Source organism: Lewinella sp. (assembly GCF_050633125.1).
GTDB lineage: Bacteria > Bacteroidota > Bacteroidia > Chitinophagales > Saprospiraceae > Lewinella.
Genome location: NZ_JBOEFX010000018.1, coordinates 1 through 57,671, shown reverse-complemented (window position 1 = coordinate 57,671; position 57,671 = coordinate 1). Strand labels below are relative to the sequence as shown.

The 57,671-nt window shown below is 44.1% G+C and carries 42 protein-coding genes (1 of these 42 running past the window's edge); 33 read left to right on the top strand and 9 right to left on the bottom strand.

What is annotated here, in order from left to right:
- Both dnaE and ACRBG0_RS04160 read left to right on the top strand, forming a co-directional pair.
- A protein-coding gene (gene dnaE / locus ACRBG0_RS04165) for a DNA polymerase III subunit alpha (RefSeq protein WP_431485651.1) crosses the window boundary here: on the top strand, window positions 1-2,459 show its 3' portion. Its footprint begins 1,111 nt before the window's first position; the window shows 2,459 of its 3,570 coding nt (coding positions 1,112-3,570); the start codon falls outside the window, past its left edge; its stop codon occupies window positions 2,457-2,459.
- A 320-nt stretch (window positions 2,460-2,779) separates the two neighbouring features.
- Window positions 2,780-3,892, top strand: a complete 1,113-nt coding sequence (locus ACRBG0_RS04160) for a two-component regulator propeller domain-containing protein (RefSeq protein ID WP_431485650.1) — start codon at window positions 2,780-2,782, stop codon at window positions 3,890-3,892.
- Between the two features lie 96 nt (window positions 3,893-3,988).
- On the opposite strand, the gene ACRBG0_RS04155 is transcribed toward ACRBG0_RS04160, so the two are convergent.
- The 3 genes from ACRBG0_RS04155 to ACRBG0_RS04145 form a co-directional block, all read right to left on the bottom strand.
- On the bottom strand, window positions 3,989-5,080 hold the full coding sequence (locus ACRBG0_RS04155) for a hypothetical protein (protein WP_431485649.1): 1,092 nt from the start codon (window positions 5,078-5,080) through the stop codon (window positions 3,989-3,991).
- A 167-nt stretch (window positions 5,081-5,247) separates the two neighbouring features.
- The gene (locus ACRBG0_RS04150) at window positions 5,248-5,598 is read right to left on the bottom strand and encodes a single-stranded DNA-binding protein (RefSeq protein WP_431485648.1); all 351 of its coding nucleotides are present in this window, start codon (window positions 5,596-5,598) and stop codon (window positions 5,248-5,250) included.
- Between the two features lie 218 nt (window positions 5,599-5,816).
- Window positions 5,817-6,143, bottom strand: a complete 327-nt coding sequence (locus tag ACRBG0_RS04145) for a single-stranded DNA-binding protein (RefSeq protein WP_020537986.1) — start codon at window positions 6,141-6,143, stop codon at window positions 5,817-5,819.
- Window positions 6,144-6,529: 386 nt separating this feature from the next.
- Here ACRBG0_RS04145 and ACRBG0_RS04140 point away from each other — a divergent pair, with 386 nt between their 5' ends.
- The 8 genes from ACRBG0_RS04140 to ACRBG0_RS04105 all read left to right on the top strand — a co-directional run bounded on the left by ACRBG0_RS04140 (window position 6,530) and on the right by ACRBG0_RS04105 (window position 15,646).
- Window positions 6,530-7,600 (top strand): hypothetical protein, encoded by a 1,071-nt coding sequence (locus ACRBG0_RS04140; protein ID WP_431485647.1) that lies wholly within the window; start codon window positions 6,530-6,532, stop codon window positions 7,598-7,600.
- Window positions 7,601-7,686: 86 nt separating this feature from the next.
- Complete coding sequence (locus ACRBG0_RS04135) at window positions 7,687-9,312, top strand: T9SS type A sorting domain-containing protein (RefSeq protein ID WP_431485646.1); 1,626 nt, start codon at window positions 7,687-7,689, stop codon at window positions 9,310-9,312.
- Window positions 9,313-9,408: 96 nt separating this feature from the next.
- Window positions 9,409-10,542, top strand: a complete 1,134-nt coding sequence (locus ACRBG0_RS04130) for a tetratricopeptide repeat protein (RefSeq protein ID WP_431485645.1) — start codon at window positions 9,409-9,411, stop codon at window positions 10,540-10,542.
- Between the two features lie 283 nt (window positions 10,543-10,825).
- Entirely contained in the window at window positions 10,826-12,508 is a 1,683-nt protein-coding gene (locus tag ACRBG0_RS04125) for an aryl-sulfate sulfotransferase (protein WP_431485644.1), read from the top strand.
- A gap of 147 nt (window positions 12,509-12,655) precedes the next feature.
- Window positions 12,656-13,594 (top strand): fatty acid desaturase family protein, encoded by a 939-nt coding sequence (locus tag ACRBG0_RS04120; protein ID WP_431485643.1) that lies wholly within the window; start codon window positions 12,656-12,658, stop codon window positions 13,592-13,594.
- A complete protein-coding gene (locus tag ACRBG0_RS04115; RefSeq protein WP_431485642.1) occupies window positions 13,578-14,198 on the top strand; it encodes a hypothetical protein in 621 nt (206 codons plus the stop codon). The genes ACRBG0_RS04120 and ACRBG0_RS04115 overlap by 17 nt, the downstream gene beginning before the upstream one ends.
- 9 nt (window positions 14,199-14,207) lie before the next feature.
- Window positions 14,208-15,233: a BtrH N-terminal domain-containing protein gene (locus ACRBG0_RS04110; RefSeq protein ID WP_431485641.1), complete on the top strand. Its 1,026-nt coding sequence runs from the start codon at window positions 14,208-14,210 to the stop codon at window positions 15,231-15,233.
- A gap of 188 nt (window positions 15,234-15,421) precedes the next feature.
- Complete coding sequence (locus ACRBG0_RS04105) at window positions 15,422-15,646, top strand: hypothetical protein (RefSeq protein WP_431485640.1); 225 nt, start codon at window positions 15,422-15,424, stop codon at window positions 15,644-15,646.
- Here the strand turns inward: ACRBG0_RS04105 and ACRBG0_RS04100 are convergent.
- Window positions 15,618-15,962, bottom strand: a complete 345-nt coding sequence (locus ACRBG0_RS04100) for a winged helix-turn-helix transcriptional regulator (RefSeq protein ID WP_431485639.1) — start codon at window positions 15,960-15,962, stop codon at window positions 15,618-15,620. The genes ACRBG0_RS04105 and ACRBG0_RS04100 overlap by 29 nt on opposite strands.
- Before the next feature lie 111 nt (window positions 15,963-16,073).
- Here ACRBG0_RS04100 and ACRBG0_RS04095 point away from each other — a divergent pair, with 111 nt between their 5' ends.
- Both ACRBG0_RS04095 and ACRBG0_RS04090 read left to right on the top strand, forming a co-directional pair.
- The gene (locus ACRBG0_RS04095) at window positions 16,074-16,940 is read left to right on the top strand and encodes a DUF4437 domain-containing protein (RefSeq protein ID WP_431485638.1); all 867 of its coding nucleotides are present in this window, start codon (window positions 16,074-16,076) and stop codon (window positions 16,938-16,940) included.
- A 25-nt stretch (window positions 16,941-16,965) separates the two neighbouring features.
- Complete coding sequence (locus ACRBG0_RS04090) at window positions 16,966-17,817, top strand: SDR family oxidoreductase (RefSeq protein WP_431485637.1); 852 nt, start codon at window positions 16,966-16,968, stop codon at window positions 17,815-17,817.
- A gap of 180 nt (window positions 17,818-17,997) precedes the next feature.
- Here the strand turns inward: ACRBG0_RS04090 and ACRBG0_RS04085 are convergent, their stop codons facing one another.
- Window positions 17,998-19,629 (bottom strand): ABC-F family ATP-binding cassette domain-containing protein, encoded by a 1,632-nt coding sequence (locus tag ACRBG0_RS04085; protein WP_431485636.1) that lies wholly within the window; start codon window positions 19,627-19,629, stop codon window positions 17,998-18,000.
- 197 nt (window positions 19,630-19,826) lie between these two features.
- On the opposite strand from ACRBG0_RS04085, the gene ACRBG0_RS04080 reads away from it, so the two are divergent.
- Window positions 19,827-20,906, top strand: coding sequence for a 3-oxoacyl-ACP synthase III family protein (locus tag ACRBG0_RS04080; RefSeq protein WP_431485635.1), 1,080 nt, complete (start codon window positions 19,827-19,829; stop codon window positions 20,904-20,906).
- Window positions 20,907-20,928: 22 nt separating this feature from the next.
- Here ACRBG0_RS04080 and ACRBG0_RS04075 read toward each other — a convergent pair whose 3' ends face one another.
- A complete protein-coding gene (locus ACRBG0_RS04075) occupies window positions 20,929-21,087 on the bottom strand; it encodes a hypothetical protein (RefSeq protein ID WP_431485634.1) in 159 nt (52 codons plus the stop codon).
- A gap of 654 nt (window positions 21,088-21,741) precedes the next feature.
- Here ACRBG0_RS04075 and ACRBG0_RS04070 point away from each other — a divergent pair.
- The 19 genes from ACRBG0_RS04070 (at window position 21,742) to ACRBG0_RS03980 (ending at window position 48,198) form a co-directional block, all read left to right on the top strand.
- A complete protein-coding gene (locus ACRBG0_RS04070) occupies window positions 21,742-22,569 on the top strand; it encodes a T9SS type A sorting domain-containing protein (RefSeq protein ID WP_431485633.1) in 828 nt (275 codons plus the stop codon).
- Window positions 22,570-22,652: 83 nt separating this feature from the next.
- The gene (locus ACRBG0_RS04065; protein WP_431485632.1) at window positions 22,653-26,462 is read left to right on the top strand and encodes an FG-GAP-like repeat-containing protein; all 3,810 of its coding nucleotides are present in this window, start codon (window positions 22,653-22,655) and stop codon (window positions 26,460-26,462) included.
- A gap of 162 nt (window positions 26,463-26,624) precedes the next feature.
- Window positions 26,625-27,224 (top strand): TetR/AcrR family transcriptional regulator, encoded by a 600-nt coding sequence (locus ACRBG0_RS04060; RefSeq protein WP_431485631.1) that lies wholly within the window; start codon window positions 26,625-26,627, stop codon window positions 27,222-27,224.
- Between the two features lie 61 nt (window positions 27,225-27,285).
- Complete coding sequence (locus ACRBG0_RS04055) at window positions 27,286-28,320, top strand: efflux RND transporter periplasmic adaptor subunit (RefSeq protein WP_431485630.1); 1,035 nt, start codon at window positions 27,286-27,288, stop codon at window positions 28,318-28,320.
- Window position 28,321: 1 nt separating this feature from the next.
- Window positions 28,322-31,402: an efflux RND transporter permease subunit gene (locus tag ACRBG0_RS04050; RefSeq protein ID WP_431485629.1), complete on the top strand. Its 3,081-nt coding sequence runs from the start codon at window positions 28,322-28,324 to the stop codon at window positions 31,400-31,402.
- Entirely contained in the window at window positions 31,399-32,760 is a 1,362-nt protein-coding gene (locus ACRBG0_RS04045; RefSeq protein ID WP_431485628.1) for a TolC family protein, read from the top strand. The genes ACRBG0_RS04050 and ACRBG0_RS04045 overlap by 4 nt, the downstream gene beginning before the upstream one ends.
- Complete coding sequence (locus tag ACRBG0_RS04040) at window positions 32,747-33,328, top strand: TetR/AcrR family transcriptional regulator (RefSeq protein ID WP_431485627.1); 582 nt, start codon at window positions 32,747-32,749, stop codon at window positions 33,326-33,328. Before ACRBG0_RS04045 ends, ACRBG0_RS04040 begins: the two co-directional genes overlap by 14 nt.
- A 59-nt stretch (window positions 33,329-33,387) precedes the next feature.
- Window positions 33,388-34,191, top strand: coding sequence for a GNAT family N-acetyltransferase (locus ACRBG0_RS04035; protein WP_431485626.1), 804 nt, complete (start codon window positions 33,388-33,390; stop codon window positions 34,189-34,191).
- Window positions 34,192-34,209: 18 nt separating this feature from the next.
- Window positions 34,210-34,965, top strand: a complete 756-nt coding sequence (locus tag ACRBG0_RS04030; protein ID WP_431485625.1) for a DJ-1/PfpI family protein — start codon at window positions 34,210-34,212, stop codon at window positions 34,963-34,965.
- A 41-nt stretch (window positions 34,966-35,006) separates the two neighbouring features.
- The gene (locus tag ACRBG0_RS04025; protein WP_431485624.1) at window positions 35,007-36,248 is read left to right on the top strand and encodes a pyridoxal phosphate-dependent decarboxylase family protein; all 1,242 of its coding nucleotides are present in this window, start codon (window positions 35,007-35,009) and stop codon (window positions 36,246-36,248) included.
- Window positions 36,245-37,495: a glycosyltransferase gene (locus tag ACRBG0_RS04020; protein ID WP_431485623.1), complete on the top strand. Its 1,251-nt coding sequence runs from the start codon at window positions 36,245-36,247 to the stop codon at window positions 37,493-37,495. The genes ACRBG0_RS04025 and ACRBG0_RS04020 overlap by 4 nt, the downstream gene beginning before the upstream one ends.
- A 13-nt stretch (window positions 37,496-37,508) precedes the next feature.
- Window positions 37,509-38,204 carry a carbon-nitrogen hydrolase family protein gene (locus tag ACRBG0_RS04015; RefSeq protein ID WP_431485622.1) on the top strand — a complete coding sequence of 232 codons (696 nt, stop codon included), beginning with the start codon at window positions 37,509-37,511 and terminating at the stop codon, window positions 38,202-38,204.
- Between the two features lie 204 nt (window positions 38,205-38,408).
- A complete protein-coding gene (locus ACRBG0_RS04010; protein WP_431485621.1) occupies window positions 38,409-39,965 on the top strand; it encodes a glycosyltransferase family 39 protein in 1,557 nt (518 codons plus the stop codon).
- A gap of 87 nt (window positions 39,966-40,052) precedes the next feature.
- Window positions 40,053-40,430: a hypothetical protein gene (locus tag ACRBG0_RS04005; protein ID WP_431485620.1), complete on the top strand. Its 378-nt coding sequence runs from the start codon at window positions 40,053-40,055 to the stop codon at window positions 40,428-40,430.
- A gap of 439 nt (window positions 40,431-40,869) precedes the next feature.
- On the top strand, window positions 40,870-41,433 hold the full coding sequence (locus ACRBG0_RS04000; RefSeq protein ID WP_431485619.1) for a type 1 periplasmic binding fold superfamily protein: 564 nt from the start codon (window positions 40,870-40,872) through the stop codon (window positions 41,431-41,433).
- Between the two features lie 162 nt (window positions 41,434-41,595).
- Complete coding sequence (locus ACRBG0_RS03995; protein ID WP_431485618.1) at window positions 41,596-43,902, top strand: TonB-dependent receptor; 2,307 nt, start codon at window positions 41,596-41,598, stop codon at window positions 43,900-43,902.
- Window positions 43,903-44,285: 383 nt separating this feature from the next.
- Window positions 44,286-45,077: a class I SAM-dependent methyltransferase gene (locus tag ACRBG0_RS03990; protein WP_431485617.1), complete on the top strand. Its 792-nt coding sequence runs from the start codon at window positions 44,286-44,288 to the stop codon at window positions 45,075-45,077.
- Window positions 45,078-45,342: 265 nt separating this feature from the next.
- Window positions 45,343-46,812 (top strand): T9SS type A sorting domain-containing protein, encoded by a 1,470-nt coding sequence (locus tag ACRBG0_RS03985; RefSeq protein WP_431485616.1) that lies wholly within the window; start codon window positions 45,343-45,345, stop codon window positions 46,810-46,812.
- A gap of 438 nt (window positions 46,813-47,250) precedes the next feature.
- Window positions 47,251-48,198, top strand: a complete 948-nt coding sequence (locus ACRBG0_RS03980; RefSeq protein WP_431485615.1) for an alpha/beta hydrolase — start codon at window positions 47,251-47,253, stop codon at window positions 48,196-48,198.
- A gap of 439 nt (window positions 48,199-48,637) precedes the next feature.
- On the opposite strand, the gene ACRBG0_RS03975 is transcribed toward ACRBG0_RS03980, so the two are convergent.
- Entirely contained in the window at window positions 48,638-49,873 is a 1,236-nt protein-coding gene (locus ACRBG0_RS03975; protein WP_431485614.1) for a cytochrome-c peroxidase, read from the bottom strand.
- A gap of 430 nt (window positions 49,874-50,303) precedes the next feature.
- Between ACRBG0_RS03975 and metH the strand changes: the two genes are divergently transcribed.
- The gene (gene metH, locus ACRBG0_RS03970; protein ID WP_431485613.1) at window positions 50,304-53,978 is read left to right on the top strand and encodes a methionine synthase; all 3,675 of its coding nucleotides are present in this window, start codon (window positions 50,304-50,306) and stop codon (window positions 53,976-53,978) included.
- Between the two features lie 53 nt (window positions 53,979-54,031).
- Here metH and ACRBG0_RS03965 read toward each other — a convergent pair whose 3' ends face one another.
- Together ACRBG0_RS03965 and ACRBG0_RS03960 are read right to left on the bottom strand one after the other, a co-directional pair.
- Window positions 54,032-56,710, bottom strand: coding sequence for a hypothetical protein (locus ACRBG0_RS03965; RefSeq protein WP_431485612.1), 2,679 nt, complete (start codon window positions 56,708-56,710; stop codon window positions 54,032-54,034).
- Between the two features lie 118 nt (window positions 56,711-56,828).
- A complete protein-coding gene (locus ACRBG0_RS03960) occupies window positions 56,829-57,545 on the bottom strand; it encodes a VanW family protein (RefSeq protein ID WP_431485611.1) in 717 nt (238 codons plus the stop codon).
- Between the last annotated feature and the right edge of the window lie 126 nt (window positions 57,546-57,671).

Here is a 57,671-nt window from a genome sequence, read left to right as displayed (position 1 = left end):
AAATGAGTGTAAGCGTAGGGCCTGGTCGTGGTTCGGCAGCGGGTTCAGCTGTTGCTTACTGTGTAGGGATTACCAATGTCGACCCCATCAAGTATGACTTACTTTTTGAGAGATTCCTGAATCCTGAGCGGGTGAGCATGCCCGATATTGATATTGACTTTGATGATGAAGGTCGCCAACGAGTGATTGACTATGTGATCGATAAATATGGCCAAAGCCAGGTTGCACAGATCGTGACTTATGGTACTATGGCTGCAAAATCAAGCTTACGAGATGTAGGCCGAGTGATGGATGTACCGCTTTCAGAGGTGGATCGGGTAGCGAAAACATTTCCTGCTCACCTCAAAGCCAGCCTTGCCAATGTACTCGCCCAAGGAGATATTGACCCTAAGCTCAAAGGGTCTTTGAATAGCGAGGAACGAGAAAAAGCTTACCAGTTTCGCCAGTTGGCAGAAAACGACGACAAAATTGGTCGTATGATCCAGACGGCTAAAAAGCTGGAAGGATCGGTGAGAAATACAGGTATTCATGCCTGTGGGGTCGTAATCACGCCAGATGATATTACCAAGTACGTACCGGTAACTGCAGATAAGGAAACGGGCATGCTCATTTCCCAGTTCGATAACAGTGTAGCAGAAGATGCGGGGCTTTTGAAGATGGACTTTTTGGGTTTGAAAACCCTTACCATCATCAAGAATGCCGTAAAAATGGTGGAAGAGAACCATAATGTAAAGCTGGATATGGACCTTATTCCGCTGGATGATGAGAAAACCTACGAACTCTTCCAGCGTGGAGAAACGGTGGGCATCTTCCAGTATGAGAGTGCAGGGATGCAGAAATACATGAAGGAGCTGGTTCCTTCCTCTTTTGAGGATCTCATTGCCATGAACGCTTTGTATCGTCCTGGTCCATTGGAATATATTCCCAATTTTATTGCACGTAAGCACGGGCGTGAGCCGGTTACTTATGATTTGCCGGCAATGGAGGAATACCTGGAAGAGACCTACGGAATCAATGTTTACCAGGAGCAGATTATGTTGCTTTCGCAAAAATTGGCAGGCTTCACCAAGGGAGAGGCTGATATGTTGCGGAAAGCAATGGGTAAGAAAAAGAAGGCGCTGCTGGATCAGATGCTCCCAAAATTTGTAGCAGGCGGTGAAGAACGTGGCCATCCTAAAGATAAACTAGAGAAGGTTTGGAAAGATTGGGAGGCGTTCGCGTCTTACGCTTTCAATAAATCGCACTCTACTTGTTATGCCTTTGTAGCGTTCCAGACAGCCTACCTCAAAGCTCATTATGCCGCAGAGTTTATGGCGGCGGTGCTGACGACCAACAAGAGTGATATCTCTAAAGTCACCTTCTTTTTACAGGAATGTAAGCGGATGGGATTAGATGTATTGGGGCCTGATATCAACGAGTCGGTATCTGATTTCTCGGTAAACGTCAAAGGGCAGGTGCGTTTTGGGATGTCTGCCTTGAAAGGAGTAGGGGAGGGGCCAGTGACGTCGATTCTGGATGAACGAGATGAAAATGGACGTTACGTCAGTGTTTTTGATCTGCTCACAAGACTCGATCAAGGAGCAATCAATAAGCGAGTATTAGAGAGTCTTTCTTTGGGGGGAGCATTCGATTGTTTTGATGAGATTCACCGTGCGCAATACTTTGCGCCTTCTGATAAGTACGATACCTATATTGAACACTTGGTGAAATACGGTAATGCTTACTTGAAAAATAAAATTAGCGCTGCTACTTCCTTGTTTGGTGCTATGCAAGATGAAGTAATGGTGCAGGAGCCCGCCCCTCCTGAATGCCGAGAGTGGAGCCTGATTGAGAAGCTGGACAGAGAAAAGGAAGTTACCGGTATTTTTATCTCCGGCCACCCGCTGGATGATTACCGCATGGAAGTTGCCAATTTTGTGACTTGTTCGCTTAATCAAGTAGACAGTAACAAACAACGCTCACAGCTACAGCTGGCAGGATCAGTAACAGGAGCGCGACACATGATTTCCAAGAACGGGAACGGTTGGGGTATTTTCACCGTTTCTGATTTCGACGGCGAGCTTGAATTCCGCCTTTTTGGCGAGGATTACCAGAAATTTAAGCATTTGCTGGAGCCTGGAATAGCGATTTTTATTACTGCTGGTTTTCAACGAGGATGGCGGGATGACGGCCTGGAGTTGAAAATTAAAGACGTTTCTTTACTCGAAAGTGTAGGTGATACGCTTACCAAAGGAATACGACTGACCTTACCGCTAGATAGGCTTACCAGTGAAATAGTGGAAGGCCTTGATCAATTGTGCCAAAAACACGAAGGACAGCATCAGTTGCGTATGGTGCTACTAGATCGACAGAATAGAGTGAAGCTGCCTTTGGCAGCGAAAACACGCAAAGTAAAGGCGGATAATGATTTTGTTACCGCTTTGACTAAGCTTGGCGTGGACTATAAGATTGAGCGTTAAGGGAGTTCGCAAAAAATAATCTACACATCTTCCTACAAATTTTACTTGCGTAGCCCGCTATGCTGCGAAAAATCCGATTTGTCTAAAGAAAAATTCGCTACGTCTTTTGCGTAGATTATTTATTTCCTCCATCCCTAAGCGGAACTTTGGGTTCTTTATTTTGATGCGTTTGCCTCGTTAGAACAAGCTCATGTTTGGGTTGTTAATAATTCCTACTATCTTTACAATACTAAGTGAGTCTAACCCAGACCAATATCCCAGCTATTAAGGAAACTACGACCCTAACTTAAACTGTGTAATACCTTAATAATTCCAAAAACATGTTCTTCCATACATCATCGTGGGGAAGAAAGCTACAAGTAGGTGTGTTACTGATGATATTTGCCTTGAGTGGGCAAAGTCAATCGCTGGAAAGTGTAGCTTTTTCTCTTACTCTACCTGACGGACAGACGGCTGGTATTCAGCAAAGATCCTCTATTACTAATCTGGTTCAACAGCCTGAAGGGCTCTACGTCTTAACGGAAAGCGACGGCTGCTATCTATTGTCTAGTCAATCTGGTCAACAGCATAAGTTATTAGCACAACCGACCGACCGGCGCGAAAAATTCAACCGCCTCATTAAGAAAAATAAGGAAGTTCACCTCTTGGTGAATTACCAGTCTTTACGGCCTTTGGTGGAGAAAGAGAAAGAACCACTGGCATTTACCAGTTCGTTTTTTGCTAAAACTGTTCACCCAACCTCCATCCATTATGCTGATGACGGCCGGATAGTGGTGGGTAGTCTGGAAGATGGCTTGTTTTTGTTTGAGCCTGATGAATACGGCGGATATTCTAATGTGCCGGAGCGTTTTTCTACTGCCGGGCAGCAGTTGCCCTCTAATATTGTACACACCATTTACGAAGATCAGCGCGGGGTAATTTGGATAGGAACAGACCGTGGGCTAGCTACGCTCACCAATGATACCATCTATAATTTAGGAATGGCTCCTCCTGTGAAACAAAACTGGTGGCAGCGTTTTTGGGGAGTGGAAGGACCACCACCGCTATACAATGGCCCGGTGAAAGCTATCGCAGAATGGGGAGACAGTATTGTTTTTGCAGGTGATGAAGCGCTTTATCGTATACCTACTCGCCCGGATTCCTTGTCATTGGTCTATGAATACGACCTGAGTGAACGCCTTCCGGAACCACTGACCAATATTCAGCAGCTGATGGTAGATTTTAACGGTGACTTATGGGTTGCTGCGAATCAACTTTTACGGTTCAATATCACGCGTAATGAACTAAGGATTTTTGGTAGAGAAACTGGTATCCGTGGGCAAGGTATTTCGACCCTCTTAGAAGATGTAGAATTGGGAGAAATCTGGATTGGCACCCAACGTGGCGGCCTCTATCGAATGAGCAATGACCCTTATTCCAGGATTGGGCATTGATAATGTGAGGCACCTTTATCTGTTCCTTAAAGGTAAGGCTACAAGGCAATCCTCACCGTGTTAGGTACTTCAAAGACTTCTGCTAGTGGTTGTTTTTCATTCCCCAGGATATTGATTGACAACTTCGACGACATACGTAAGGTCTTGCTCTGTAAACCGCTGGTGGATGGGCAGTAGGAAATGATGCTCAAGTAAGTCCTTGCTACTTTGGTACTGGCTTGATTGGTGTTCCTTGATAAACCACCACCGATCGGTGAAAGCTTGTCCGCGAATGCCGTGAGCTTGTAAGTAAGTGGAGAAATGCTGGGGATCATCTACCCAGAGCGGGAACCCAATAGGAGGATGGAGCAGGTTGCTGTCCTTGGCAAGAAAGCGGATTTTTCCTTGTGTTAAATGCTCGTAGTAGTAGGCTGCTTGCGCCATTCTTTCTTCAATAACTTTGTTGTGTGGCGTGTGCCTGATCAGCCATTTTCCTGTTTTGCTTAGTGCTTTTGGGGTATTCGTTCCGGCGAGCAGATGCCGATAAGCTCGTGCGTAGGCGCCACCACTTAGCCGTTGCCACCATTGCTTGCCGGGAAGGTTTAATTGTTGAGCAGAACTCCCAGCCAGGTAGAGGAGTTGCCAAAAAAGAAAAGCATAATGTTGGTGGTTGACCTTTAAGGGGGGCGTTATCGTAGATGGCCCGATGAGCCAGGCACCATCTGTTGTTCCAATCATTTTTGTAGGCGAAAACAAGGCCCAGTGAGGAGTAGTGGGCGGCTCCCACTGGGGATGCGGGTAGCTATGAGCCCAGTCTTCGAGTAAGCGACTTCCTGGTGGGAGTAAGCTTTGCATTCTTTTAGCGTCTCTTTCCTGGCCAAAGAAGTGAATGAGTACGACGAGGTCAAAATGTTGGTCATTTAACCGTTGGGTGATCTCCTCCCATTTGGGGTTGGCATTGTGGTCGAGGTTGTAGTAGTGAATCTCCCATTGTGCTAAAGAAAACGGAAGTTGTACGCCCTCGGGAACCCATGCGGGGAGGAGTACTTTCCCTTGAGCAAGGTCCGTCGATTTGAGGTGTTGAGCGAGGGCGAAGAGGGCCTCTCTGCCGCTGCGGAAATCACTGCGCCCGAGCGTTGGTAAACCATCCGGCCAGCTTGCTGGCCAGCGGAAGGAAAAGCTACGAGACGGTGAGTAATGATGCAACATAAGGCGAAGATAGCAAGCGTTAAACAAAGGGAAACTTCCTATGAGGAATAAAAAACCCCCGACCCTGTGCTGGGTCGGGGGAAAACGGAATAATGAATATCACAAAAATATCCTGCTGTAAAACGCATGCTCTTCGGGTGACACGCTGATAAAACCATCAATGGGGACTAAGCAGCCTTCTTCCCTGGTTTCTGATCCAGCATGATAAAGTCATTGATGACGATATCAATTGACAAGCGATCGATGCCATCCTTATCGGTGTAGCGGTCGTACTTGATCTTGCCTTGTACGGCGAGCTTACTTCCTTTCTTGGCGTATTGTACCAGGGTGTCGGCTTTTCTGCCAAAAGCTACGCAGCGGTGCCATTGAGTGACGGTGATTTTCTCTCCATCCTTGTTGTTGTAGCTTTCGTTGGTGGCGAGGCTAAAACTGGTAACGGATTTTTGCTTGGAGCCTTTCTTTACGGGATCCTTGCCTAAGTTGCCAATGAGGGTTACGGAATTTTGTACTTGATTCATAATAAAAAAGGTTGGACCGGGTGGTTGGTATTTGTTTTAGCAGAGAGCGTGGTGTAGCCTTATTGATGGTGTTGCCACCAATTGTTATTGCTACGCCAACAGCGCGCTAATGCCCGGAATGTTAAAAGAAAAATTAAGTCTATTTAAAGCATGCCGATCTTAAAGTGGTTTGAGCCTAGCCCAAACTACTTAGTTGTCGGGATAAATGCTAATGGCTATTACTGCATGAGGCGAAATTCATTGACCACGATTTCTGTTTGGGTTTTCTTCAACTCGCCTTCCCCTATCGTCTGGTGTTGTATTTTTCCCTGTACGACTACAGAGGAGCCTTTCTTTAAAAACACCTGCATCATTTCGGCAATCTTACCCCAGCCGATGAGCTGGTGCCAGGTGGTTTCAATACGCTTGCCGCCTTCCTTGTCACGGAAGATTTCTTTAGTAGCAATACTGACCCGAGCGAGGGAGTTGCCATTATTAAGAGCGCGGTATTCGACATCGCGGCCAAGGTTGCCGATGAGTTGTACGTGGTTACTGATAGAGTTCATAATCGCTGATTTTAGTTGTTGTACGATGATTGAGCGCAGTATTAATATCAGGCCTGATGTGCAATACGTGCTGGTTGTAAAAGTATTGGTTGAGCGCTTTCAACCGGTAACACTGCAAAGATGGGGGAGTGGGAAAGTATTACTCGTATAATAAACGTATACTGTCGTTTGTATCCGTTTATAAACGTTTGTAAACGGATATTATTGAATTAATAGATTGATTTTTAGTGTTTTATGTGTTTTAAGGTGACGCGATTTTTTTTGATTATTTTTAGGTTTGGTTTTGCGTTAAGAGGGAGTTCCATGCAATAAATTAATACTAAAAGGGATAGTGGAAATTAATTTTGGTTGACATTATATGTCTTAACAGTGCGTAATCATGCTAAATGCTAAAGACTAAGAGAAAAGTATGGTTTACACAATATCAACAATGTCCTACATTATTACACTTGCTAAAGCAAAATTTATCAAATATCTTATCCCTAAACACTTATACTAAAAATGCAAATATGATTAATAGGGTTATTAAAAGATATATTAAGACTGTAGTTTGCTTAATACTTTTGTGTCCTGCTAGCATGGAAGCAGAAATTGTTATAAGTATTAATTTTCATAAAGATACTTTTGAACGTATTGAGCCTATCGAGTATACTATTTCTATTAATAATCTTTCAAAAGATACTCTTAAAATACAGACGAATAGATATATCGGCTTTAGATCAACTCTAGAAGTAAAAGCTGATTCTAGTGAAAATTGGACTCCTCTTTGGAGTTCTAATATTAGATTGACTGAGTATTGTACTCTAAGTTATTATGATCTTAGTCCTTGTATCGCTAGAAAACCATCTAACACCTATTTGGCTATTTATCCTGGAGAGAGAAAACAATTTATTGGTTCATATTATCCTGTTTTTAAGGACAATGATCAAAACATATTTGAATTATCAAAGAGGTATGAAGTTAGAGTTAAAATTCCTTTAATGGAGCCATTATTAATGGAAATTACAAGAAGCATAAGTGACTTTATATCCATCAAGCCATCGAGTCAAGAGGATGAATTAATATTATCACTACTAGAGGAAGAAGGGATGTCGACTTTTGATATAATAGCACCATGGAGTGACTGTGGAATAGATATTATTAAGTTCGAAAAATTGAAAAATATTGGCTTAAAATATCCGACAAGTATACTTGGAAGAATAATTATTTTGCAAAAAATAGAACGAGAATATAATTTAAAAAATATTGATTTCATCTCTGACACTGATGAAGAAATACAGAGACTTAATGATCAATTACAATTGCTAAAAACTGCTCTTATTGACGGAGTTTATGATAGAGCAGTTTTAGAACAAATGATACATAATAATCTTGAAAGGGGGATGTTTGTATATGACTCTATCGTATATACTGAGATTGATGAACTTTTTGAGTTAATAAAAGAAAAAAATAAATAATGCATGGAACTTTGCCTACCCGACAATCCTCCTAACGTCGGTCTGCGGGTAGGCTAGGAGTTGTAGCCAATTAAAAAATAAGATTGATGAAAAACCTAGAGAAGTTATTGCTAATTACATGTTTAGTATTCAGTGTAGTATTCGTATGTTTTGGACAATCTGAATACATATTAGAGTGGAGTGCGAATGAAAATTCTCAAATAGGTCAATGGACACAAGATTGCCCTAATCTATATCTAAAAGAATGTCAAAAAGTTCGGCTAGATGCTGAGAGTAATGTAATTGTAGCTGGAACATCAAATGAGAATGGAAATTATGATTTTTTGATCGCAAAGTACTCTAACGAAGGAATTGTGTTTTGGAAAAACCTATATGGAGCCTCAACTGAAAGTACAGAGTATTTGACTGGAGTACATGTTTTTGAGAATGGGAATATACTGGTAAGTGGTTTTAGTATACTTAATGATAATGAGGCTAGAAGTTTAGTAATAATGCTTAGTGCAGAAGGTGATGTTTTATGGGAACAATTCCTTTTAGAGGATTATGTCTGGAGTTTTCCTCAAGGGATATCTGTTAATGATGATAGTGATATATACCTGACTGGATATATAAACCAGACCTTTAGTTCAAGGCAGTTATACACTGTGAAAATGGATAGTTTTGGAAATATTCTGTGGGAGGAAATATATTCAGAAGATGAGACAGGGAGGTATGAAGGACTAGAAATAAGAGTAGTAGACAATGTAGTTTCTGTAATTGGGTACTTTTTTAGATCATTTCCACAGATTAGAAACGTAGTAACTCTTAATTATTCAGAAGATGGTGAACTACTGTCATCAAATGAAACTCCATTTGAAGGGAATTTATCTTCAGCTTACATTGACGAAAACGGTAGTTCTTACATTGGTTTGTTCGGTGACTTTGAAATAATAAAGTATAATCAGAGTGGAATCGAAGAGTGGTCATTTGAAGTTCCAACAAACTTACCGAATAATGTCACAGCGGATGAAGTCACGGATATTATATCTGATGGTGATGGTAATGTCTATATAACTGGAAGACATTACGGGGAAAACTATGGAGATACGTTAAACTACACTAATGGTGATCTACAAGTTTGTAAAATTTCACCAAGCGGTGATTTGATCTATGGATATAGATATGAAAACCTTGGGACTCATGCTTTCGATGGCGGAAACAAATTATTTTTAAGTGAAAACCACTTAGTCATTGGTGGTATGAGTCAAGGAGTTAGTGTTGGAACAGATTATGATTACGTTTCTATTGTTCTTGATGAAAATGGAAATGCGATTGACACAATTAGATTTCATCAGGAAGGAGACGAGGTTGTAAAGTCGGTTATTATGGACGATGAAAAAAATGTGTATTTGACAGGAGTAGGAAACGGAAGCACTTTAACTCAGAAGTATCGTTTTGGAAAAATAGTTAGTACTGATGAGAATTTTGGGGCGGAGAGTGAAGTTGTTTTATATCCTAATCCATTTGAAAGTATTTTGGTAGTAGAGGGAGACGTATTCAATTCTTGTGAATTGGTCTTGTCAAATTTTAGTGGGGAAGTCGTTCATAAGGCAATCATTGATGATTTATCAAATGCTAGATTAGATCTAAGTTGGTTATCTTCTGGGGTCTACTTTGTGCAATTGATAGATGGGGATAAAAACACAATTAATAGGAAAGTCATAAAATTATAAGAGACTGGCTACAACTTTGCTACTGCGACAAGCCTCCTGCGTCGGTCTGCGCCCTAGCCCGAGTTGTGGAAAATTAAATAAAAAAATGCTCTCGATATGAGAAAAATGACTTTGTTGTTAATGGTTTGTCTATTTGGCAATGCTCTGAATTGCCAAGACATTAAAGCTCTTTATGAAAATGAAGAATATCAATCAGTAATTAAATCTGATCTCACACTTGATAAGCTCTCAGATGAAGAATGTTATATGGTTGGTTATTCATTTTATAGATTAGAAGATGATGCCTCTGCAGTAAAATGGTATGACCATGCAATTGATAAAGGATTAGATGATGATAATATTTATTTTTATAAAGGTTTGTCCTTGAGATTTGCTGGAAATATGGATTCAGCACTAGAAAATTTTTATCGAGCTGTTTCCAGAAAACCAGATAGTCAAAGGAATTTACTGGAATTAGGAAATACATATTTTTATCTGGAGGACTTTGAACAAGCATTAAAATATTTAAGTGAGTCAAGAGCCCTTCCATATGAGTTGGGTATGCCATATTATCAAGTACCATATGTATTTCACTATAATCAAGACTTTGAAAAAGCATTACAAGAATACTATATAAGTGCTGAATTGATTGATAAATCTGATCCAGTTTACTTAGAAATTCTAAAAGAAATTGGTGTTCTAGAATATACAGTCACAGAGAATAATCAAGCTGCGATTAATGCCTATAATGAACTTTTAAGATTAAGTCCTCAATCGTATGAAATTTATTCTAAGTTGATAAAGTGCTTCAATAGAATGAATGATACAGAAACTGCTGATAGCTTATTTAATGCTTATAAAACTATGTTTGATGCTGGAATACTTCCGGAAGAACTGATGTCTGAAACAACAATCGCAATTGATGAATTTGATTGGAATAATAGAATGGTGATTTCTTTCAAGTCATTAGTTGAGCCCAAGGAGACACTAGATGAATATTACTCAGCGTATCTGCTAGATGAAAAAGGAGAAAGTATTGAAGTGAAATTTATGACTGAGAAGACGCTTGATTTAGAGCCTGAAATAAATCGACAATTAATGTGCTCAAGAGATAAAGATGGATCACACAATACCTATCCATACGGATGGGATTCATTAGATATAAAATATGGTGAGTTTAAGGATTTAGTCCTGAAAATCCTAAATGAAGAGATAGTAGCGGGAGCCTCTTCAAGATTCAAGAAAGAATAAATAAAATGATACTTCCCACAACTTTGCCTACCTGTCGGTAGTGTTGCATAAACTGCTCCAGTTATTTGTCATATCATTATTTTCAGTGACCATTTTTGCAACGGCCTCTGATTTGGAGGTGTTTGATATGGCGGGGCGTAAATTTTCCAGCTTTGCCAATTGTAACGGAGGGCGCAAATTTATAGATACAGTCCATTGGCCTACAGGAGTTTATCTTGTTTTTTCATTGCTGATGGTAATTGGTATAGTCGAAAAGTTATAATAGGGGTAAACAATAAAAATTATGAATTATAAATTAATACCAATTTTCCTTGCTGCTATCTTTTTTCCCTTCCAGGGAACTACACAAACGGTTGGTACACTTCAAAATGATGAATCTAGTCTTCAGGGCTATACCTTTTTCTCGCCTTTTTCAGGTACCAAAGCATGGCTGGTAGATAACTGTGGGCAGCTCATCAATTCATGGGACCGAGGAACACGCCCCGGGCTTGCTGCCTATTTTCTTGAAGATGGATTGATGTTGAGAACTTATAAAGCAGATTTGGAAGGGCCATTTACATCAGCCAGCAATGCCGGAGGTATCGAACTGGTGGATTGGGACAACAATACCGTCTGGCATTATGAATGGAATACCCCCACAGCGCTTTCTCATCATGATGCTGTTATTATGCCGAATGGGAATATACTACTGTTAACCTGGGAATTAGTTTATACCGATGAATTGATCGAATTGGGCCGCGACCCTAACGAAATCGCTATTGAAGGTTACATGTGGTCGGAGAAAATTGTAGAAATCGAACCAGTCGGATCTAATGATATGAATGTCATTTGGCAATGGGAAATTAAAGACCATTACGTCCAGGATTTTGATGCTTCAAAACAAAATTATGGTGCGATAGCTGACCACCCGGAATTATTCAACATCAATCTGCCTGACCTGAATAGCAGCAATTCTAACGCAACTCGCGATTGGAATCATTTCAATTCGATCGATTATAATGAAAGCCTGGATCAGATTCTGATCTCGGTACGAAATTCAGATGAAATATGGATCATCGATCACTCAACCACTACTGTCGAAGCAGCTTCTCATGAGGGTGGCTTATATGGGCGTGGTGGAGATATTCTGTACCGTTGGGGTAACGCTTCAGCCTATGAACGTGGAGAGGTGAATGAGCAAAAACTATTTGGTCAACATGGCGCGCATTGGATTAGGGATGATTTGACTGACGCTGGAAAAATAATGCTTTTCAATAATGGGAACGGCCGGCCAGGAACGGATTATTCTACCACAGAAATCCTGATTCCTCCACAGGATGCTAATGGCGGGTATATTATCTCAGACCCCAATCCTTTCGGACCGGAAGAGCCAGAATGGATTTATGGAGATCAGGTTGGGGAAGATTTTTACTCCGCCTATATGTCTAACGCTCAACGCCTCGTTAATGGAAACACTTTAATCAATGCCGGTTCACCAGGAAGAATTTTTGAGATTGATCCTGATCGAAATACTGTTTGGCAATATGAGGTTCCACTCTTCGGTGATTCTCCAGCGACTCAGGGAGGCAACGTTAATAACAATGCTAATTTTAGAGCTTATAAATATCCGTCTGATTATCTTGGATTTGAAGGTGTTGATTTAACCCCAGGTGCAACCATTGAAAATGGTGAAAATCCTATTGGTTGCGAGATTTTCGTAGATGTAGAAGAATTAGCGCAAAATGAGCTCTCCATAGATGTTCAGTATTTCCCTGGAGAGAACAGTTTAAAGATCTTAAACCCTCAAAATGAAAAAGCAGATTTATTTTTATTTGGTGTTAATGGCCGATTCTATCAAAAAGAAAAAATCAATACGCTAGAGCAAACTTTTCAGCTTCCCCATAATTTGAAAGGGATTTATTTCCTACAGATTCTTACAGCAAAAGGCGGAGGTTTTGGTAGAAAATTGGTATTGTTCGGAGGGTAATAAAATCAGGAGACGTACTGTATTCTACCAATATCCGGCCTGGTTGTCCTTTTTGGTGAACGCTGAATACAACTGCTTTTGAAGCATTAGCTCCGGGACGAAAAAGAGCATACTTTATCTATTTTTCTGCGCAATACTAACGCAAAAATGAACACAAAAAGAAATACCAAACTAGTTGTAGAAACCATCGTGGTTTTTATCGGACTGTGTTTTTGGGCAACGTATATTCATCGGCATCCATTACAGAATGATGCGTTGACAAAAGTGTTATTTGTGTTTACGGCCCTCGTCCAAGGGTTTTGGTTTTATAGGTTCTACATCGTGGGGCATGAAGCGTCTCATAGAAAACTATTCATAGCGAGTAAGACGGCGAACGATATCGTGGGAAGTATCATTTTGTTGCCATTGATGACGCCGATCACGGTTTACAGAAAGATACATTTGTTTCATCATGGTTTCAACCGCAAAGACAATCACACTTCGGCATTAGACACCTTTACCACAAAGAATCCATCCTTTTTAAAGAAAATATATTATTACGCGTTGTGGTATATTAGTGTGTTTTTGGGCGGGTTGTTTATTCATTCGTTGGTGTCTGTTATTTTGTTTCTCTTCATTCCTCCAAGATGGGCAAGGAAAATATCACCCGCTTTTGAGGGGTGGACCTTAAAAGACCAATTCCAATCCATTTTGCTTTTTAGCTTGGGCGTTGGCTTGCATTTAGCGGTATATTTCTTCTTTGGTTGGGAGGTTTATTTATGGACGATGGGTTATCCGATGATCGCATTTGCCTGGATATTGTCGCTATTCGTCTACATTTTTCACTATGATACGACGGTGGGTGAGCAGGTAAGGTTCAATGTCAGGTCGGTGAATCGCTTGCCGTTTTTCTCCTGGGTGTTGATGAACTTTAATGAGCATGCTACCCATCATCAACATCCTAACATACCGTGGTATGAACTTCCTGAAAAGAGGACTGCTTTACCAAAAGATTTCGCCGACAAAAATCAGAATACCTGGAGCTTGTTCAGTGCTATTTTTCAACAAATAAAAGGACCGAGAATAATAGATGAATCCAAGGATTAGAAAATCAACGCTTGAAGATGCCAAACACTTTATTCGTATTAAAGAGTGTCTGCCCCTTAATACTCAAAGCGACCACACCCAACAAGGTGGATTTTTACTGGGAACAGATATAGAAACCTACAAATTCTACATAAGTCATGGCATTTGCTTCACGGCAATAGCGTCTGATGAGGTTGTCGGTTTTGGTATCATGTTGCCTAATGAGTTGGTTAAGCAAAGTGAGCTGTGGGAAAAGCGGAAAACGGTCCAATGGTCTGTGGATTTAGCTAAATTAGAGCATAGCAATATTTCGTATCTGGAGCAGATGGCTTTTTTGAGGGGGAATAGGAAGCTAACGCTGATATTATCCTACAACTTAGTTCACGCGGCCTTTGAGAACGGCGCTGACCATATATTGACGACAACGGTTAGGAAGCCTGTTGCCAATGAAGCCGCTATTCCATTGATACATGCAGTAGGCGGCAGGAGAGTAGGAAACATCGATGAAGTATATCCGCAAGTGGGGGCGATAAATTCAGACATTTACCTAATGGATAAAACGACTTTTTACGAAAGTATCAAAAGCCGAATATCGTACGATTTTTTAATCGCGAACTCGATATAAGCAAGAAAAATGATAATAGAGAATTTCAAAACATTTAATGGCCAGCACTGTGAGACAACAGCGACAGGAAGTTTGCTTTACCAGATAGGGATGGAGTTTTCAGAACCTATGCTATTTGGAATAGGGGAAGGCTTAGGATATGTATTTTGGAACATGAAAATAATGGACTTCCCGTTTATTGGGGGAAGAGTTAAAACAGATGCGTTAACAGAAAATATTTGCCGGAATCTAAATTTGACCTTAACGGTTAAAGAAACGACATCGGTAAAAAAAGCATGGAGCAATGTAAAGCAATTTATAGATGAAGGGAAAGCTGTTGGTCTAAAGCTTGATTGTTATCACTTGGATTACTTTACCAATAAGATACACTTTGCTGGTCACTATGCTAGCATGTATGGATATGACGATGAGATCGCTTACCTGAATGACACAAATCAGCAGGGAAGAGACGCTAAGACTACCTTGGAAAGCTTAGCACTGGCACGAAATGAAAGAGGGCCAATGTCATCAAGGAATCGATCCTATACGATTACAAAAAATGGGGAAACGCCAGATTTAGGAACAGTAATTAAAGCGGCAATTAAAAATAATGCCACCGAGTTTTTAAACCCTCCAATAAAGAATGTAGGCTACAAAGGGATCTATAAAACAAGTAGCGAAATTGTAAAGTGGTTCAAGACCAGTAAGGATATAAAGAAGGACTTTCAAACCTCCGCTTCTATCATGGAAAGAGGAGGTACAGGTGGCTCGTTATTCCGGAATATTTATAGAGACTTCCTTAAAGAAAGTAGCGAAATACTTCAATCTGACCAATTGCTAAAAGCGAGCGAAAAATACGCCCAAATAGCTAAGCTTTGGAAAAACGTTGCTGACCTATTCCATGAAATAGGAGAAACAGAGGACATCAGGTATGTACACCAAGCCTCTGAATTACTGATTGAATTGTCGGAAAAAGAAAAAGCAGCAATGGAGGGATTGAGAGAATCAAACAACAAAAATGAACAAGAAGGAAATCATTCTAAACGGAGAAGGTGAAAATTACAACTACTCCCAAGATCACTGTTTTATAAAGCTTTCTTCAAAGAGAACCAACGGTGAGTTGTGCTTTGTAGAAGATACTTTAAAACCTGGGTTTTATTTAGCTCGACATCATCACAGGAGTTTGACATTTATGAGTGATAGCAAGTCTCAAATATGTTCTAAGTAGAGCAAATAAACTAATCATGGGAAATATAGAAAAATTAAAAGTTAGCAGTCTCGTGTACCTCGCAGCTCTTGTTTGTACAATTGCATTGGCGAGTTGTTCTAAAAAGGTGGTTTATATGGCGCCTCCTGCCCTTTCACAGGAATACGTTTCCAGTCTTTCTAATGAAAAGCAAATGGCCTATCGGTTTGTAACCGCACCCAAAAGTGACAACCTCATTGTTCCTGTTGCGAATGATTTGTAACGACGTAATCACCCCAATTTGCAATAGATTTCAGCAAAGGAATTAGTGTTTCTCCAAGTTCAGTTAAGGAATATTCCACTTTTAGTGGCGGTTTTGAGGTGTAAACCTTCCTTTCAATAATTCCATCCTCTTCTAGTTTCTTTAACTGTAAACTCAAAGTACGTTCCGTTACGGTGGGCATTTCCTTTCTCAGTTCGTTATAGCGCAAGGTTCTATTTATTAGGTGGAACAAGATGACTGTTTTCCATTTTCCACCAATTACACTCATCGTTAAACTCGCACAACAAGGGTATTCTTTTCCATTAAACGTATGCATCTATCAATTTTTTAAAACTATCCTTTTTGACCGTTATTGCAAAGATAAAATACTGTACTTAGTTTTGTAACTATAATTAGTATAGTTTAAGCCAAAATGAAATCCAAAAGAATGATCAGATCTAAAATATTTTTCAGCCTATTAATGGTAGGCTTGCTGACCGCTTGCGCTGAGCCCCAAGAAGCGGCCAAATCAGAAGATATTCAAATCGAAACCCCGGTAGAATCAACTAACGAAGTTGTATTAGCGGCCGATATAGAATGGGAAAAGCTAAACCCGGCACGTGGCGACCAAAGCCCCCAAGCAGGAACAATCTGGGGCGATAGAAAAGGAACCGTAGCAACGGGGTTTTTAGCAAAATTTGTCGATGGATTTTCATCACCACCGCACATTCATAATGTCACTTACAGAGCATTGGTCATCAAAGGGATGATCCATAATGATGACCCCGCGGCCGAAAAAATGTGGATGCCAGCAGGCTCATTCTGGACACAACCAGCAGGGGAGTCGCATATTACTGCAGCAAAAGGAGAGGAGAACATTGCTTATGTAGAAATAAGCAGCGGCCCTTACCTCGTAAAACCAATAGAAGAAGCTTCTGACAATGGCGAGCGGCCGATTAATATAGATAAATCGAATATCGTGTGGTTAGATGCTTCGGCTGTTTCATGGAACAAAAGTGATGCTAAAATTGCTTTTCTTTGGGAGGAGGAAAGCGAAAATTTGAGCGGAAAACTACTTCAACTCCCCGCCGGCTTTAAAGGCGAAATTCACACCAAAAGCGGAGCGTTTCGAGCCGTTGTTATCCAAGGAGAACCCGCCTATAAAATAAGCAAAGAGGCAGCGGCACAAAGTCTAGCGCCAGGAAGTTCATTTAGCTCAGAAGGGGCGTCCATTCATAGAATCTCTTCAAGTACAGAAGAAAGCACTATTTACATTCGTACGGATGGCGAATTTGATATTGTTGGTGAGAAATAATTAAACCGCATCAAAAAGAACGTTTATGAAAATCGCAGTAACCTCAGCAAGCGGCCAATTGGGCTCCGCAATTGTAAAGCAGCTGATCAAAGAAATAGGGAAAGACGAGGTTGTTGGCATCGCACGGACCCCTGAAAAAGCAAAGCATCTCGGTGTAGAAATCCGGCAAGGAGATTACAACAATCGAGAACATTTTAATAAAGCGCTACAAGGTGTTGATGCTGTTCTTTTGGTGTCGGGAATGGATGAACCTCAAAAAAGAATCCAGCAGCACAGAAATGTGATAGCAGCTGCCAAGCAAAATGGGGTAAACAAGATAGTATACACCAGTATTGTGGGAGACGAAGAGAACACGGCATTCAGCCCTGTTGTGAAGAGTAATCGACAGACAGAAAAAGATGTACAAGCATCCGGCTTACAATGGGTTATTGGAAGAAATGGGATATACATCGAGCCAGACCTTGAGTATATTGACACTTATGTAAAAGAGGGCGAGATTAGAAATTGTGCAGGCGATGGAAAATGCGCTTATACTAGCAGAAAAGAATTGGGTTATGCCTACACCCAGATGCTGTTGGGCGAAAAGCACAATGGCCAGGTTTACAATCTGGTAGGAAAGGCAATTACCCAAGCGGAATTAGCGAAGCTTATCAATGAGGTGTATCACACAGACCTGGTGTACAATCCTGTTTCGGCAGCAGCTTACAAAAAGGAAAGAATAGACGAATTAGGAGACTTTATAGGTACTGTAATCGCTGGCATCTACGAAGGGATTCAGCATGGAGTGAACGATATAAGTTCAGATTTTGAAAAGGTTGTAGGTAGACCACACAAAACACCAATAGAGATGATCCAAGAGGTGAAAAACAGCAGATAGTGCTGCCGCCGAAAGGCTAGGGCTCTTGACTATTCTCCGTTAATAGAGCAGCCAGCAACGATAACTCTCCAGCTTGCGCGGGAGTTGAGCCCTTTGTAAACCCTTACTTTATCCAAAAGCTTAAACAAAGCTGTTAGATTCTCATTAAGTAAACGACGCCAGGGCGAGCAATGCCTAAACCTACAAATTTAGCTCCCGCATACTCTCCGCCTTATTGCGCTCCAGAAAATCATCGATGGTTTCAAAATGCTCGATGACGCGTTTGTCTTTAAACTCGAATACTTTATGCGCGAGTCCTTTTAAGAAATCACGGTCGTGAGAAACGAGGATCAAAGTGCCTTCGTAATCAAGTAGCGCTTCTTTCAAAACGTCTTTGGAACGAAGATCCAGGTGGTTAGTCGGCTCATCCAGAATGAGGAGATTAACGGGCTCCAGTAGCAGTTTGACCATGGCCAATCTGGTTTTTTCTCCGCCGGAGAGCACTGATACTTTCTTGTCAATATCATCGCCATGAAACATGAATCCGCCAAGGATGCCCTTCAATTTGGTGCGGATGTCGCCCTTGGCTACCTCGTCGACGGTTTCGAATACAGTCGCTTTTTCATCCAACAGCGAAGCCTGATTTTGGGCAAAATAGCCGATCTCGATATTGTGACCAATCTTACAAGTCCCTTCCACATCGATCTCTTCCATGATGGCTTTGATCATCGTTGATTTTCCTTCGCCGTTCCGTCCTACGAACGCTACTTTCTCTCCGCGCGAAATCGTCAAGTTGGCATCCTTAAATACCGCATGATCGCCATAAGACTTGGAAAGGTCTTTGACGATCAAAGGGTAGTCACCTGACCTTGGAGCTGGCGGAAACCTCAATTTCAACGAAGACGTATCAACGTCATCTACTTCGATGATTTCCAACTTCTCCAACATTTTTTCTACAGAAGATACCTGGTTTGTTTTAGAGTAAGTTCCTTTGAATCTTTCCACAAAACGTTCTTGCTCTGCGATCCATTTCTGCTGCTCTTTGAAAGCTTTGAGCTGACTCTCCCGCCGATCTTCTCGCAAGACTAAATAGTGGGAATAGTTGGCTTTGTAATCGTAGATTTTCCCAAGTGTTAGCTCAATCGTGCGGTTGGTAATGTTGTCAATGAAAGCCTTGTCGTGAGAAATGACGACCACGGCATTGGCTTTGTTTACTAGGAAATCTTCCAACCAAACAACCGATTCGATATCAATGTGATTGGTAGGCTCATCCAGTAAAATTACATCGGGCTTTTGCAAAAGGATTTTGGCCAATTCGATGCGCATCCGCCAACCGCCAGAAAACTCACTGGTGGGCCGATTGAGGTCTTCTCTTTTGAAACCCAAGCCCAGCAAAGCCTTTTCTACTTCAGCGGCATGATTGACTTCCTCCAGGTTGTAAAAAAGCTCTCCGACATCGGTGGCTTTCGCAATAAGCTCCATGTAACTATCGGATTCATAATCCGTACGTTCCCCCATCTCCTGGTTCAGCTGCTCTAATTGCTCCTTGAGGGAAAAGTACTCCTCGTAGGCCTTGGCGGCTTCTTCTGCAACGGTGCAATCATCTTCTGTCAGCAGGTGCTGTGGCAAATAAGCGATGGTCGTCCGTTCTGCCTTGTTGATGTTTCCCTTATTAGCCTTTTGGACCCCTGCGATGATCTTCATCAAGGTAGATTTTCCAGCACCATTTTTGCCCATCAAGGCGATCTTGTCATTTTCATTGATGACAAAAGAAATATTATCAAAAAGCGCCCGATCAGAAAAGGCTACCGTGAGGCCGTCTATTGAAACCATAGGAGGGGTTGTAAATTTTGTGCAAAAGTAGGAATTGTTGACAAAAGGAGGAATAAAATGTGATGTGCTACCGATTAAGAATGATTTTGAACCATATAGGGAAACATAAGAGAACGGGATTAAGGGATGGCGTCCTGCAATAGGTTATATTTACTTTTATTCAAAAGTGTATTCGTAAACAAGAAAAAATCATCTTCATGAAGATCTCCAACCTAATGATTACGGGAACAGGAAGTTATGTTCCAAATTGCATTGTCACCAATCAGGATTTTGCCACCAATAAGTTTTTTGACGAAAGAGGGAAAGCTTTTGAAGCATCGCATTCCGAGATCGCAGAAAAATTCAAAGCAATCACCGGGATTGAAGAACGCCGCTATGTGGAAGACAACCTGGTGGCTTCAGATATCGGGGCCTTGGCCGCACGGCTGGCTATCGAGGATGCGGGCGTAGACCCGGAAACCTTGGACCAGATTATCGTCGCACACAACTTCGGAGACGTAAAAGCAAATACCATCCAAACGGATGTATTACCTAGTCTTGCTTCGCGGGTCAAACATGCTTTAGGGGTGAAAAATCCCGCTTGTGTGGCCTCCGATGTGTTGTTTGGGTGCCCTGGCTGGATACAAGGCGTCATTCAGGCCGCAGCTTTTATGAGAGCTGGAATGGCCAAAAAATGCCTGGTAGTAGCTACAGAAACCCTCTCTCGTGTAGTGGATAAACATGATCGCGACTCCATGATCTTCGCGGATGGTGCCGGCGCTTGCGTGGTTGAACTCGTAGATGGAGACAAACAAGAAGGCATCATTGGAATGGAAATGGGAACCTGGGCCGTAGACGAAGTCAATTACCTATTTATGGGAGCAGGTAATACGGAGAATGCAGACCCTGCTGTGAGGTATATCAAAATGCACGGCCGCAAAATTTACGAATTTGCCCTCACCAAGGTACCTCAGGCCATGAAATCCTGCCTCGATAAAGCAGGGGTAGACATTCATGACGTTAGCAAAATCCTGATCCATCAGGCCAATGAGAAGATGGACCGCGAAATAATAAAGCGCCTCTTCCGCCTCTACCGCGAGCGAGAAATTCCGGAAGGAATCATGCCCATGAGTATCCACAAGTTGGGCAACAGCTCCGTTTCCACAGTCCCCACGCTGCTCGATCAAATCCGCCGTGGTACCAGTGAGGAAAAACATGAATTAAACAAAGGTGACCTTATCCTGCTCGCTTCCGTAGGGGCTGGTATGAATATAAATGCTATTGCTTACAGGTATTAGGCAAGCAGGTAGTTTTGTTGTTTTAGGGGCCATGCCATCGTTCCTCGGCACCGGGCTGTCGGTCGCTATCGCTCCGGCCCATCCCATTGTCCTGCTCCTCCGTCCGCCGAGCTTCAGGCTCCGCCTTACGCGCGGGTTTTTGCGCCAATCGTACCAGTGCGATCATACGATCGGGACACATTTCAATTATATAGGCTTGTCGTAGTCTCCAGACTACGATACCTTATCTTTCTGGTCTTCTGACCAGCGTAAAATGGGCTAATCTTGATTACTGGTCGGAAGACCAGCTTCCTATAATCCCGACCAAGAAGGTCGGGATAGTTCGGAAACTAAGATGAGCGATGACGTTATAAATTAACATTTTTGTCAATATTCCACATCATAGAGGTGTTTTTTTAGATGTGTCCCAACCGTAGAGTGCGATCATAGAATTGGGGGTGTTCTCACTTAGAGTGTATTCTCTTTTGCGCGCAGGCCAATAGGCCGAAGCCCGCCGCAGGGACGAGGAGGACAAGCGATGGGCGCCGAGCCGCAGGGCAGGGTTTTAGCCCCTGCACAAAGGAGCGGCATACAGCGTGGTGCCGAGGAACGATGGCATGGCCCCAAATTCCGGATTTTTAATAAATTTAGCGAGAGTATCTTTGACCAATTGTACGGCAAAAAAGCCAATGATTTAAACAGAAGACAGCACGAAAATAAAAAGCGATTTTGTTTTTCATAATAGTTGAATAAACGGTTCATTTAAAGTATTTTAACTATTTGAAAAACTTAAGAAACCTCGAAGAAGCCGCGAAGCGAAATTGCGTTTTATTTTCTGCGCAATACTAGATGACAAGTGAAAAACATACTTATTACAGCAGTGCTTATAGCGAATTCTTTAGCTGTTTTCGGGCAGTGTGCGGATGAGGCAAATATTTACGCGTTTACTTATGCCGGCCATGCCTACGAAGTTGTAAAGGAAAACCAAACCTGGACAGATGCCTCTTCCTGCGCAGTCAGCCGCAGTGGTTACCTAGCAGAAATCAATGACGAAGCCGAGCAGGACGCCATTTTTGCAGAATTAACCAACAACGCGGGAATTGTTACCGACAATACGCAAAATCAATTTGGTACGGCCTCCGTTTGGATTGGTGGTAGTGATGCCGGTACGGAAGGCGATTGGATTTGGGACGGAAATAACGATGGCATGGGCGCGCAATTTTGGAGTGGCGGCCCTAATGGCAGTCCGGTTGGAGGGCTTTATACAAACTGGGGGACAAGCCCGGCAGAACCCGATAACTCTGGAGGCCAAGACCACCTAACGATAATTATTAAGCCTAGCGCCGTGAATTTTGGCCTGTGGAATGACTTAGTTGCTACCAATACCATTTATTATTTAGTAGAGTATGACGAAATTGTTGCTACGGGAGAGGCCGCGTTGAATGAAAGTATTTCCGTTTACCCCAATCCATTTACGAGCTTTGTGGCCATAGCGAATAATAGCGAAATAGCCGTTGAAAGAATCAGCGTGACGAATCTTTTGGGGCAAACTATTAAAACGCTCTACCCGAATGAAATGACCAATAATGAAGTAAATCTTGCTGATTTGAAAGGCGGAATGTACCTCTTTATTCTGCACTTTGAAACTGGGGAGATTGTTAGCCGTAAGGTTATGAAACAATAGATTATACGTTGGGTTACCTTTTATTCCCCAATGCAATAAAAGCCAGTACACCCTATCTTTGCACCCCAATTAATCTCTACCCTATGTTTAGGTTTTTATACGCTATCGTTTGTATACTTGTTTTTTCACTGCTATTGCCCGCGCAGCAGTTAGCTCCCATTATTGATCTCTTTGAACCTGTTGGAGATACCCAATACACCATCGCGTCAGATGTTGATAATGACGGAGACATGGATGTCATTTGTGGTACGGATCAACGCCTTTTTTGGCTGGAACAGCTGGAAGATGGCAGCTTTTCCAAACAGCATATTATTGCTACATCGGGCATCGACTACCGCTCCCTTACGGTCGGCGATGTAGATAACGACGGCGACGAAGACTTGATTTACACCGCCAATGCCGCCGGCCTGGGTATTCACCTCAACCTGGGCGGTGGAGAGATGGGGCCAGCTACTGTATTGTATAGCCCCGGTGCCACAGTCATCGATAGCTATTTAGCTGACTTCAATGCCGATGGCGACCTTGATATAGTGGTCTCTACGACTGACGAGGTACGCTGGTTGCGCGGCAATGGCAACGGAAGCTTTGGCACCCCTCGCCTGGTATCTTCTGCGCATGCGACTACAACTTCCGTCCATGCCGAAGACCTCGACGACGATGGCGATCTGGATATTATCGTGACGGCACTCATTAGCGACCGCCTGGCTTGGCATGAAAATTTGGGCAACGAAACCTTCTCTGCTTATCGCGAAATCGAAACGATTCATGATGGCCCCCAGAGCGTTACTACCGCTGACCTGGATGGCGACAACTTGCCAGATATTATTTGCGCCAACAACCAGGAAGACGAAGAAACGGGTGCCGGCTTGGTCTGGTACCGCAACCTGGGCGCTGGCAACTTCGAGCTGGTAGATACTTTGATGAGTTTGGGCCGACATGCCTACGTGCATGCTGTTGATATGGACCTGGACGGCGATATGGACCTCGTATCCTGCCACGGCCTCGACGAGATGGATTGGATAGCCAATGACGGCACAGGCAATTTTGGTGACCCTATTGAGCTGGAACGCTTCGCAGCTTACCTCCGGTCGGTAGATACCCCCGACTTGAACAACGATGGTTTTCCTGATATTCTTTATGTCGTCAGTAGCAATAGTCCTACGAAGCAAAATGTACTCTGGCGCCCTTCTACGGGAGGTGGGCAGCACGATCCACCGGCCTTGATCACGATGGGAGCTTACAATATGAGTGCTCCGGAAGTAGCTGATATCGACCAAGATGGTCTGCTAGACGTAGTAGTGGGTTCCGATGGTTCCGATGCGCTCGTTTGGCTCAGAAATGAAGGGGCGCAGTTTTCTCAGCCTCGGCTCCTTGCACGCCGACACAATTACAGGCCATCGAGCATAGCCGTAGTTGACATCAATAACGATGGTTTTCCTGATATCCTTGGCGGCAATGTGATAGGTGATAATAGTAGCTATGCGGATTTTTGCTTTTACCTACAGGATAGTGATGGCAACTTTACAGCTACCCCTTTCTTTTCCACTTGGTTCTATAACCAACGTGAGCTACAGATGGTAGATATGGACAAAGACGGTGACTTGGATATGCTGTGGGCAAATTCCGGTACAGGTTCTAATCCCAATGCTTCTGTAGGTTGGGTACGCAACGATGATGGCGTTTTTTCCGAACAAACTATACTCCTCTCTGAGGAAACGGCGGTACTGGATATCTTGGTCGCTGATTTTGATCAGGACGACCAAATAGAGATTATCGTTTGTAAGCGAGGCGACGCCAGTTTGGTTTGGATGGAGCATACGAGTAATGGCAATTTTACGGCACTACAAGAAATTACCAGCAGTTTCCTCTCCGGCATGTATGCACAAGCGGTAGATATGAATGGCGATGGAATGCTTGATCTGGTGGCTTCTAGCGAAGGAGCTTTTGGCGGAGTTAACGAGATTGCCTGGTTTCCCAACTTAGGAAACAACCAATTCGGTACCCAGCAGGATATTTACGAAGGCCAACCCCCTCTCGAGAAGTTTGTCATTGAGGATTTTGACCTTGATGGTCGGAAAGACATTATTGCTTCCACTTATAGCGATTACCCGATGCAAATTATGCGGGGATTGGAAGACGGCACCTTCGCCGATCCTGCTCCTATTGAAGGTACGCCTAATAAAGTTCGACATTTTGAGCTGGTCGATATGGAAAACGATGGGGATTGGGACATCGTAGGAAGCAATGGCGATTCGCCATTTTCCAGTACCAACCGCCTGTTTGTTGCTTATAATCTAGCTAACGATGTGAGCATCTCCGGCACTGTGTTTTATGACGAGAATGCCGATGGCGAGCAAGACCAAGACGAACTCGGTATTGGCCGTATTCCTATTACGGTAGTGCCCGAAGCACTGGCTGTTTTCGCTAACGACGAAGGGCAATTCAATATTTATGGCCCTGCTGGCACTTATACGATTAGTCCACAGCTCGATGATTGCTGGACATTATCCACCAGCCCCGAAGCTTACGAAGTTACCTTTGATGGTGTCACCAATATCGATAGCCTCCGTTTTGGCGTAAGCCCGAATACGCAGGTGGCGGACGCGGCAGTGACGATGGCTTCTGCGCCTACACGCTGTGGTTTTACCGTACCCTTTTGGCTAAATTATCGCAATGACGGCTGCTGGGCCTTCGACGGCCAGGTATACCTGGTGTTGAGTGATTTGGCGACTTTTGTGTCTGCTTCACCCGAGCCGAGTAGCATGGTTGGCGACACCCTTTTCTGGGATTTTAGTCAGCTGTATCCGGGAGCCAGTCGTTCGGTAGAGATGATGATGACCATTGCGGGCGTAGAATTCATAGGCTCGACCCTGGCCATAGATGCTGGCGTGATTCCTTACGATGAAGCAGGCCAAGCTCTAGCAGCGGAGACCTTTGACTTTTTCTCGATTATCAACTGTGCTTACGATCCCAACGATAAGCAAGTTTACCCCAACCGTTCAGAGCAGTTGCCCTTTACTGAAAATTACACCCTGTTTGATGAAAAGCTGATGTACACCCTTCGTTTTCAGAATACGGGAACGGATACGGCTTTCAACATCGTCTTGCGCGACCAGCTTTCGGAAGACCTTGATTGGGCAACCTTTACCCCAGGCAGCAGCAGTCACCCCTACGAAGCAACGTTGCATGATGATGGTCTTTTAGAGTTCCATTTTAGAGATATTCTGCTGCCTGACAGCACGGTCAACGAGCCGGGGAGTCATGGTTTCGTACAGTTTGAGATTTCCGCTCTCCTCGGCTTACCAGAAGGCACGGTCATTGAAAATACGGCTGGCATTTACTTTGATTTTAACCCACCTATCATTACCAATACGATTGGGAATATTATGGTAGAGACGCTGCCCAACTTTACCCCCGCAGCGGCCTTCACCCACAACACAACAGCGCTGGAAGCTACCTTTACGGATGTCTCTAGCAACAACCCCGAAAGCTGGCTTTGGGACTTTGGCGATGGCAATACCAGCACCGAGCAAAACCCAGTACACACCTACTTGGCAGAAGGCAACTACACCGTTTGCCTAACGGCCGCCAACGCCTGGGGGAGTAACCAATATTGCCAAGAAATCACCATTAGCCTCACCTCCACTACTGATATAGCAGGAACTACGCCGATACAATTGTATCCTAATCCGGCTACTTCCACAGTTTGGGTAGACTGTGATAACTTGTCTTTGCCTCAGCAACTGGTGCTCTATACTACGGCGGGTAAGCCGTTGCAAAGTATCACGCTCCGGGAACGCACGGTAGCCTGGGATATCAGTGCCTTGCCTGCTGGCAGTTACCTCGTGCGTACGGAAGATGGCAAGGTATTGCCGCTGGTGGTGGTGAAGTGATGAGGAGTGGGGTTTGACAGCCCATGTCGCTTTTTTAGCTCGAATTGAGGCGTAGTTTTTCGACTAAAAAACTTTTTTGGTCGAAAAGCTTGCGCTGTATGTAGTGACAGCCTATCTTTGCATTGCATTAATACTCAAGATATACCCTAAAGTCGAAACAGTATGGTTAATGAAGAGCAAGTAAAGTCTGAAATAATTGAAACTGCACGCGGCTTGATTCAGCAATTTGGTATTCAAAAAGTAACGATGCAGGATATTGCCAAGGCCGCTAATAAAGGTAAAAGTACCTTGTATTACTACTTCAAGAACAAAGAAGAGATACTTGATGCAGTGGTTGAGGAAGAGATGAAAGAGTTCTTTAGGAGATGTAAAAATGCGGTAGATAGGGAGCATGAATTTAATGCCAAGTTGAAGGTGTACATAACGACCAAAATAGATATCCTAGAGGAGAAACAAACAAAGTATCAGTTTCTGATTGATAATGATTTGCACCACTTTGGCTTCAGTAATTATTTTAAAAGGGTACGATTTTTATTTGATGGTTCAGAGGTTTTACTCATTAAATCAATCTTACAGAGAGGGGTGGAATCAGGGAACATAAGCGGCAATAGTATGGCTGGAGATAAAGAGCAATTGACTGCTGAGATTTTCCTTACGGCAATAAGAGGATTAGAAATGGAGGTTTTCATACAGAAGAAAATCAAAAACATGGAGGAGAAAACCGATTTGATGATCAACATATTACTAAACGGTCTGAGATGACCTTTTTTTTGACCAAAATTCGACCAAAAAACTAAATTGGACGATAAATCTAAATGGTATAATGAAATTCCAATACTTCATCCCGCTTATTTTATTGCTCGGTACAGGCTGCAAGCAAGAGCATGATCCGTCAGCTGAGCCTGTAAATAGGGTAAAACAGAATGTGGAAGTAGAAAAGACCACGCTGTATGCTGGCCTCAGTTCTTTACAGTACAGTGGTTTAGTTGAAGCCAAACAAAACACCCCCCTTAGTTTCAAGTCACCAGGAACAGTGGTGGAGATACTTGTTGAAGAAGGGCAGCAGGTTAAAAAAGGGCAGTTGTTGGCTAAACTTGATGCCTCCAATTCTCAAAACTCGTATGAATTGGCCCAGCATCAACAGGCACAGGCACAAGATGCGTATGACCGTATGAAGCCCATGTATGAGAATGGGACACTGCCTGCAATAAGGTGGGTAGAGGTAGAAACAGGTCTCGCTCAAGCTAAGACGGCAGCGGAGATGGCTCAGAGAAGGATAGAAGACTCGGCTCTGTATGCGCCAAAATCTGGAGTGATTGGCAATAAAAGCATTGAGCCAGGAATGAATGTACTCCCCAGTGCAATGGTATTTGAATTGTTGGATATCAATACGGTATATGTTAACATTCCTGTACCAGAAAATGAGGTTGGGAAACTTCAGAATGGGCAATCGGCAACTATTGAGATAACTGCTCTAGGCGAAACGAGAGTAGGGTCAATTCAGCGTATCGGTGTGGCAGCAAACCCGGTTTCTCATACCTATCCCGTGAAAATAGCGGTGTCAAACGTAGGCTGGAAGTTAAAGCCAGGTATGGTTTGCAATGTACGTATTGCCAGCACTAAAAATATTGAAGGTGTAGCCATTTCTAACAAAGCACTACAGCGAAATGCTACGGGGCAACAGTTTGTATATGTGCTCCGTGATAGTACGGTAATGACGCAGCTGGTTGAAACCATTGATTTGGTGGGAAACCAGGTTATTGTAAACAACTTACCAGAAGGGGAGCTAGTCGTCACCAGCGGTCAGCACAAATTAACAACAGGCTCTGTAGTAAACATTGTAACCCCAATCAAGTAACATGAAAAAAGAGAATTCGAATATCATCGAGTTGGCTATGAAGCATAAGCAAATAGCCATTATCATCACGGGAGTACTATTTGCCTTTGGCTTGTATGCGCTAATGGCTATGCCAAGAAATGAGTTTCCTGAGTTCACGATTCGTCAGGGGTTGGTTATAGGGGTTTATCCAGGTGCAACCTCCACACAGGTGGAAGAGCAGTTGACCCAAAAGGTAGAAGAGTTTTTATATTCCTACAAGGAAGTGAAACGAGAGAAAACTTACTCTATCTCCAAAGAAGGTATGCTAATTGTTTTTGTAGAAGTAAACGACAATGTAAAAGACCCTGACGCCTTCTGGGATAAAATCAAATTTGGCCTTAATCAATTAAAATCTCAGCTACCCTCGCAGGTATTGGCATTAGTGGCCAATAATGACTTTGGGGATACGGCTGCGATGTTATTGACGATTGAATCAAAGAGTAAAAACAAGAAAGAGCTTGAAAAAAATCTAAAAACCATTGAAGCAGAACTGCGAAAAATACCAACTGTATCTAAGGTAAAGCACTATGGTTTACAAAATGAGCAGATCGTTATCAATTTTGACCAAAACAAGCTGGCTCGCTATGGCGTCAATATGACGACTGTTTTGGCAACGATGCAATTGGAAAGTGGGGTGTATTACTCAGGAGAAGTTGATAATGGGGAGTTGATCACTCCTATACATATTCCCACCAGTTTTCAATCCGAAAATGAGATTAAAAATCAAATTGTCTATTCCGATCCTTCAGGCAATTTGATTCGATTGAAGGATGTTGCAGAAGTAAAAAGAGAGTTTGAAGAGCCTGATTCTTATATTAAGAATAATGGCGCCTCTTGTTTATTGGTTTCTCTTGAGATGCAGACGGGCAACAACATTGTGCAGTTTGGAAAAGATATCGATGAAAGTTTAGAGCAAATAGCAACACAAATTCCTGCGGATATTGAGGTTCACAAAATAGCCGATATGCCCGAAGCGGTAGATCATGCTATTCAGCACTTTTTGAAAGAGTTTTTCATCGCTATTGCAGCTGTGATTGTGGTTATTATGCTTTTTCTCCCATTTCGGGTTGCTGTCGTTTCTGGTATTACCATACCAATATCCATTTTTATCTCGATAGGGCTACTCTTTCTACTAGGCGTAGAGCTGCATACTGTTTCACTAGCGGGCTTAATTGTCGTTTTAGGAATGGTGGTTGATAATGCGATCGTGGTTATTGACAACTACGTAGAAAAATTGGACGATGGTCTTGATCGATGGCAAGCTGCCATTTTGAGTGCTAAAGAACTTTTTGTTCCTGTATTTGCAGCTACCCTGTGTATCGCAGCTACCTATGTTCCAATGCCGATGTTCCTTTCTGGGCAAACTGGCGATTTTGTAGGGTCACTTCCTGTGACTATTGGTTTGGCGCTGGGTATATCGTTATTAGTGGCAATGTTACTTGTTCCTTATTTGAATTTTTTCTTTATAAAAGAAGGAATTCATAAAGGGGGGGAAGAAGAGCCGAAGTTTTCTCCCTTAAATTTATTGCAGGCTGCTTATGACAGGACCATAGAATGGGCCTTCAAAATGCCTTGGTTGACTGTTTTTTCGGGAATAGCATCGGTGGCATTGGGGGCTTATATCCTGAGTTTTGTTCCGCGGCAACTATTTCCTAAAGTCGAGCGAAACCAATTTGCCGTTGAGATTTACCTGCCCGAAGGCAGTACCTTAGGCCAAACTGCTTTTGTTGCAGACAGCCTTACCGCAATACTGTTGGGTGATAAAGAACGAGTGAAAAATGTTACTACGTTCATTGGCGAAAGTTCACCAAGGTTTCATACAACTTATGCCCCTAATTTTCCTGCTAAAAACTATGCTCAATTGGTTGTTAATACCCAGACAGAGCTTCAGGCAGTGGAACTATTGGAGGAGTATGAGCAAAAGTATCGCAATTATTTCCCCAATGCTTATGTACGAATGAAGCAGCTGGACATGATGGCCAGCAAAGCACCCATTGAAGTTCGCATAGCTGGAGATGATATTCAAGCTTTGAGACTTGCTGCTGAAGAGGTGAAAAATGTGATGGAACAAAATGAGAAGGTCATTTGGGCGCGTACAGATTATGTAGAGCCTCGGCAAGGAATAAGAGTAAATGTAAATGACGAACAAGCCAATAGAGTAGGACTAACCAGGGGGTCTATTGCGGCATCAGTAGCATCTGGCTTTTCAGGTATTCCGGTCGGTACGGTTTGGGAAGGCGATTATCCTGTCAATGTCAAGGTGATTAATGCTCCGCAACAGAGAGACGAATTTGGAGACCTCCAAAATCAGTTAGTGAGCTCTCCTTTTCTTTTAATGCCTATACCATTACGCCAAGTTGCTTCCTTAACGACTGATTGGACGGAGGGGGAAATCATCCGCAGAAATGGAATCAGAACGATTACGGTAAGGGCTGATGTACAGAGATCGGCTTTGCCGTACCGCGTTTTAGGAGAACTGAAACCTCAAATCAAAGCTATTTCGGACCAGTCAGCACTACATTTCGAATATGGAGGTGAAGAAGAAGGCGAAATTGAAAATTACATTCCTATTGGTAAAGCACTTGGTGTCGGTATCGTTTTGATATTTTTTATTCTCCTCTTTCAGTTCAAAACACTTCGGCATGCATTACTGATTATGACCACGATGCCGTTGAGCGTTTTGGGAGCGGCTTTGGGTATTCTGATTACAGGCTATGCCTTTGGGATGACGGCCTCGCTAGGGGTTATGAGTCTGATGGGCATTGTGGTTCGCAATGGTATAATACTAGTTGACTATGCGGAAGAGTTGCGGCATAAGAAAGGGATGTCAGTACAACAGGCGGCAATGGCTGCTGGAAAACGACGAATGCGCCCTATTTTCCTTACCTCTTTTGCAGCAGCCATAGGCGTTGTTCCTATGATTATGAGTGGCTCGACACTTTGGGGCCCACTGGGGGCTGTGGTATGCTTTGGGCTTTTGGTTTCTATGGCCTTGACTCTTTACATATTACCCGTCCTTTATCAACAATTTTTTCAAAAAACAGAATTAGCAAAAGCATGAGAAATAGAATAATATCATCTACTTACCTTGTTGTTGCAGCCTTACTATTGGTTTTTTATCCTGCTAAAAGTCAAGTTGAAATGAGCCTTACAACGGCTATTGCGAAGGCGATGGAAAGTAGTGTGAAAATAACGAATAGCGAACTTGAAGTTGAAGCGGCGAATGTAGTAAAGCAGAAAGCGGCAGCCTATTACTACCCGCAAGTAAATTTCGATGGTGTAGTCATGCATGCAATCGACCCTTTACTTGAAATTAGTAGCCCTGGTGGAAATCTTCCTGTTTATGATGGCAACCCGGCTAACCTCGCTTCTGCTACTCAGTTTGCCTATACGCCTCCGTCTCAAATTGGGCTGTTGCAAAAAATAGGCGTAGCTTCCTTGAGTGCTTCACAGCCTATTTACACAGGTGGAAAAATCAAGGTGGGGAATAAACTAGCAGATGTAGGAGTAGCCATACGAGAGGAGCAAAAATACATGGCCGAAAATGAGTTGAGGCTGACGACCGAACAACAATATTGGCAAATTGTTGCCCTTCAGGAAAAGCAAAAGACAATCGATGGATTTCGCAAACTCCTAGATCGATTGTCTATCCAAGTTGATGATGCTTACAAAGCAGGGTTGAGCATACGGAACGATGTCTATAAACTAGAACTCGAGCAAAGTCAATTAAAACTTAATGAAAATAAATTGCATAACGGCAAAGCACTGGCCTTGATGCAGTTTTGTAATACCATAGGCGAAGATTTCGATTCCACTCTCTTCCTTCTTGATCATTTGGACAATTTTGAACCACCTGCTGTCTACCTACAGGTAGGTATCGACTATCTTTCAAATTTACCGGAAGTACGACTTTTGGAGAAATCTGTTGAGGTGCAGGCTCTTCAGTCAGAACTTAAGAACGCAGATTATAAACCTACCGTCGCCGTCGGAGTCAATGCTTTCTTTTTAACCCAATTTGAAGAACAAACCAGTGCAGTGAATGCCTTTGGCTTTGCATCGGTGAGTGTGCCTTTAACTCCAATGTGGATGGGGAAACACGACTTAGAAGAACAATTAATAAAAGAAAAGATTAGTCGTAATACGCTGGAGGATACCAAAGCTCTGCTCGAGCTTAGAGCGGCCAAATCCTGGACTGACCTCAAGGAGGCCTACGCGGAAATACAAATCATGCAGGAGCGGATCGAACAAGCAACGGAAAATCTTCGCGTTAATCAAACCAGCTTTGATAGTGGTGTCGTAACCCTTTCTGAATTGCTGGAGGCCAAGGCCTTACAAACAGAGGCTTTGGATAAAATGATTGAGGCAAAAACAAAGTATAAAATAACCATAGCAACTTATTTGCAACATGTCGGAAAATAAGGAGCCCTGGGAAATGAGTTGTTTAGAGAAAATAGTGGCAGAGGCTTCGGATCAATTCATAGACTTTGGAATCAAATCAGTGTCAATGGATGATGTTGCCCGTGCCTTAGCCATATCCAAAAAAACACTATATCTATACGTCAAGAATAAAGAGAATTTACTTTCATTAATTGCGAATAGTCTGTCCTCTATCTTTGATGATCAACTTTCTAGTTGCTGCAATCAAATGGATAACACACCCAAAGAACGATTGAAATATCTAGGTGACTACATCCTTTTGTTTACGCAAGAGAATTATCAATTCTTAGAGCAACTTAAGAAACGCTACCCTGTGATTTGGGAAGAACTGTACCGTAGACAAAGAATGACTATTGAAAATATTTTAGATCCCTTGTATTATCAAATGACGAGTGATCACAGCTTGAAGGAGGAGATTGATAGCTCAACTTTACGTTATGTTTTTACAAACGCTTGCCAGCTAAAAGGCTATGAAGGAATGAAAAAAGAGGACTGGGTTTTTCATCGCAATCTAACAAATGCTCTTATTGATGGATTATTCCACCAATAAAAAATTTGTAGCTTGTCAAGGTATAGTCTGCCAACAAGTGTTACAAGCTGAACGATACAATGATTAGAACGCTAAACGAATCCGACATAAACGGCCTAAACCGCCTTCCTCCAATAGATTGGGACTTTGACTACGAAGCATTCCTCAAAGACTTCCTGAACGAGGACTTTCTTTACGCGTTCGTTCTCGTCGATGAAGAAAAGATCGTGGGAACAGGGAATGTTTTCCTCAAAGGCAAAGTTGGCTGGCTTGCAAACATTATGGTAGATCGGAACTACCGAGGCCAGGGATTCGGTTCTGAGATCACACAATTTCTCATTGATTTTCTGAAGGCCAAAAAGTGTGAAACGCAGTTGTTAATTGCCACCAAACTTGGAGAACCCATTTACAGAAAGCATGGTTTTAGAAAAATGACGGAATACCATTGCTTTGATTCTGTCGTAGACACTGATTATGACCTTCTAGCTCCAATTCGCGGGTTGAAAGGATCAGATTTTAAAAACGTCTGCAAGCTGGATAGAGATGCCAATGGTGAGGATAGACCGCATTTAATTGATAAATATTATGGAAACGGCCAAGGTTATTTCAATAATGACAACGAATTACTAGGCTTTTATCTCCCCGACTTTCCTAGAGGCTTAGTTTTAGCCCGCGACCCGCAAGCAGGTATTGAACTCCTAAAATTGAAGCACTCGAAAAAAGGAAAAAGAACAATGCTGCCCATGGAGAACCATGAGGGAGTCAATTGGCTAGAAAAGCAAGGATTACAGAAAGGAGAAAGTTATCCAAGAATGATTTTAGGCAAAGAGAACCACTGGAATCCAGCGTATATTTACTCCTATGGGAGTGGGTTTTGCGGATAGAAGAAAATAAAACATAAAATGACAAGATTAGAGATCATCCTATTATTACTTATCGCAATCCTATTGGGTAGTTGCGGCACTGAAAAGGCGCAAACGGATGCTGAGCGTCAGGATAATATACCCATGGAAGTCAAAACAGATACCTTGACTAAGCACTTGAAACCTTTTAATGCAGATTTACCAACCATTGGTCTTGTGATGTATAATGGCGTGCTGCAAAGTGAAGTTATCGCAACATCAGATGTTTTTGCAAAACCGACGGAAGCAGGAGAGCAGCTTTTTAATGTGGTAACAATAGCGGAGACAGAAGAGCCAATTACAACGGAGGAAGGAATAAGAATCTTGCCTGATTATACTTTTATGAGCTGCCCGAAATTGGAAGCACTTTTTATTCCTAGTGCCTACGATATGTATTCACAAGTTCACAATGAAAGAATAGTCGCATTCATAAAAGAAAGGAATAATGAAGCCAAGTATATCGTAAGTAACTGCGCAGGAGCCCAATTGGTTGGCGCGTCAGGAATTGCGGACGGAAAGAAAATCGTGACTTGGATTGGTGGTGGAGAACAGCTACAGAAGGATTATCCCAATCTAAAAGTGCAAAATGATAGCTTGGTGACTTTTGTAGAAGACGGGAAATTCAGCTCCTCGAATGGGAATTTAGCAAGTTACATCTCGGCCCTGAAGCTATTGGAGAAGATGACCAGCCCTGAGCACCGGAAATTTGTAGAATCTTATCTATATCTTGACCGATTACAAAATTGGGAAGAATAAGCGTGACACCCAATAAGCACTTCGAAATTCAATAAAGAAAGATGCCGAAAATCTGGACGATAAAATCTCAGGAAGAAATAAAGAAAACAGTGTTCGATGCACTGGAGAAGAACATCAATTATGACAAAGAAGGAGCCCTTGGCGTGCCTGCCTCTTATCTGGATGATAAGGTATTCAATCAAGATGCCTCTTTCCTGAAAGAAGCGCCATTTATGTATGCGCTGGTCAAGAATCCCAATCATATCGGTTGCCACACCTTGGGGAAGTCAGAGCCCTTTTTTGAAGGCACACATGCCATCGAAAAAGAATTGATCGAAATCTGTGCCGTCGATATCCTAAAAGGGAATTATGGGGAACAAGATGGCTACGTAGCATCTGGGGGGACAGAAGCCAACATTCAGGCCATCTGGATCTACAGAAACTATTATAAGCGTAAGTTTTCAGCAAGTCAGGAGGAGATAGCGATTGTATGCAGCGAGGATAGCCATTATTCGATGGATAAAGCTGCCAATTTATTGTCACTAGGCATTTATAAAATAGCGGTTGAGGACGATACAAGGGCGATTAGTGCTACAGCCGTAGAGGAGGCCTTACAGCAAGCAAAAAGCGAGGGTAAAAAGTATTTCATTGTCATTTGTAATATGATGACCACCATGTTTGGTTCTGTGGATAATGTTGAAGTACTGACATCGTCTTTAGAGAAACTTTCATGCGAGTTTAAGCTTCATATCGATGGTGCTTATGGAGGGTTTTATTATCCCTTCACCAATGAAGATAGCTTGTTGACGTTCCAAAATTCAGCGATAACTTCGTTTACGCTTGATGCGCATAAAATGGCCCAGTCGCCTTATGGTACCGGGATATTTCTGATTAGAAAAGGGTTTATCGAAAATGTAAATACACAAGAAGCCAGCTATGTAGAGGGAGAAGATTTTACTTTGATAGGAAGTCGATCAGGAGCCAACGCGATTGCCGTTTGGATGATTTTATCAAAAAATGGCCCGTATGGCTGGCACGAGAAAATATTTATCTTGCAAAAAAGAGCAGATTGGTTATGCAAGCAATTGGAACAACTAAAGGTTGGGTATTATCGAAACCCCATGTCGAATATTATTACCATTAGAGCTCATTTTCTGAACCATAGTATAGCTCAGAAATTTGGATTAATTCCTGACAATCACTTAAACCCCGGTTGGTTTAAGGTGGTAATAATGGATCATGTATCCATTGAAAAGTTGGCGTTGTTTATTGATGAATTAAAGGAGCTAGTGTCCAGTAAATGAAAATAATAGTAACATCAGTCGGAACCCGTGGAGACATGGAGCCTTTGCTAGCTGTCGGGGAAATCCTGAGAGAAAAAGGTCATCAGGTCTTCTGTCTTTTTCCTGAGCAATTCCGCGAGCTGGCAGAAGATTCCGGTTTCGAATTCGGATCACTGGGGTCACGGTTTATTGAGATGTTGGAAAGTGAGGTTGGCCAAATAGCGATGGGCAGCGGTGGGTCTATCTTTAAAAAGTTGGTAGCTTTTGTGAAGCTGGCCCTCCAACAAAAAGACATCAACCGGGAGATGGTTCGTAAGCAATACGAATTTGTCGAGCAAGTAGCTCCGGACTATATCGTCCACAATGGAAAAGTCATGTATCCGGTTATCTGGAGTTTAAAACATCCGGGGAAGACGACGTTGATAAGTCCAGTACCCTATCTGCACTACGTGAAAAACCATGCCCATGTATCGTTCAATAAGGATTTTGGGCCGTTTTTCAATAAGTTGACCTATAGGCTTGCTAATTATGGTTTGGTCAAGACGATCATGAATTCTTTGCAATGGCTGGACAGCACCAAGGGGATTAGCCAAAAGCAGATACAGCATTCTTTGTTTACAAACAATGCCATCTACACCATTTCACCAACGCTTTTTGAAAGGCCCGATTATTGGCCATCCAATATCAAGGTGTTGGGCTACCACGAAAGAGATAAAACCGTGAATTGGCAACCCGACGAAGCTTTGAATGGTTTTCTGGCGAGGTATCCGAAAATACTGCTCGTTACTTTTGGGAGTATGCTCAATCCAGCGCCCGCGGAAAAAACGCAATTGATACTGGAAATCCTTGAGCGGAACGGTATTCCTGCGATTATAAATACAGCCGCTGGGGGCTTGGTGAAACCAGATAATTATTCTTCCGAACACATCCACTTTGTTTCTCGAATTCCTTACGATTGGGTATTGCCCAAAATTTATGGTGTCGTTCATCATGGCGGTTCAGGTACAACGCATATGGCCCTGAAGCATGGCTGTGCAAGCTTAATCATACCTCATATCATCGACCAGTTTGTGTGGAATAAAATCATCGCTCAGAAAGGCGCTGGCCCCAAAGGGATCGCCATTGGGAAAATAAGGACCAAAAATTTGGAGCCAAAAATATTGGAGCTGGTAAATAATCCGGATTTCAAAAAGAAAGCAGAGGAGATAGGAGCTCAAATGAACCAAGAAGATTTCAGAGAAGAAGTATGCCAGGCCATTGTTAGTTGAAATTAGGTATAAAATGAAAATAGCACTAGCTCAAATACAATCTGTGGCCGGTGATGTAGAGGCAAACCTGCGTAAGCACTTGACATTTATTGAGCAGGCGGCCAGCGCGAAAGCATCAATGATCATATTTCCGGAATTGTCGCTTACCGGGTATGAGCCTACGCTGGCCAGTGAGCTGGCTTTTAAGATGGAAGATCCCCGTCTGAATATTTTTCAACAACTCAGCGATGATTACCAAATGGTGATTGGCGTGGGGGTGCCTACCCGGCAGGAAGCTGGTGTTTGTATCAGCCTGCTACTGTTTCAGCCAATGGCGGCGCGGCGGGTGTATTCCAAAAAGTATTTGCACCCGGATGAAGATGCGTATTTTGTGAGTGGCCAGAATTTTGCGAATCTATTGGTAAATGACAGAAAGGTGGCCTTCGCCATTTGTTATGAACTTTCCATCCTTGAGCATACGGATGAAGCAATGGCCCAAGGAGCCGAGATATACCTGGCCAGCGTGGCCAAATCAGCAAGCGGAGTAGCAAGTGCCCACCAGCGATTAGCTACCATTGCCCGCGAAAATACCATCCCCGTTTTGATGGTTAATAATGTCGGTCCTGCGGATGATTTTGTAGGAGCTGGCAGTTCCGCCGTCTGGAATAAGCAAGGTGAACTAATATTACAGCTAGACCAGGAAGAAGGCCTGCTTTTTGCAAAGCTCTGATTTCTCCCACGTTTTTTGGCAGTGTTTTTTATTTTTATATCCAGCGTTGAATTCGTGAATTCCGCCTATAGGAAACACTATCTCCAGAGATATTTGATGCTACTAGCGAAACCAAACAACCATCTAACAAACAACTATCAACCATCTAACCGATATCCATAGGGGTGCGAGGCCATCTTTGCTATCTTTAAAATAAAAAACACCATGACCGACGCTCAGCGTACCACCCCTCGGCTTTTTTGGCAAGGCTTGTTGGCCCTGGCTATTTTGAAGTTGTTGTTGCATTATTATTCACACGACCTTTACGGTTTACATCGTGATGAATATCTCTATCTAGCAGAAGGAGATCATCTGGCGTGGGGGTATCTGGAGGTGCCACCGATGATTGCGGTGTTGGGAAAGGTGGCTCGCGGACTACTGGGGGATACTATTTTTGCTGTTCGGCTATTTCCAGCGATGGTGGGAGCTATTTCAATTTTTCTAGTCGGAATAATGGCGCGTGACTTTGGTGGGCGCAAGCAAGCCCAGCTTATTGCCGGAGCCACATTTTTGTTGTCGCCTGCCTACCTGGGGAGCAATAACCTTTTTCAGCCGGTGAGTTTCAATCAGTTTTGTTGGTTGCTGTCGGCTTTTCTGGTAGTCAAAATTATCAAGTATCAACGACCGGGCTATTGGTATGCTTTGGGGCTTGTAGCTGGATTGGGTTTCCTGACGAAGTATTCCATCGTTTTCTTTTTACTGGCGCTGGCCGGGGCTTTTGTCATTGGCAAGGAAAGAAAACAACTGTTAAGTCCACATCCTTACTTGGCGGTAGGTTTAGCGTTATTAATCGCTAGCCCAAATTTATATTGGCAATACAGCTATGACTGGCCAGTGATTCGGCATATGGAAGAGCTAGCCCAAACCCAACTGGTACACATGACGCCCGCTGATTTTCTATTGCCTCAGCTGCTGTTTCATGGGACTGGGGTGATCATTTGGGGCGTAGGCTTGTGGGCGCTTTTTCGGGTAAAGCAGTTGGCGCCTTACCGCCTTTTGGGGTGGGCATTCCTGTTTACGTTGGCGATATTGCTGCTTCTAAGCGGCAAAGCTTATTACACGATTGGAGCCTATGGTATGCTATTGGCAGCCGGTGCTGTGATGTGGGAACGCTGGTTGGGCCGTTATGCCTGGACCTTGCTACCTGTAATACTGTTGTTGAATGCGCCGATTATCCCTTACGGTTTACCCGTGATGTCGGTAGAGAAAATGCAAGCCTACTGCACCTACTTTAAAGATAACTATGGACTCACTACTCCTTTGCGCTGGGAGGATGGCGTGATTCGCACCCTCCCCCAAGACTTTGCCGATATGCATGGCTGGGACGAACTGCCTGCTAAAGTGGCGGCTTATTACCACCAGCTTACTCCCGAGCAACAAAGTAAGACCATGCTTTATGCTGATAATTATGGGCAGGCTGGCGTGCTGAATTTTCATCGTAAGGAATATGATTTGCCAGAATGCCTCAGCTTTAGTTCTAGTTTCACGATGTGGATACCACAAAACGTAGACTTCGATCATCAATTGCAGGTTTATGATGAATGGCACCCCACTTCGGATTTCTTTTCAGAAATGATTTTTGTGGATAGTATCGAGCACCCACTGGCGCGCGATCCTGGGTATATATTTTTCAAAACGCAAGCAACGATGGACGTGCGTGCAGTGTGGAAGGAGATCGTAAAGGAAGAGAAGATGGCAGATGGGGTTTGGCGAGAAGAGTAGCACTTTTTCTGCACTGGGCAACAAAAGTTCGACAGGTATGTTATATTTGCAATCATGTTGCAAAAACAAAATAAGGCAAGTCTGTCCATGTTACGCTTAGTATGCGTAGGGTGTTGCTTATTGCCTTTTTTGTTGGGACAGTTTCAGCAATTGGTTTATCATCCTCTGGTACATAGCCACCAGCAGGAACAGCAACATACCGCTGCAGACGAAGCAGATGCCTGCCATCGCAGTATTTTTCATGAAGGCGTAACTGATGCATGTGATCACCCGACACACTTGAGCCATGCTGAGCAGGAATGCCAGTGGTCTCACTCCTTATTGGTTTCCCTTTCTTTTTCTTTAAAACAATTGCTTCTCGATGCGCCCCAGCAACCTTCTTCCAGAGGGTTTTACTACCGGGGGCTAAATGAGCGACCTGCCATTAGGACGGCGCCAGCACGAGGCCCACCTATTTCTGCTTGATTTTTTCTACTAATTAAGTGATAAAGCAAGTTGAAGTAACTCCTGTTTTCATGGTTTGTAGACGAAGTGTACTCCTTGGTGTTTTTCTTTTTCTTAGGAGGAAGAAGAAGCAGGACTAAGGAACAGCACGAAAATAAAAAGCGATTCGCTTTTTGTTTTCTGCGCAATACTGACGTCCCTTCACCTTGCTGTAATTATCTATCTGAAGTCAAAATTATCTTGAAGCTGTCAAAAGCTTCGCTTCGCGGCAACTATGTGGTTACTGCGGTAAGTGAGGCAGCTTCATGGTGTGAGCCACTACCTGTCGTCGGCCTAGCGCTGTGCAGTAGCTGCCCCGGTTGAGGGGCAGGCCCGTAGGGCTGAGCGAATAGCGAACTACGAAACATAGCGCCCGACCGTAGGAAGGGAGGCCCCAAATAAACTTTCAAATAACAATAATATGTCTCTGCATAAATTTTCAATATTAGCTTTTTTGACCGTTGCGACGGTGTTTTTTTCATGTGAAGATGATGATGTGTTTGTCCCTGTTGTGGAAGAATTGATTACAAATGTGACTGTTGATCTGACGCCCCAAGGCGGTGGTGATGTGGTAAGTTTGGTGTTTTCTGATCCGGATGGTGATGGTGCAATCGAGCCAACGATTACAGGAGGCACACTGGCTGCCAATACGACGTATGATGCTGCAATCACGCTGCTAAACGAGAGTGAGACTCCGGCGGAAGACATAACAGAAGAGATAGAAGAGGAGCAGGAAGAGCACCAGTTTTTCTTTTCAACAGCAGGAGGGCTGGACCTTGTGGTGAACTATGCAGATCAAGATGCTGACGGTAACCCACTTGGCCTGGCTACGACCTATGTTTGTGGTGCAAGCAGCAGTGGTGACTTGACGGTGATTCTGCGTCACGAGCCTAATAAGGATGCCGTAGGTGTGAAAGACGGTGACATTACCAATGCGGGTGGTGAGACGGATATCGAGGTGATTTTTCCGATCACAATTCAGTAATTTTTAGGCAGACTTGATATTTATTGAATCTGCTAAACAATAGATGACGAAATCCATTCTTCCTGTACGAAGTAAATGGTATAGGGTAGAGGGATTAAATTTCGGCCGAGGAGTTGGTGCCTAAAATGGTATCAACTCCTTCTGGCCTCAAATATATTTGGATTGAAAAAAATTATCTTACTCCTTTTGTCTAGCCTCTTTCATGGGGGGATCGTACAAGCGCAAGATTGTTCGCTGATCCTGTCTGGAGTAGTTTTTGACAATTCCCCAGATTACCCTTTGGCTTATGCCAATATCTACATAGAAGAGATAGGGGAGGGGGCTTCTACGGATGATGATGGTCGTTTTGAGTTGAAAGGCCTTTGTGCCGGGGAGTACCACCTCAGTATTACCCACCTGGGGTGCCACCCGGAGCGTGTTTTTCTGGAATTGCGAGGAGATACGATACTAAATATAGCCTTGGAGCACCAAGCTGCGCTGTTGGAGAGCGTAGAAGTGGTGGGGCAGCAACAGCGCAACGCCGGCCAGAGCCAAGAGACGCTGGGAAAGCAAGCGTTGGAACAAGGTGCCGGGCAAAACTTGGCAAACCTGATTGAAAACATTGCTGGCTTGAGTGTGATCCGCAATGGCAGCGGGATAGCTAAGCCCGTCATACACGGCCTTACCGGTAATCGGATTGCGATATTGAACAACGGGGTCATTCAGGCTGGGCAACAATGGGGCGTAGATCATGCTCCGGAAATTGACCCGTTTACGGCCGATAAGATAAGGGTGATCAAAGGCGTAGAAAGCCTGGCTTACGGCGGCAACACGCTAGGTGGAGCAGTGTTGGTAGAGCCGGGGAATATTCCTCAAGATCCTCACTTACATGGTGCGGCCCAATACGTATTTGGAAGTAATGGGCGGCAGCATACCGTATCTACCCGCTTGGAAAAAAAAGGCAGTTGGGCCGACTGGCGGGTGATAGGCACCTTTAAGCAAGGAGGCGACCACCGGACCCCTGATTATTTTTTGCGGAATACCGGCGTCCGTGAGCGCAATGTAGCCTTACAAGTACAAAAAACGGTTCGAGAAGATTGGTTTCATACGCTTTATTATAGCTATTTCAATACAGAATTGGGAATTTTAAGAGGAGCACACATTGCTAATACAACGGATTTAGACGCGGCCATTGGCCGGGAGGAGCCTTTCTTTACCCAGCCCAATTTTTCGTATGAATTGGAAGAACCGCGCCAACGCGTGCAGCATCATCTGCTGAAATACAAGAGCAAGTACTATGTGGAAGCTAACCGTTCGCTGGAGTTTACTTATGCCGGGCAGCTAAACCGGCGAGAAGAATTTGATGTGCGTCGTGGAGACCGGTCTGATCAGGCAGCACTAGACCTGGCTTTGCAGTCGCATTTTTTTGACTTGAATTGGCACGATGAATCAGGGCATGCTACTAAAAAAATGGGCATACAATATCGTTTCAACGAAAATGATAATCAGCCAGGGACGGGCGTTCTACCGCTTATTCCTGATTATAATAGTCATTTGCCAGCGTTGTATTTTATCTGGCAGTTGCACCACGATCGGCAGTCATTTCAACTGGGCGGACGTTATGATTTTGTAGCGATGGAAGTGGCGACAATCACCCAGGATTTACCGCGACGGGTAGAGCGTTTTAGTCATCGTTTTCATAATTATTCAGCAGCAGCAGGTTGGCAATATAGAGTAAGTAAATTCTGGTCGAGCAAGTTCAATATAGGCGTAGTACGCCGTTCGCCGGAGGTAAACGAGCTGTATAGCCAGGGCTTGCACCAAGGCGTAGCCAGCATAGAGGAAGGCAATGCAGCATTGCAGCCGGAGTTGTCTGTAAAAGGTATTTGGGCCAATAGCCTGCAGTTGGCAGATGACCTTTGGCTGGAAGCGACAGCCTATTATCAGCTGGTGAGTGATTTTATTTTTCTGGAACCTCAGGAAGAAACGCGTCTGACCATTAGAGGAGCTTTCCCTGTGTTTGGTTATCAACAGACGAACGCGCGCCTAGCTGGCGTTGATGTGAGCGCACGCTATGAATGGGCTACGCATTGGCAGTGGCAAGCCCAATACGCGATGGTGAGAGGTTATGACCGTAGCAGAGAACAGCCGCTGGTATATATGCCTAGTGATCGGGTACAGTCGGAAATTAGCTGGCAAGGAGATGATATCAAGAAATTTACGGAACCAAAAATCACCCTTGGTGGTCGTTACGTATTAGAGCAAACGAGGCTGTTGCCTACGCAAGATTTTCTGGCACCGCCACCCGCTTATTTTCTGTTGGATGCAAGCATAGGAGGAGCGCTGAGCTGGTCGGGGAATACCTTGCACCTGAGTGTACAGATGAGGAATATGCTCAATGAGCAGTATCGGGATTACTTGAATAGATTACGGTACTATGCCGATGAAGAAGGGCGTAATGTGAGGGTGAACGTAAGAGTGGAGTTTTGAGAAATGAGGATGCTCTGATGCTTTTTGTTGCATTTTTTTTGAAGCGGCCATATTTCCCCCAACTAGGGTTGGGGGTCCCACCCTGCCTGAGTCGCCGTATCGCCCTTTTCACCATCAGGTGAGTACAGGCATACCTCCTCCACATGCTCCCGGAGAGAGCATCCAGCATTTAAAAAAAACAAACCGCTGAAATTCCTGCTGACCACGCAGGGGTAGTGACCTCTGATTGTGAGAAGTAATCAGTCAAAATAACCTCTCTAGTGTAAAAGTAATAAAAAGTTTTTATTGCTTATAAATCAAACAAGTAAATTTTTTCTTTAAAAGGAACTCTTCCTCTATTTTTACGGTATATCGAGCAGAGCGAATTAAAAATAAATAAACCCATGTCTGACTACCTAGCTATCAACCGCAATTTTTGGAACCACCGCGCAGAGCAGCATTTCGATTCCGAGTTTTATGACAACCCCAGCTTTCTCGCTGGCCGTAACTCGTTAAACGCCATCGAACTCGATATCCTCGGCACCGACCTTAGCAACCAGCAAGCACTTCATCTTATGTGCCACTTTGGTCAAGATACCCTCTCGCTCGCTCGTATGGGTGCCACCGTTACCGGTATCGATCTATCGGATGTCGCTATCGAAAAAGCCAATTTACTCAAGGAACAAACTGGCTTGCCTGCCACTTTTATCCGTAGCAATGTATTGGCCATCGACGAGCATTTACAACAACCCTACGACTTGATATTTTCTTCCTACGGAACCATTGGTTGGCTCCCCGAGCTTTCCCGCTGGGGACAGTTGATCGCCAAATTCCTGAAACCCGGTGCCCGTTTTGTGTTTGCCGACTTTCACCCGGTGGTTTGGATGTTCGACGATGAATTTACCCATTTTCAATATCCTTATTTCAACCGTGCTGCTTACATCGAGGATAGCCAGGGTTCTTATGCGGCTCCCGAAGACAAAAAAGTACACGCTTCAGCTTACTGGAACCATAGTTTGGCAGATGTTATTCAGGCACTCATTAATGCCGGACTAACGATTACTCATTTCTCAGAATACGATTATTCTCCTTACGATTGTTTCGCCAAAACAGTAAAAACAGAAAACGGATTTCAGATAAAAGATTTTGAAGGGAAGCTTCCGATGGTGTTCGCGCTTGAGGCCGTAAAGGGCTAGAGTGCGGAGACTGTTCATTAATGTGTGTCTGATGAATAATTGCCGAAATGTATCTACTTGATAACCAGCAATAAAAAATCTCTGCGGTCTCTGACGGCGCTGCGCGAGACACACAATTTTGAACATTCTCCTAGTGGAGGATCATCCTTGTCCGTTTTTGCAACAAGCACGATCTATATAACGTATAACTATACCCGGCACGCAGTGGTTAAGCATATCCTAAATCATTGCATGACGGGGCCAATTATTCCCCAAATCCTATCCCATGCGTTTATTGATGATCATTTTTGTAAGCTTCTTCTTCATCAATTGTACTTGCGCCCAATATGCTTACCAGCTATTTCGTCCAGGGGTACAGTATCTATACGAACACAACCTTCCTGTCACAGACTACACTTCGCCCCTTCTTGGTATTCGCTTGGGCGGAGCGGCCTGCCAGGTAATGTACGAATCATTGCAGCCAGATATTTCCAGCGGAGCCCCCTCTTGCCTCACTAAAGTGCCTGCCTTTATCGGTAGTGAAATATGCCAGTCAGTAGCGCAAACATCCCTTAATCTTGGCTCAGACGAAGCCCCTTTGTGGCTACAACTTTTCTCTGGAGCCCTACCGGGGGCTTCTTGGCTGGCTACGGTTGATGGCAACGACTCGATTTATGCAAAAATAGATAACCTGGAGTGGGCCAACGTACTGGGGTTGATGGATTCTGTCAAAACCATCGGGCTCTACACCAAAGAAGAAAACGGGCAGCTAGTGCCACTCTACGAAGAGCCTCCCCTACAAATTAGTCGCAATTATGGCTTGGTCAAAGGTGTATTTCTCCACTGGTTGGGCACTTCCACCGGGAGTGTTGATCTGGTTGGAATGAGCAACCCCCAGGTAGGTCTCCAAAACCCTGACCGGCAAAGTGTTTTTCAATTGCAACCGGGGGATGAACTACACCTCCTTACTGTCAATACCACGCTTTCTGGAAACGCTTTCTATCATGAGTATCGCGAAAAAATTAACACCCTCATAAGTAATGGCTGGCTCAGTGGCAACACCATCCGTTATTTTGCTTTTTCCAGCGATCAGAAAATCTACCAGTCGGGGCCTGCTGCTAACCCCGATACAGCCTTTCTTTACGCTCAACCAGATACACTTTTTTTGTCATGGGAACCACTGGGTTATCTCGACAAACAGCCCGGCGAGCTCATCGCCGACACCAGTATTCCTGACCTGTGGCAAGTACTGACCCTGGGAAACCGCTATTTTTGTGAGCAACCTGCCAAACGCTTGGGGTCGCCCTTCATTTTAGGCAATGAATCCTGCGCTATTCCTTTATTTGATGCCTTACCTGGCGATGATTTTTTCGCATTCTACAGCGGCCCATATTATCAAAACACGACGATTGGCGGCCTTAGCTTTCGTATACTCAACTATGCTCACCTTACTGGAGAATTACCTTGTGGCAATCCTTTCGATTTTGTGGTTGGTACCACCAGCGTACCCTCGGTTTCTCCTCTCCACATTTGGCCCAATCCTGTACAAGATGAGCTCCACCTACAAAGCCCTCATACTAATAAAGCCGAGCTGGAAATAGAAATTTGGAGCACCCACGGCCAGTTAATCCAGTCCTTTACAGCGTTCTCAGAAAGTACCCAAATCCCCGTCCAACACTTAACCACAGGAGCCTACTACCTCCGGTACACTTTGCCCAATAAGCAACCTGAAGTCATCAAGTTTATCAAGCAATAAAAGGCCTCGCTTTACCTGTTTTTGGCAGCAGAGGATGTGTCACATGCTTTAAGGGACGCTAATCCCTATACCCTCTACAACATACTTAGTACTTTTTTGGGCGCATCCCTAACGGGTCGCTCCCTTCCGGGGTTCGCTTTGCTCCGCCCCGCCCTTTATTGGGCGCGGCTCCTCACTTCGTTCGCACCCTCCAGGCAGCTTGCGCAAGCCATCCCCAACAGGCGCTTAATATCGCAGCTTCTTCGCCGAGCCCTTAGGGTAGGATGGGCTACAGATCGAACGGGCTAAACGGATCGGATCGACACGGTTTAAAAAAAATAAGCCTGTGAAAATCCTGTTTAATCCGTTTAATCCGTGTTCCATTATGTGATTTTTGATACGTTTGCTCTAAAATGAATCACGTAATAGCCGTGAAGTGAATAATGAACAGCACCATCCATGAAAAAACTTATTCTAGGTCTCTTGCTTTTTGCCATCATCGTATATCTAGGCTTGGCCTATTACTTATCAAACCTCGTTGTTTACCCCCCTCGCCGCACGAATGCAGAAGTACGCAGCCTGATGCAGGCTCGTGCCGGGATTGATATTGATACCTTCCGACAAAAACTCCCGCTAGGGGAAGAGGTTACGATAAAGGTGGCCAATGATCTACAGCTTGCAGGCACTTATTTTGCTCAGGACACTTCTCGCTGTGCCTTCATTATCTCTCATGGTTATGGTAGCACCCGACTCAGTATGGCCAAATATGCTTCCTTCCTTTATGATTGTGGCTGTGATATCCTACTTTATGATCATCGTGCCCACGGAGCCAGTGGTGGCACCTATGCAACGGGCGGCGCCAAAGAGGCCGAAGATCTTCTCGTAATTACCGATTGGTTGAAAGAAAAAAGTGGCTTGCCTGCAACACAGATTGCCTGGATGGGCGAATCCTGGGGAGGGGCAACTGTACTTCAGGCTGGTGCGAACAACGAAGACGTGGCCTTCATCATCGCCGAGTCTAGTTTTCAGGACTGGGAATCAGCCGTCTTTGAGCGAGCGGAACGCATGTACGGCAACTGGATCACCTGGATGAAGCCTACTGTTTGGACTATCGTCAGCTGGCGCGCTGGGACAGATGCTTACGCAGCCAGCCCACTTTTAAAAGCAAAAAACATTTCCGAACCTGTACTCCTACTGCATTCACAGGCAGATACAGAAACGGCATCCGCTCAGTCGGTCAACGTTGCAGCAGCTTTGCCTTCCGGGCAATATCGCTTTTATCACCTTGATTGGCATGCTTCTCATGGCAATAACGTCTTCGTTAGACCCAGTGAATACCAAAAAATAATCTTCGATTTTATCCACGACTTCGCTCCGAAGTGGGAGACATACATGCAGTGCCGGTAATGTGGACCTATTGAGAAGTACGCAGCATTTTCCTGAGCTTACTCCCCAGAATAACAACAAATAGGAAGCTTCCGACCACGACAAGAAAAACGGGCAGATGGTTTGACCATTTGATACTATCTCCTGCGCTGTAGTTCATTAAGTCAAATCCAAGAATCCATGTAAAAAGAAGCCCGCTAACCGAGAAAAGGATAATGAATAGGCGCAAAAGTAGAATTCTTAGCATAAGCTTCACTTAATCGTGCCAAAAGAAATCTTACTGTTAGGTATACAGTACGGGCTGAAAAAATGATTACATAATCTACCTAGAGAACTATAAACACCTCGCACCAAAAGTAAGAAATCGCACTCCGCACTCCGCACCAATATATAGTAAAAAACCGCACCAAAGGTCGTACCCCGCACCCCGCACTTTGCACCCCGCACCAAAACCACACCTTTAATTACACCCTAAATCCTGCTGCGACAATTCATCATTATTAGGAAAGCAATTGCCAGAAAGCACCTCCTCCGGCGCATACCGACTCAGATCAGGGTCATACAAACCATGGGTAATAAAATGCGTAAGGTCATCTACTTCTTTTTCCGTAAGGTTAAGCGGGTGGAAGAAAGGAGAAATATAGGAAGGGTCCACGCGTGGATTCTCCGGTATACCATTATTGAAGTATTCTACGACAGAACGTAGAGAAGTATGACTACTTCCATGGAAATAAAAGCCTGCTCTCTTAAGATTATAGAGCTGAGGCACCTTGAAGGCATACATATCTTCGTCTCTAAGCGTAAATCCTCCGCGACCAAGGTTTCGTTCGTCATCTATTCCTGTTGCGAGGCCGCCTGCATCAACAAGGTCCTTTACACCTACTGCTTTAAAAACATTTCCGTTTAGAACAGGTCCATTATGGCAACGGTAACAGCCAGCATCACTGAAAAACAGCAAAGCTCCTCGCTTCATCTGTTCATCCATTGCGTTTTCATCACCACGCAGCCACTGTTGGTAGGGGGCTTCGTAGGGCATAAGCGTACGGATATAAGCAGAAAGAGCAAAACTCATTGCCTCGCGCCCATAACGAGCGTTTTCAGGCCAGTCATAAAAAGCAGCATCAAACATCTCACGGTAGCCTAGCTCATCCAGAATATAATCGTCTACCCGCATCCGGTGGGTGTGAGTGCCTTCGATGTTTTGTGCTTCCAACCCGTCGAGGCCGGTATGATTAAGAGCTGTTGTTGGATCACTTACGCCCCATACGTCTTCTGTGCCTACATTGTTAAAGCGGGCACCAAACCGGCCGGCCCACATAGAGTTTTGTACATAAGCAACACCCACCATGCTCAGTGGGCGGGCTCCTTGTGCATCAATCTGGTCTTCGTTATAGTCATCACGTATCCCTCGCCCTTCTCCGTTGATGCCAAAACCTTCCGCACCATCAGCAATTCCTTGGCTAGCGCCAGGCGTGAATCCGGCTTCAGGAACATGGCAAGTGGAACAAGAATAGGTCTGCATCCCTGATTCATTAACCGCATCAATTCCCAGAGCAGTCTCAAAAAAGAGCATTTTTCCCAATATCACTTTTTCGTGGGTAAGTGGGTTGCCAATACCTGCCGGGATATTTTCTAAATCTTCGTGATGAGGAACTTTGTAATAATCGAGACTTTGGTCGGGAGAAAGTCTGCGCATTGTACGCTGTAACGTTACGTCTAGTGGATCGGCAGTCTTCTCACTAGTACATGCAACTAGCAAAAAGATAGAAAGGCCTAGTAAGGGTAAGCTTCTTTTTAACATGGGATTGTTCGTTCGCAAAAAAAACAAAATGTGGGAGCACCCAGCTAAAGGGTATAATAGTGGGCGCTCCATAACCTCTCAAAGCTCAAGTAGGGTCGTTGCTCTTAAAATTTCTCTTTTGACCTACTATTTAAAACTAAGTCTATATACGACTTAGACCTAATCTAGTTGCATACAAAGGTAATTTTTTTTAATGTTTCCAGAAGGTGACTTTTATCAACCCATTCTGCCTTACCTTTGTTTGACAACTTTACAGGAGTTTAATACCTGTAGACTTAGACCTGAAATTCGCCATAAAGTTACTAATTATTACTGTTTTCCTGCTATGAAAGATATTTCTGATTTACTAAAAGAACGAATTTTAGTCCTTGACGGAGCGATGGGCACCATGATTCAACGTTATAAGTTGGATGAAAATGGCTACCGAGGCACCCGTTTTGCAGATTGGGAGCAGGACATGAAGGGTAATAATGATATCCTGTGCCTAAGCCAACCAGCCATTGTAGAAGAAATCCATCGTGCTTACCTGGAGGCTGGAGCCGATATTCTGGAAACCAATACCTTCAATTCCACCAGTATCTCACAGGCAGACTATGGTACAGAGGCGTATGTGTATGAGCTAAATAAGGCCGCTGCTACACTAGCTAAAAATGCTACGACCGACTACACCATCAAAAATCCATCTAAACCCCGTTTTGTAGCAGGGGCTATAGGGCCGCTGAATAAGACATTGTCTCTTTCCCCCGATGTAAATGACCCCGGCTATCGTGCTGTTACTTTTGATGAAGTTGTCGCTTCTTACAGCGAACAAATCAATGGCTTACTAGATGGTGGTGCAGACTTGCTGTTGGTAGAAACTATTTTTGATACCCTCAATGCCAAAGCAGCACTCTTCGCTCTGGAAACCATCTTTGCGGAGCGCAACCAGCGCTGGCCCATCATTATTTCGGGCACCATTACCGATGCCAGTGGTCGGACCCTTTCGGGTCAAACAGTAGAAGCCTTTTGGATATCGGTCATGCACGCTCAGCCACTTTGTATTGGCCTCAATTGTGCCCTTGGAGCTGAGGAAATGCGGCCTCATTTACAGGCCCTTTCAAAAGTAGCATCTTGTTTTGTCCACGCTTACCCTAATGCTGGTTTACCCAATGAATTTGGAGAGTACGATCAGGACCCTGAAGTGATGAAGGCATATATCCGCGATTTTGCCGCTAGTGGCTTTGTCAATCTCATTGGCGGTTGTTGTGGTACTACCCCCGAGCATATCGCCGCCATGGCTGCCGGAGTAGCTGATCTGCCCACCCGTAAACCTGCAACCCCTTCCGAATATACCATGCTGAGTGGACTAGAACCCCTCATCATTCGGCCCGATACCAATTTTGTTAACGTAGGAGAACGAACCAATGTTACCGGGTCTAAGAAATTTGCCCGCCTGATCAAAGAAGGGGACCTCACTGCCGCTTTGGATGTAGCACGTCATCAAGTGGAAGGTGGTGCTCAGGTTATTGATGTCAATATGGATGAAGGCCTGCTGGATAGTAAAGCTGCTATGGTGAAATTCCTGCATCTGGTAATGGCCGAACCTGATATCGCCAAGCTCCCTATTATGATCGACTCCTCCAAATGGGACGTCATTGAAGCTGGCCTTAAAACAGTTCAAGGAAAGTGTATCGTCAACTCTATCAGTATGAAAGAGGGCGAAACCGAATTTATTAGGCAAGCTAACCTTGTAAAACGCTATGGTGCAGCAGCCGTAGTGATGGCCTTTGATGAAAAAGGACAGGCCGATACCATCGAGCGGAAAGTGAACATCTGCGAACGTGCTTACCGCATCCTGGTAGATAAGGTAGGCTTCTTACCTCAGGATATCATTTTCGATCCCAATATTTTTGCGGTTGCCACGGGCATCGAAGAACACAATGAATACGCCATCAATTTTATCGAAGCTACCCGCCAAATCAAGGAACGTTGCCCGGGAGCTAAGGTTAGCGGAGGAGTAAGTAATGTTTCGTTTTCCTATCGGGGGAATAATGTCGTACGGGAAGCCATGCACGCCGCTTTCCTCTATCATGCTATCCGAGCAGGAATGGACATGGGGATTGTAAACGCAGGCATGATTGAAGTATACGAAGAGATTCCTGCGGAACTGCTTACCAGGGTAGAAGATGTCCTCTTCAACCGCAGAGAGGATGCTACCGAACGGTTAACCGATTTTGCAGAAAGCGTAAAAGGAGATGGAGGCAGACAGGTCGTGCGTGATCTCGCTTGGCGTGAAGGTACTGTACAGGAACGCTTGAGCCACGCACTGGTAAGAGGAATTACAGAGTACATCATCGAAGATACAGAAGAAGCTCGCCTAGCCTATGATAGACCATTACACGTTATTGAAGGCCCCTTGATGGATGGTATGAATATCGTCGGTGACCTTTTTGGTGCCGGTAAAATGTTCTTGCCACAGGTGGTGAAAAGTGCCCGAGTAATGAAAAAATCGGTGGCACACCTTACACCCTTTATTGAAGCTGAAAAGACCGAAGGCGCAAAAAGCTCGAAAGGGAAAATTTTATTGGCAACAGTCAAAGGCGATGTCCACGATATTGGCAAAAATATTGTCGGTGTAGTGCTGGCTTGTAATAATTACGACATTGTTGACCTTGGAGTAATGGTCCCGGCTAACCTCATTTTGAAAGCTGCCCGCGAACACAATGTGGATGTTATTGGCCTCAGCGGCTTGATTACACCAAGTCTGGATGAGATGGTGTTCCTTGCCCAGGAGATGGAGCGCCTGGAATTCAAAATGCCTTTGCTTATTGGCGGCGCAACAACGTCTAAAACACATACAGCTGTGAAGGTAGAGCCAGAGTACAGTGGCCCCGTTATTCATGTGCTAGATGCTTCAAGAGCAGTGGCTGTAGTCAGTTCACTGTTGGGCGAGGATGAAAACTTACGCAGTAACTTTGTGCTGGATACCCAGGCATCCTACCAGCAGATTAGAGATCAGCGAGCCGGGCGAACCAGCCACAAAAAATACTTGCCTATCGCAGAAGCTCGTGCCAATAAACTTCAATTGGATTGGGAGACTTACACGCCCATTGCTCCTAAGGAAACAGGAGTACAAGTGTTTGCCAATATTGATCTGGAAGAACTCAGTAATTATATCGATTGGACGCCCTTCTTCGCCTCCTGGCAGTTAGCGGGCAAGTTTCCTGCTATTCTCGAAGATGAAATTGTAGGCGCAGAAGCAAAACGCCTCTACAATGATGCCCGCTCTATGCTGCGGCAGATTATTGACGAAAAGTGGTTGCAAGCCAAAGCGGTCGTTGGCCTCTTTCCTGCTAATGTGATTAATGATGACGATATTGAGGTTTACGATCCTGCCAACGCAGAACAAATACTAACAACTTTACACCACCTGCGGCAACAAGCCAAAAAAGCAGTAGGGCGGCCCAATCTCTGTTTAACAGATTATTTGGCACCGAAGTCTAGTGGTAAATCAGATTATTTAGGGGCCTTTGCCGTCACTGCTGGTATCGGTATTGAAGCCCATATTGCTCGTTTCGAGGCAGATCACGATGACTACAATGCTATTCTCCTTAAAGCCTTGGCGGATCGTTTGGCAGAAGCTGCTGCGGAAATGATGCATGCTCGTGTTCGTCGTGAATTGTGGGGCTATGCACAGGAACAAGAACTCGATAATGATGCACTTATCGCTGAAAAATACCAAGGCATTCGCCCGGCACCGGGCTATCCTGCCTGCCCGGAACATACGGAGAAAGGGCTTCTTTGGGAATTACTCTCGGTAGAAGAACATATTGGTATTCGTCTTACGGAAAGTTACGCTATGTATCCGGCGGCCAGCGTTAGCGGCTGGTATTTTGCACACCCCGAAGCACGCTATTTTCCTGTCAAAGGAGTACAAGCGGATCAGGTAGAAGACTATGCACAGCGTAAAGGGATGAGCCTGCAAGAAGCCAAACGCTGGCTGGCGCCAGTAAGGGAGTAAGCTTTAGTTGGTAACTTTCGGCTTTTTGTCGAAAGTTACCAACTAACTTATCCTCAAGCCATCCGCCGCCACTGCTTTCGAAATGAACGATAAAGCGGCTTGTATACTTTACGATCTTCCTTGGCTACAAAGCTATAGAAAGTCTCCTTCCAGTTTGCACTAGCTACATAATGGCGCACAGCCAGCGCACTTCCCAATCGCAATTGCAAACCCTCTGTTTGACGCTGTTCAATACCACGATCAATCATTAAATTTAGCAGTTCCAAAGAACGGTCATGCTCGCGCTGATCAAGGTAGAAATGCGCACCCGCTAGTGACATCCGGTAATTATCATGATCGCTAATGTAAGCGTAGAGGTTCAACGCCGGGTGCGGTGCCAAGCGAGCTTGTACACTCGCATCAGCATAATTGTTTTTAGCCGTAACATAATACTCAATAGCTCTGCTAAACTGCTGTTGATGCTCGGCGGTTTCTGCTGCCTGAATGGCCGCTTGGTAAGCAGCACATACGGCAACTATCCTTTGATTCATCTGTAGGCTGGCATCACTCAAGGCGCAATCTGGATAGGCTTTGTGTAAAGCGTCTATACGAGAGAGCGTCGCCTGTGCAGCGAGGTAATCGCTTGCTTGCAACTCACTTGCCAATTGATCCTCTTCACGAGGAAGGAGTAAATCACGGGCATTGGTACATTGCTGCTCATTGAGTTGGCCAATGATACTCACAAGTTGCGTTTCTCGCATGATATTAAAACGGTTGGCTAAGGCTTGTATCTGTGCTTTGGCTTGTGCTAATTGCTCGTTATCATCAGCGGATTGGCGTAGCACAGATTTATAGACCCGCTCTGCTTCCAATAGTGCAGTCGTTTTTATTTGCTGAGCGAGCCCGATGCTTGGTGAAAGCGTAGCTACTTGTTGTTCAAGAGCTTGCGCTCGTTGGTATTGATCCAGTGCACTAGTGTAGTTGCCTTCTTGTTGTGCACGCTTGCCGCCACGTACAAAACGATCATAACGATATTGTTGTACTCTGGTAATAAGGCGCTGACTTTCTCTTTCCTGGCTGTTACCTAATTGATAAGTCTGTACAAATTGGAGGCTGGCTTCTGCTTCTGTGAGCGCTTGATCAAAACGCTGCTGCTGTATCAAGGCTTCCGTAGAAGCGACCATCTTTTGGTGTTTTCCCAGAAGAACTTGTTGTTTTTCTTGAGCCAGTTGCTGTGGTTGATCTACCATCCCTGGATAAGCTTGTAGTAGCTTTTCGGCGGAAGCTACAGCAGACAACGCCTGATCCCATTCCCCTTGATAGCGGTAACTCCGGATTTCAGCTAGCTGTTCCTGGTGCAAATCGTTGACGATTCCGCGTGCGAGGCTTTCTGTATCAACCGTACTGTTGACGCGAAAGCGTTCCTGAAATTCCAAAGCTTCACTGAGCTGCTCCAATGCCCGTTGATACTGCCCCGTTTTTTGGGTGTAAACCACTTGGTCTACTTGGTCGTGAAAATCAAGGTAGTAGGCTTCTTGTATCCTGCTACGCGCCTCGGCCTGTCCAAAGTGGAAACCTTTAATACTTTCACTAAAAGCTAGTGCCTGCTGGTAAGCGGCTACTCCTTCCGGATAGCGCCTCAAGGCTACTGCGTCTTGTCCGGCATCTAAATAAAAACGAACAATACCACTGGCCAAATGGCTAGCATCTTCTCTAATGTTAGGATCAGGATTGTAACGGTTAAGTACGAGACGAATGCGCTGAGCAGCATCCTCTACTTTGCCTTGCTCAAAATCCAACGCTGCGAGGAAGTAATGGCTGGGAGCATAGCAATCATTGGTACGTAAAGACGCATGAAAAGCTTCTCGTGCATGGTGTAGCTGACCATTTTGATAAGAAGCAACTCCTTGTTCAAAATAGAGAATGTGTAAATTGGCGGTCAGCTCATTCAACCAGCTTTTCCAGGCGTATACTTCCTCTTGGCAAGCTAATTGCGTTGCTTTTAACTGTTCAGGATCGTGCGCGTCAGGTGTATCCAATGCCAATGTATTCCAGAATGGGGCACCACAAATTTTACTTAATTGTTCTTCGTAGCCCCGCAATTGTTGGCGGTAACTGTCTAGTTGTTGAGGCCGAGGTTCTAGTTGCCGGAAAGCGGTCAGGGAACGATGAAGTGCAGTTAATTTATCTTTAGCAATGAAGTATTGGTCAATCGCACGCATCCTTTGCTGAACAGCCTGCACATGACGGCTACCATACTTAAAGGTAAGGTCACTAATACGGAGGGTGTAAAATACACCACCTTCTATTTCTGAAAAGTCAAAAGTATAGCCTGGTAGCGTTTGCCCAAAGGCCTGTTCTATACATTTGGTGGCAACAACCTCTCCATCGGCAAGTAGTTCCATATTATAGGTGGCACCACTTGGTACCAGTAAATCTTCAAAGGTGAAACCAAAGGGGCGGGGTGCTCGGTCGGCCTCTACAGCTTCCCATTGGATGCAATTTTTCAAAAGGTTGGTGCCCTCCAAAATGCGGAGCTGGTAACGATAGTAGACATCGAGCGCAGCCTGTTGTGGTTGATGAGGTTGTAACAAGCGAAAAATTTGCTGCAAGGCTGGTGCCGATGGCCCGTTAAGCTGAGAATAGCGGTAAACGACCGTTTTTGAAGGGGTATCATCAAACAATAATACTTCCTGAGCTGGAAGAAATAGCGGAAGGCAAAACAAAGAGAGTAATAGCAGGTACGTTTTCATAAGCGCTTGTACTAGGGTTAGCGATCATACAAATATTGATGATCAACGACCTTTATACAAGCATTTTAGCGGGTTTAGGATATGTTTAAATGGGGGTTAAGGAAATTAACAGGGAAGACTAAAGGTAATAGGAGGTAGCGATGACCTTATTTTGGTTGCCTTCCTTTCTCACGGTGTCTACGACAGTTTTTTCTCCTTCTTGTTTTCGTACAAAATCAAGAGGATAGTCTGTCAATATTGAGGTTGCCACCAGTTTTGCAGTCAATTTTTTATTGGAAACGGTCAACTGGAAAGCTAATGGAGTTGCAAGATTATTTTTGAGCCGCAAATCTTTATAACCATAAACAACGGTCGCATCAGTACCCAAAGGACAAAATCGTTCAGATTCGGCGTAAATGTCTACGGAATGATGGTGGCGTTCGATAATTTCTATGCCGGCTCTTAGTGCCAATAGATAAAGGATACCTGAAAGCTGACAAAGGCCGCCACCCACTTCGGGGACTAATTTCCCTTGGACGAGGTTTCTACTTGCAAGAAACCCTCTATCTAGTGTTGGAGCACCTATGCTTCGCCAAAAAGAAAACATCTGCCCAGGTTGGATAAGGATGGGGTTAATCGCAGTACTTCCAAGACGGAGATTATGTAACTTATTCGCTAAGTGCTTTCCTGGGCGGATGGATTGTTGTTGTTCAATAACATAAGAATAGCTGGGATGTTGGTCTGTAGCTGTTGCAAACAACCCTTCTCGTTCTGCTTGCTGATCCCGGACTTGTCGCTTTAGTAATTGAGCAGCTAGTCGCCACTTGCGGGGTATCTGGTCTTTGAGCCATCTCATACTTTTTGAATTTTAATCACGAGGTAGGAGGCATATTCTTTCCACGGAGACTGGCAAAGTAAGCTGTCTAACCAGCGGACAGGTTGGCGTAACCAATTGGGGAAACGATGGATAGGGAGGAAAAGT

Coding starts and splice junctions, on each gene's coding strand:
- ACRBG0_RS04140 (WP_431485647.1), top strand. CDS start 6,530: ATGCTAAAGACTAAGAGAAAAGTATGGTTTACACAATATCAACAATGT.
- ACRBG0_RS04115 (WP_431485642.1), top strand. CDS start 13,578: ATGAATCCAAGGATTAGAAAATCAACGCTTGAAGATGCCAAACACTTT.
- ACRBG0_RS04105 (WP_431485640.1), top strand. CDS start 15,422: ATGGGAAATATAGAAAAATTAAAAGTTAGCAGTCTCGTGTACCTCGCA.
- ACRBG0_RS03975 (WP_431485614.1), bottom strand. CDS start 49,873: ATGCGCAGACTTTCTCCCGACCAAAGTCTCGATTATTACAAAGTTCCT.
- ACRBG0_RS03990 (WP_431485617.1), top strand. CDS start 44,286: ATGTCTGACTACCTAGCTATCAACCGCAATTTTTGGAACCACCGCGCA.
- ACRBG0_RS03985 (WP_431485616.1), top strand. CDS start 45,343: ATGCGTTTATTGATGATCATTTTTGTAAGCTTCTTCTTCATCAATTGT.
- ACRBG0_RS04085 (WP_431485636.1), bottom strand. CDS start 19,629: ATGGTTTCAATAGACGGCCTCACGGTAGCCTTTTCTGATCGGGCGCTT.
- ACRBG0_RS04075 (WP_431485634.1), bottom strand. CDS start 21,087: ATGTGTCCCGATCGTATGATCGCACTGGTACGATTGGCGCAAAAACCC.
- ACRBG0_RS04000 (WP_431485619.1), top strand. CDS start 40,870: ATGTCTCTGCATAAATTTTCAATATTAGCTTTTTTGACCGTTGCGACG.
- ACRBG0_RS04145 (WP_020537986.1), bottom strand. CDS start 6,143: ATGAACTCTATCAGTAACCACGTACAACTCATCGGCAACCTTGGCCGC.
- ACRBG0_RS04090 (WP_431485637.1), top strand. CDS start 16,966: ATGAAAATCGCAGTAACCTCAGCAAGCGGCCAATTGGGCTCCGCAATT.
- ACRBG0_RS04030 (WP_431485625.1), top strand. CDS start 34,210: ATGACAAGATTAGAGATCATCCTATTATTACTTATCGCAATCCTATTG.
- ACRBG0_RS04015 (WP_431485622.1), top strand. CDS start 37,509: ATGAAAATAGCACTAGCTCAAATACAATCTGTGGCCGGTGATGTAGAG.
- ACRBG0_RS04055 (WP_431485630.1), top strand. CDS start 27,286: ATGAAATTCCAATACTTCATCCCGCTTATTTTATTGCTCGGTACAGGC.
- ACRBG0_RS04035 (WP_431485626.1), top strand. CDS start 33,388: ATGATTAGAACGCTAAACGAATCCGACATAAACGGCCTAAACCGCCTT.
- ACRBG0_RS04080 (WP_431485635.1), top strand. CDS start 19,827: ATGAAGATCTCCAACCTAATGATTACGGGAACAGGAAGTTATGTTCCA.
- ACRBG0_RS04060 (WP_431485631.1), top strand. CDS start 26,625: ATGGTTAATGAAGAGCAAGTAAAGTCTGAAATAATTGAAACTGCACGC.
- ACRBG0_RS04050 (WP_431485629.1), top strand. CDS start 28,322: ATGAAAAAAGAGAATTCGAATATCATCGAGTTGGCTATGAAGCATAAG.
- ACRBG0_RS04095 (WP_431485638.1), top strand. CDS start 16,074: ATGATCAGATCTAAAATATTTTTCAGCCTATTAATGGTAGGCTTGCTG.
- ACRBG0_RS04130 (WP_431485645.1), top strand. CDS start 9,409: ATGAGAAAAATGACTTTGTTGTTAATGGTTTGTCTATTTGGCAATGCT.
- ACRBG0_RS04135 (WP_431485646.1), top strand. CDS start 7,687: ATGAAAAACCTAGAGAAGTTATTGCTAATTACATGTTTAGTATTCAGT.
- ACRBG0_RS04040 (WP_431485627.1), top strand. CDS start 32,747: ATGTCGGAAAATAAGGAGCCCTGGGAAATGAGTTGTTTAGAGAAAATA.
- ACRBG0_RS04160 (WP_431485650.1), top strand. CDS start 2,780: ATGTTCTTCCATACATCATCGTGGGGAAGAAAGCTACAAGTAGGTGTG.
- ACRBG0_RS04100 (WP_431485639.1), bottom strand. CDS start 15,962: ATGCATACGTTTAATGGAAAAGAATACCCTTGTTGTGCGAGTTTAACG.
- ACRBG0_RS04045 (WP_431485628.1), top strand. CDS start 31,399: ATGAGAAATAGAATAATATCATCTACTTACCTTGTTGTTGCAGCCTTA.
- ACRBG0_RS03960 (WP_431485611.1), bottom strand. CDS start 57,545: ATGAGATGGCTCAAAGACCAGATACCCCGCAAGTGGCGACTAGCTGCT.
- ACRBG0_RS04005 (WP_431485620.1), top strand. CDS start 40,053: ATGTTACGCTTAGTATGCGTAGGGTGTTGCTTATTGCCTTTTTTGTTG.
- ACRBG0_RS04120 (WP_431485643.1), top strand. CDS start 12,656: ATGAACACAAAAAGAAATACCAAACTAGTTGTAGAAACCATCGTGGTT.
- ACRBG0_RS03980 (WP_431485615.1), top strand. CDS start 47,251: ATGAAAAAACTTATTCTAGGTCTCTTGCTTTTTGCCATCATCGTATAT.
- ACRBG0_RS04125 (WP_431485644.1), top strand. CDS start 10,826: ATGAATTATAAATTAATACCAATTTTCCTTGCTGCTATCTTTTTTCCC.
- ACRBG0_RS03965 (WP_431485612.1), bottom strand. CDS start 56,710: ATGAAAACGTACCTGCTATTACTCTCTTTGTTTTGCCTTCCGCTATTT.
- ACRBG0_RS04065 (WP_431485632.1), top strand. CDS start 22,653: ATGTTTAGGTTTTTATACGCTATCGTTTGTATACTTGTTTTTTCACTG.
- metH (WP_431485613.1), top strand. CDS start 50,304: ATGAAAGATATTTCTGATTTACTAAAAGAACGAATTTTAGTCCTTGAC.
- ACRBG0_RS04155 (WP_431485649.1), bottom strand. CDS start 5,080: ATGTTGCATCATTACTCACCGTCTCGTAGCTTTTCCTTCCGCTGGCCA.
- ACRBG0_RS04010 (WP_431485621.1), top strand. CDS start 38,409: ATGACCGACGCTCAGCGTACCACCCCTCGGCTTTTTTGGCAAGGCTTG.
- ACRBG0_RS04150 (WP_431485648.1), bottom strand. CDS start 5,598: ATGAATCAAGTACAAAATTCCGTAACCCTCATTGGCAACTTAGGCAAG.
- ACRBG0_RS04110 (WP_431485641.1), top strand. CDS start 14,208: ATGATAATAGAGAATTTCAAAACATTTAATGGCCAGCACTGTGAGACA.
- ACRBG0_RS04020 (WP_431485623.1), top strand. CDS start 36,245: ATGAAAATAATAGTAACATCAGTCGGAACCCGTGGAGACATGGAGCCT.
- ACRBG0_RS04025 (WP_431485624.1), top strand. CDS start 35,007: ATGCCGAAAATCTGGACGATAAAATCTCAGGAAGAAATAAAGAAAACA.